The 57,205-nt window shown below is 64.8% G+C and carries 52 protein-coding genes and 1 riboswitch (2 of these 53 only partly in view); of the genes, 19 read left to right on the forward strand and 33 right to left on the reverse strand.

Features of this window, described 5'->3' with window-relative positions; translation table 11 throughout:
- The 6 genes from WBG56_RS11305 to WBG56_RS11330 all read right to left on the reverse strand — a co-directional run.
- A protein-coding gene (locus WBG56_RS11305; RefSeq protein ID WP_424268316.1) for an efflux RND transporter permease subunit crosses the window boundary here: on the reverse strand, nt 1–240 show its 5' portion. 2,865 nt of this gene lie to the left of the window's left edge; the window shows 240 of its 3,105 coding nt (coding positions 1–240); its start codon is at nt 238–240; the stop codon falls past the left edge of the window.
- The gene (locus tag WBG56_RS11310) at nt 237–3,320 is read right to left on the reverse strand and encodes a multidrug efflux RND transporter permease subunit (protein WP_424268318.1); all 3,084 of its coding nucleotides are present in this window, start codon (nt 3,318–3,320) and stop codon (nt 237–239) included. Before WBG56_RS11310 ends, WBG56_RS11305 begins: the two co-directional genes overlap by 4 nt.
- A complete protein-coding gene (locus WBG56_RS11315; RefSeq protein ID WP_424268320.1) occupies nt 3,317–4,603 on the reverse strand; it encodes an efflux RND transporter periplasmic adaptor subunit in 1,287 nt (428 codons plus the stop codon). Before WBG56_RS11315 ends, WBG56_RS11310 begins: the two co-directional genes overlap by 4 nt.
- 11 nt (nt 4,604–4,614) lie before the next feature.
- Nucleotides 4,615–5,367 (reverse strand): cell division protein ZapD, encoded by a 753-nt coding sequence (zapD, locus tag WBG56_RS11320; RefSeq protein ID WP_424268322.1) that lies wholly within the window; start codon nt 5,365–5,367, stop codon nt 4,615–4,617.
- Nucleotides 5,368–5,379: 12 nt separating this feature from the next.
- Nucleotides 5,380–6,012 carry a dephospho-CoA kinase gene (gene coaE, locus WBG56_RS11325; RefSeq protein WP_424268324.1) on the reverse strand — a complete coding sequence of 211 codons (633 nt, stop codon included), beginning with the start codon at nt 6,010–6,012 and terminating at the stop codon, nt 5,380–5,382.
- Between the two features lie 79 nt (nt 6,013–6,091).
- The gene (locus WBG56_RS11330; protein WP_424268326.1) at nt 6,092–6,802 is read right to left on the reverse strand and encodes a prepilin peptidase; all 711 of its coding nucleotides are present in this window, start codon (nt 6,800–6,802) and stop codon (nt 6,092–6,094) included.
- Nucleotides 6,803–6,841: 39 nt separating this feature from the next.
- Between WBG56_RS11330 and WBG56_RS11335 the strand changes: the two genes are divergently transcribed.
- Nucleotides 6,842–7,537, forward strand: a complete 696-nt coding sequence (locus WBG56_RS11335; RefSeq protein ID WP_424268328.1) for a hypothetical protein — start codon at nt 6,842–6,844, stop codon at nt 7,535–7,537.
- Here WBG56_RS11335 and WBG56_RS11340 read toward each other — a convergent pair.
- The 4 genes from WBG56_RS11340 to WBG56_RS11355 all read right to left on the reverse strand — a co-directional run bounded on the left by WBG56_RS11340 (nt 7,499) and on the right by WBG56_RS11355 (nt 9,921).
- Entirely contained in the window at nt 7,499–7,855 is a 357-nt protein-coding gene (locus WBG56_RS11340) for a response regulator transcription factor (protein WP_424268330.1), read from the reverse strand. The two genes, WBG56_RS11335 and WBG56_RS11340, sit on opposite strands and share 39 nt — an antisense overlap.
- Before the next feature lie 119 nt (nt 7,856–7,974).
- Complete coding sequence (panC, locus tag WBG56_RS11345) at nt 7,975–8,829, reverse strand: pantoate--beta-alanine ligase (RefSeq protein ID WP_424268332.1); 855 nt, start codon at nt 8,827–8,829, stop codon at nt 7,975–7,977.
- 21 nt (nt 8,830–8,850) lie between these two features.
- The gene (locus tag WBG56_RS11350; protein ID WP_424268334.1) at nt 8,851–9,720 is read right to left on the reverse strand and encodes a segregation and condensation protein A; all 870 of its coding nucleotides are present in this window, start codon (nt 9,718–9,720) and stop codon (nt 8,851–8,853) included.
- 9 nt (nt 9,721–9,729) lie between these two features.
- Nucleotides 9,730–9,921 (reverse strand): DUF3460 family protein, encoded by a 192-nt coding sequence (locus WBG56_RS11355; protein ID WP_424268336.1) that lies wholly within the window; start codon nt 9,919–9,921, stop codon nt 9,730–9,732.
- A 71-nt stretch (nt 9,922–9,992) separates the two neighbouring features.
- Here WBG56_RS11355 and WBG56_RS11360 point away from each other — a divergent pair, with 71 nt between their 5' ends.
- Entirely contained in the window at nt 9,993–11,426 is a 1,434-nt protein-coding gene (locus WBG56_RS11360) for a DHA2 family efflux MFS transporter permease subunit (RefSeq protein ID WP_424268338.1), read from the forward strand.
- Nucleotides 11,427–11,644: 218 nt separating this feature from the next.
- Here WBG56_RS11360 and WBG56_RS11365 read toward each other — a convergent pair whose 3' ends face one another.
- Nucleotides 11,645–12,436, reverse strand: coding sequence for a helix-turn-helix transcriptional regulator (locus tag WBG56_RS11365; RefSeq protein WP_424268340.1), 792 nt, complete (start codon nt 12,434–12,436; stop codon nt 11,645–11,647).
- Between the two features lie 80 nt (nt 12,437–12,516).
- Nucleotides 12,517–16,290, reverse strand: a complete 3,774-nt coding sequence (metH, locus tag WBG56_RS11370; protein WP_424268342.1) for a methionine synthase — start codon at nt 16,288–16,290, stop codon at nt 12,517–12,519.
- Between the two features lie 419 nt (nt 16,291–16,709).
- Here metH and WBG56_RS11375 point away from each other — a divergent pair, with 419 nt between their 5' ends.
- From WBG56_RS11375 to WBG56_RS11385, 3 genes are all read left to right on the forward strand, one after another.
- Entirely contained in the window at nt 16,710–16,862 is a 153-nt protein-coding gene (locus WBG56_RS11375) for a hypothetical protein (RefSeq protein WP_424268344.1), read from the forward strand.
- A gap of 141 nt (nt 16,863–17,003) precedes the next feature.
- Nucleotides 17,004–17,179, forward strand: a riboswitch (cobalamin riboswitch).
- A 102-nt stretch (nt 17,180–17,281) separates the two neighbouring features.
- On the forward strand, nt 17,282–19,189 hold the full coding sequence (locus tag WBG56_RS11380) for a TonB-dependent receptor domain-containing protein (protein ID WP_424268346.1): 1,908 nt from the start codon (nt 17,282–17,284) through the stop codon (nt 19,187–19,189).
- Between the two features lie 2 nt (nt 19,190–19,191).
- On the forward strand, nt 19,192–20,046 hold the full coding sequence (locus WBG56_RS11385; RefSeq protein WP_424268348.1) for a cobalamin-binding protein: 855 nt from the start codon (nt 19,192–19,194) through the stop codon (nt 20,044–20,046).
- 9 nt (nt 20,047–20,055) lie between these two features.
- On the opposite strand, the gene WBG56_RS11390 is transcribed toward WBG56_RS11385, so the two are convergent.
- From WBG56_RS11390 to WBG56_RS11400, 3 genes are read right to left on the reverse strand one after another with little or no spacing between them, the layout of a single operon-like run.
- Complete coding sequence (locus WBG56_RS11390) at nt 20,056–21,402, reverse strand: M48 family metalloprotease (protein WP_424268350.1); 1,347 nt, start codon at nt 21,400–21,402, stop codon at nt 20,056–20,058.
- Nucleotides 21,399–21,773, reverse strand: coding sequence for a hypothetical protein (locus WBG56_RS11395; protein ID WP_424268352.1), 375 nt, complete (start codon nt 21,771–21,773; stop codon nt 21,399–21,401). The genes WBG56_RS11390 and WBG56_RS11395 overlap by 4 nt, the downstream gene beginning before the upstream one ends.
- A 17-nt stretch (nt 21,774–21,790) precedes the next feature.
- On the reverse strand, nt 21,791–23,215 hold the full coding sequence (locus WBG56_RS11400) for a CHASE2 domain-containing protein (protein WP_424268354.1): 1,425 nt from the start codon (nt 23,213–23,215) through the stop codon (nt 21,791–21,793).
- Nucleotides 23,216–23,459: 244 nt separating this feature from the next.
- Between WBG56_RS11400 and WBG56_RS11405 the strand changes: the two genes are divergently transcribed.
- The 3 genes from WBG56_RS11405 to WBG56_RS11415 all read left to right on the forward strand — a co-directional run bounded on the left by WBG56_RS11405 (nt 23,460) and on the right by WBG56_RS11415 (nt 25,974).
- Nucleotides 23,460–24,263 carry a thiazole synthase gene (locus WBG56_RS11405; RefSeq protein ID WP_424268356.1) on the forward strand — a complete coding sequence of 268 codons (804 nt, stop codon included), beginning with the start codon at nt 23,460–23,462 and terminating at the stop codon, nt 24,261–24,263.
- A gap of 112 nt (nt 24,264–24,375) precedes the next feature.
- Nucleotides 24,376–25,197 (forward strand): bifunctional hydroxymethylpyrimidine kinase/phosphomethylpyrimidine kinase, encoded by an 822-nt coding sequence (thiD, locus tag WBG56_RS11410; RefSeq protein WP_424268358.1) that lies wholly within the window; start codon nt 24,376–24,378, stop codon nt 25,195–25,197.
- Between the two features lie 96 nt (nt 25,198–25,293).
- On the forward strand, nt 25,294–25,974 hold the full coding sequence (locus WBG56_RS11415) for a protein-L-isoaspartate O-methyltransferase family protein (RefSeq protein ID WP_424268360.1): 681 nt from the start codon (nt 25,294–25,296) through the stop codon (nt 25,972–25,974).
- A gap of 91 nt (nt 25,975–26,065) precedes the next feature.
- Here the strand turns inward: WBG56_RS11415 and rfaE2 are convergent, their stop codons facing one another.
- The 5 genes from rfaE2 to ubiE all read right to left on the reverse strand — a co-directional run bounded on the left by rfaE2 (nt 26,066) and on the right by ubiE (nt 30,988).
- Nucleotides 26,066–26,629 (reverse strand): D-glycero-beta-D-manno-heptose 1-phosphate adenylyltransferase, encoded by a 564-nt coding sequence (rfaE2, locus tag WBG56_RS11420; protein WP_424268362.1) that lies wholly within the window; start codon nt 26,627–26,629, stop codon nt 26,066–26,068.
- Nucleotides 26,626–28,191, reverse strand: a complete 1,566-nt coding sequence (ubiB, locus tag WBG56_RS11425) for a ubiquinone biosynthesis regulatory protein kinase UbiB (protein WP_424268364.1) — start codon at nt 28,189–28,191, stop codon at nt 26,626–26,628. Before ubiB ends, rfaE2 begins: the two co-directional genes overlap by 4 nt.
- A complete protein-coding gene (locus WBG56_RS11430; protein WP_424268366.1) occupies nt 28,185–28,808 on the reverse strand; it encodes a ubiquinone biosynthesis accessory factor UbiJ in 624 nt (207 codons plus the stop codon). The genes ubiB and WBG56_RS11430 overlap by 7 nt, the downstream gene beginning before the upstream one ends.
- A 215-nt stretch (nt 28,809–29,023) precedes the next feature.
- Nucleotides 29,024–30,001: a Tim44 domain-containing protein gene (locus WBG56_RS11435; protein WP_424268368.1), complete on the reverse strand. Its 978-nt coding sequence runs from the start codon at nt 29,999–30,001 to the stop codon at nt 29,024–29,026.
- 222 nt (nt 30,002–30,223) lie between these two features.
- On the reverse strand, nt 30,224–30,988 hold the full coding sequence (gene ubiE, locus WBG56_RS11440) for a bifunctional demethylmenaquinone methyltransferase/2-methoxy-6-polyprenyl-1,4-benzoquinol methylase UbiE (protein WP_424268370.1): 765 nt from the start codon (nt 30,986–30,988) through the stop codon (nt 30,224–30,226).
- Nucleotides 30,989–31,118: 130 nt separating this feature from the next.
- Here ubiE and phoB point away from each other — a divergent pair, with 130 nt between their 5' ends.
- On the forward strand, nt 31,119–31,814 hold the full coding sequence (gene phoB, locus WBG56_RS11445; protein WP_424268372.1) for a phosphate regulon transcriptional regulator PhoB: 696 nt from the start codon (nt 31,119–31,121) through the stop codon (nt 31,812–31,814).
- Complete coding sequence (gene phoR / locus WBG56_RS11450; protein WP_424268374.1) at nt 31,811–33,139, forward strand: phosphate regulon sensor histidine kinase PhoR; 1,329 nt, start codon at nt 31,811–31,813, stop codon at nt 33,137–33,139. Before phoB ends, phoR begins: the two co-directional genes overlap by 4 nt.
- A 12-nt stretch (nt 33,140–33,151) precedes the next feature.
- On the opposite strand, the gene ilvA is transcribed toward phoR, so the two are convergent.
- Nucleotides 33,152–34,660: a threonine ammonia-lyase, biosynthetic gene (gene ilvA, locus WBG56_RS11455; protein ID WP_424268376.1), complete on the reverse strand. Its 1,509-nt coding sequence runs from the start codon at nt 34,658–34,660 to the stop codon at nt 33,152–33,154.
- A gap of 167 nt (nt 34,661–34,827) precedes the next feature.
- Between ilvA and WBG56_RS11460 the strand changes: the two genes are divergently transcribed.
- The gene (locus WBG56_RS11460) at nt 34,828–36,345 is read left to right on the forward strand and encodes a diguanylate cyclase domain-containing protein (RefSeq protein ID WP_424268378.1); all 1,518 of its coding nucleotides are present in this window, start codon (nt 34,828–34,830) and stop codon (nt 36,343–36,345) included.
- A 22-nt stretch (nt 36,346–36,367) separates the two neighbouring features.
- Here WBG56_RS11460 and WBG56_RS11465 read toward each other — a convergent pair whose 3' ends face one another.
- The 7 genes from WBG56_RS11465 to WBG56_RS11495 all read right to left on the reverse strand — a co-directional run bounded on the left by WBG56_RS11465 (nt 36,368) and on the right by WBG56_RS11495 (nt 42,431).
- Nucleotides 36,368–37,234 (reverse strand): D-amino acid aminotransferase, encoded by an 867-nt coding sequence (locus WBG56_RS11465; RefSeq protein WP_424268380.1) that lies wholly within the window; start codon nt 37,232–37,234, stop codon nt 36,368–36,370.
- 55 nt (nt 37,235–37,289) lie between these two features.
- The gene (locus tag WBG56_RS11470; RefSeq protein WP_424268382.1) at nt 37,290–38,024 is read right to left on the reverse strand and encodes an amino acid ABC transporter ATP-binding protein; all 735 of its coding nucleotides are present in this window, start codon (nt 38,022–38,024) and stop codon (nt 37,290–37,292) included.
- A gap of 15 nt (nt 38,025–38,039) precedes the next feature.
- Nucleotides 38,040–38,729, reverse strand: coding sequence for an amino acid ABC transporter permease (locus WBG56_RS11475; protein WP_424268384.1), 690 nt, complete (start codon nt 38,727–38,729; stop codon nt 38,040–38,042).
- Nucleotides 38,730–38,739: 10 nt separating this feature from the next.
- Entirely contained in the window at nt 38,740–39,480 is a 741-nt protein-coding gene (locus WBG56_RS11480) for an amino acid ABC transporter permease (RefSeq protein ID WP_424268386.1), read from the reverse strand.
- Between the two features lie 132 nt (nt 39,481–39,612).
- Nucleotides 39,613–40,518, reverse strand: a complete 906-nt coding sequence (locus tag WBG56_RS11485; protein WP_424268388.1) for an amino acid ABC transporter substrate-binding protein — start codon at nt 40,516–40,518, stop codon at nt 39,613–39,615.
- 262 nt (nt 40,519–40,780) lie between these two features.
- A complete protein-coding gene (locus WBG56_RS11490) occupies nt 40,781–41,722 on the reverse strand; it encodes an N-carbamoyl-D-amino-acid hydrolase (RefSeq protein WP_424268390.1) in 942 nt (313 codons plus the stop codon).
- Nucleotides 41,723–41,765: 43 nt separating this feature from the next.
- On the reverse strand, nt 41,766–42,431 hold the full coding sequence (locus WBG56_RS11495) for an aspartate/glutamate racemase family protein (protein ID WP_424268392.1): 666 nt from the start codon (nt 42,429–42,431) through the stop codon (nt 41,766–41,768).
- Nucleotides 42,432–42,535: 104 nt separating this feature from the next.
- Here WBG56_RS11495 and WBG56_RS11500 point away from each other — a divergent pair, with 104 nt between their 5' ends.
- A complete protein-coding gene (locus WBG56_RS11500; protein ID WP_424268394.1) occupies nt 42,536–43,420 on the forward strand; it encodes a LysR substrate-binding domain-containing protein in 885 nt (294 codons plus the stop codon).
- 43 nt (nt 43,421–43,463) lie between these two features.
- Here WBG56_RS11500 and WBG56_RS11505 read toward each other — a convergent pair whose 3' ends face one another.
- From WBG56_RS11505 to hydA, 5 genes are read right to left on the reverse strand one after another with little or no spacing between them, the layout of a single operon-like run.
- Entirely contained in the window at nt 43,464–44,144 is a 681-nt protein-coding gene (locus WBG56_RS11505; protein WP_424268396.1) for an amino acid ABC transporter permease, read from the reverse strand.
- 12 nt (nt 44,145–44,156) lie between these two features.
- On the reverse strand, nt 44,157–44,834 hold the full coding sequence (locus WBG56_RS11510) for an amino acid ABC transporter permease (RefSeq protein WP_424268398.1): 678 nt from the start codon (nt 44,832–44,834) through the stop codon (nt 44,157–44,159).
- A gap of 12 nt (nt 44,835–44,846) precedes the next feature.
- Nucleotides 44,847–45,638 (reverse strand): amino acid ABC transporter ATP-binding protein, encoded by a 792-nt coding sequence (locus WBG56_RS11515; protein ID WP_424268400.1) that lies wholly within the window; start codon nt 45,636–45,638, stop codon nt 44,847–44,849.
- A gap of 10 nt (nt 45,639–45,648) precedes the next feature.
- Nucleotides 45,649–46,500, reverse strand: coding sequence for a transporter substrate-binding domain-containing protein (locus tag WBG56_RS11520; protein WP_424268401.1), 852 nt, complete (start codon nt 46,498–46,500; stop codon nt 45,649–45,651).
- 22 nt (nt 46,501–46,522) lie between these two features.
- Complete coding sequence (hydA, locus tag WBG56_RS11525; protein WP_424268403.1) at nt 46,523–47,977, reverse strand: dihydropyrimidinase; 1,455 nt, start codon at nt 47,975–47,977, stop codon at nt 46,523–46,525.
- A gap of 144 nt (nt 47,978–48,121) precedes the next feature.
- Between hydA and WBG56_RS11530 the strand changes: the two genes are divergently transcribed.
- The 7 genes from WBG56_RS11530 to WBG56_RS11560 form a co-directional block, all read left to right on the forward strand.
- A complete protein-coding gene (locus WBG56_RS11530; protein ID WP_424268405.1) occupies nt 48,122–49,018 on the forward strand; it encodes a LysR substrate-binding domain-containing protein in 897 nt (298 codons plus the stop codon).
- 100 nt (nt 49,019–49,118) lie between these two features.
- Complete coding sequence (locus tag WBG56_RS11535) at nt 49,119–50,369, forward strand: D-amino acid dehydrogenase (protein ID WP_424268407.1); 1,251 nt, start codon at nt 49,119–49,121, stop codon at nt 50,367–50,369.
- Between the two features lie 60 nt (nt 50,370–50,429).
- Nucleotides 50,430–50,981, forward strand: coding sequence for a YqaA family protein (locus tag WBG56_RS11540; protein ID WP_424268409.1), 552 nt, complete (start codon nt 50,430–50,432; stop codon nt 50,979–50,981).
- A 108-nt stretch (nt 50,982–51,089) separates the two neighbouring features.
- Nucleotides 51,090–53,369: a diguanylate cyclase gene (locus tag WBG56_RS11545; protein WP_424268411.1), complete on the forward strand. Its 2,280-nt coding sequence runs from the start codon at nt 51,090–51,092 to the stop codon at nt 53,367–53,369.
- Nucleotides 53,366–54,484: a FecR family protein gene (locus WBG56_RS11550; RefSeq protein WP_424268413.1), complete on the forward strand. Its 1,119-nt coding sequence runs from the start codon at nt 53,366–53,368 to the stop codon at nt 54,482–54,484. The genes WBG56_RS11545 and WBG56_RS11550 overlap by 4 nt, the downstream gene beginning before the upstream one ends.
- 3 nt (nt 54,485–54,487) lie before the next feature.
- Nucleotides 54,488–56,410 carry a CHASE2 domain-containing protein gene (locus tag WBG56_RS11555; RefSeq protein WP_424268415.1) on the forward strand — a complete coding sequence of 641 codons (1,923 nt, stop codon included), beginning with the start codon at nt 54,488–54,490 and terminating at the stop codon, nt 56,408–56,410.
- Between the two features lie 89 nt (nt 56,411–56,499).
- Nucleotides 56,500–57,205, forward strand: partial view of a DUF3683 domain-containing protein gene (locus tag WBG56_RS11560; protein WP_424268417.1) — the 5' end (the start) only. 3,227 nt of this gene lie beyond the right edge of the window; 706 of the gene's 3,933 nt are visible here — the first part of the coding sequence; its start codon is at nt 56,500–56,502; its stop codon lies beyond the right edge, outside the window.

A 57,205-nucleotide genomic window follows, 5' to 3' on the forward strand; every position in this document is an offset into this window, starting at 1 on the left:
CATGCTGTTCACTCCGGCGATGGCCCCCAGCGACTGTTCCAGCGGCATGGCCACGCTGGTGGCCATGGTTTCGGGACTGGCTCCCGGCAGGGAGGCCGACACCGAAATCATGGGAAAGTCCACCTGCGGCAAAGGCGCCACCGGCAGGAAGCGCAAGGCCAGCGCCCCGGCCAGCACCATGGCCAGGCACAGCAGGGACGTGCCCACCGGCCGGCGCAGGAACAGGGCGAAGAACCTCATGGCCGTTCCGGAGCCGTCCGCCGGCGGGCCAGCCGTTCAAACATCAGGTAGATGACCGGCGTGGTGAACAGAGTCAGCAACTGGCTGCACAACAGGCCGCCCACCATGGCCAGACCCAGCGGCTGGCGCAATTCCGCCCCCGATCCCGTGGCCAGCATCAGGGGGATGGCGCTGAAGAACGCCGCCAGCGTCGTCATCAGGATCGGACGAAATCGCAGCAGCGCAGCCTCGTGGATGGCGGCCTGCGGCCCCAACCCGCGCTCGCGCTGGGCGTCCAGGGCGAAGTCGATCATCAGGATGGCGTTTTTCTTCACAATGCCGATCAGCAGGATGATGCCGATCACGCCGATCATGTCCAGTTCGATCCCGCCGATCCACAGGGCCAGCAAGGCGCCGATGGCGGCCGACGGCAGCGTGGACAGGATGGTGACCGGATGGATCAGGCTTTCATACAGCACGCCCAGCACGATGTACATGGTGACGACGGCGGCCAGCAGCAGCCACAGGGTGCTGGACAGGGACGCCTGGAAGGCCTGCGCCGCTCCCTGGAACTGGATGTCCACGGACTCGGGCACCCCCAGCGACTCGCGGACCGACTCGATGGCCTGCACGGCATCCGACAGCGCCGCCTGCGGCGCCAGGTTGAAGGACACCGTGGTCGCCGGGAACTGCCCCAGGCGCTGCACGGCCAGATGCGCGACCCCCGGCACGAAACGGGCCACGGTCGCCAGCGGCGTCACTCCCCCCCCGGCGGTCGGCACATGGATCCGCGCCAGGGCTTGCGGCCCGCCATCGATGAAGGCGGCATCGGCTTCCAGCACCACACGGTACTGGGCCGACTGCGTATAGATCGTCGAGATCAGGCGCTGGCCGAAGGCGTCGTACAAAGCATCGTCGATGGACGCCTGCGTGACCCCCAGCCGCGCGGCGGCATCCCGATCCACCTGCACCGTCAGGGCCAGCCCCCGGTCCTGAAGGTCCCCCGCCACGTCGCGCAGCTGGGGCAGGTCCTGCATGGCCTGAATCAGGCGCGGCGCCCACTGCCCCAGCGCCGCATCGTCGGGGCTGGACAGCGTCATCTGGAATTGCGCCCGGCTGACCTGGTCCTCGACCGAGAGTTCCTGCACGGGCTGCAGCCAGACCTGCAGGCCGACCGTCCGGTGCAGGGACCGGTTCAGCCGGTCGATCACGGCATTGGCGCGATCGCCTCGATCCGTCAGGGGCTTCAGCGTGATCTGCAGCCGTCCGGTGTTCAGGGTGGTGTTGTCGCCGTCGATACCGATGAAGGACGTGACCGACGCCACCGCCGGGTCCTGCAGCACCTTGGCGACGGCATCCTGCTGCAGGCGCGACATGACGGCGAACGAGGCCGTCTGCGGTCCCTGCGTGATGGCCTGGATCGCCCCGGTATCCTGCTGCGGAAAAAAGCCCTTGGGAATGCCGGCGTACAGCGCGGCCGTGACGGCCAGCGTGCCCACGGCGAACCACAGGGTGGTCCGCTGGTGGGCCAGCACCCACTGCAAGCCGCGATCGTACCAGGCGACCAGGCCGTCCATCATGCGGCCCGCCTGCTGCAGGAAGCGGCCATGCCGCTCTTCCGACTCCGGACGCAGCATGCGGGCGCACATCATGGGCGTCAGGGTCAGGGAAATCAGCAGGGACAGCAGGATCGCCACCGCCAGCGTCACGGCGAATTCGCGGAACAGCCGCCCGACCACGTCCGCCATGAAGAGCAGCGGAATCAGCACGGCGATCAGCGAGACAGTCAGCGACACCAGGGTGAAGCCGATCTGCCGCGCCCCGCGCAGGGCGGCCGTCAGGGCGTTTTCGCCCTCCTCGATGTGGCGGGCGATGTTCTCGATCATGACGATGGCATCGTCCACCACGAAGCCGGTGGCGATGGTCAGCGCCATCAGGGTCAGGTTGTTGATGCTGAACCCGAGCAGATACATCAGGCCGAAGGTGCCGACCAGCGACAGCGGCACCACCACCCCTGGGATCAGGGTGGCCCGCCACGTGCGCAGGAACACGAAGGTGACGGCCACCACCAGGGCGATGGCCAGCAGCATCTCGATCTGCACGTGCTCCACCGAATCGCGGATCGTGTGCGTGCGGTCAGACGCCACCTGCAGGTCCACGCCTGTGGGCAAGGTCTGCCGCAGGCCCGGCAGCAGTTCCTCGATCCGATCGACCACCTGGATGACGTTGGCGCCGGGCTGACGCTGGATATTAAGCAGCACGGCCGGCGTGCGGTCGAACCAGGCCGCCTGGTACAGGTTTTCGGCATCCCGCCGCACTTGGGCGACGTCGCCCAGGCGCAGAGGGGCGCCGTTCTCATAGGCCAGGATCAGGCGCTCGTAGTCGGCCGGATCCTTCAACTGGTCGTTCACGCTGATGGTCATCGAGCGTTGCGGTCCATCCAGATTGCCCTTGGGCTGATTGACGTTGGCCTGGGTGACCGCCTTGCGCACGTCGGCCAGGGTCAGCTGGTGCGCCGCGAGCGCCTGGGGATCGACCTGGATGCGCACGGCCGGTCGTTGCCCGCCAGTCACACTGACCAGGCCGACTCCGCCGATCTGCGACAGCTTCTGCGCCACCCGCACCTCGATCAGGTCGCGCACCTGATCCAGCGGCAAGGTGGGCGAGGTCACCGCCAGGGTCATCACCGGCGCGTCGGCCGGATTGACCTTGCGGTAGATGGGCGGCGACGGCATGTCCGACGGCAGCAGATTCGACGCGGCGTTGATGGCTGCCTGCACTTCCTGTTCGGCCACGTCCAGCGGCAGTCCCAGGTCGAAGCGCAATGTGATGCGCGAAGACCCGCCCGAACTGGTCGAGAGCATCTGCGACAGTCCCGGCATCTGGCCGAACTGGCGTTCCAGGGGCGAGGTCACGAGCGCCGTCATCACGTCCGGCCCCGCTCCCGGGTAGAGCGTCGTCACCTGGATGGTGGGGAAATCCACCTGCGGCAGGGCCGACACCGGCAACTCCCGATATCCCATGAAGCCAGCCAGCGCCAGGGCCACCATCGCCAGCAGGGTGGCGATGGGCCTCAGGATGAACGGGCGAGAGAGGTTCACGAAGCGGGACCCTTCCGGGCGCCCCCCGCCGGCCGGGCGGCGCCGACGGCCGGGCCGCCCGGCGAGCGAGCGTCCGGCGCGTCCGCAGCCGGTTTAACCGCGTCCGGGCCTGCGGCATCGGCCTGCGGCGCCACGACTTCGACCAGACTGCCTTCGCGCAGGCGGTCCGTGCCTTCGACCACGATGCTGTCGCCGGCCTGCACGCCGGATTCGATGACCACCTGGTTGCCGTCATCCACGCCCGTCACGACCGTCACGACGTGAGCCTTGTGCTGGGCATCCACGCGATAGACATATTCGCCGGCCGAACTGCGCTGCACGGCCCGCAAGGGCAGGACCAGGCCCGCTTCCAGCCCCAGGCGCAGGCGCACCTGCACGAACTGATTGGGGAACAGGGATTCATCGGCATTGTCGAAACGCGCCTTGAGCTGCACCGTGCCCGTGGCCACATCGATCTGATTGTCCACTGCGATGAGCTGCCCGGTTGCCAGCACAGGGCCGCCCACCTGCCCCAGCAATTGAGCCTGCAGGGCCGGATCCGCGCGGCGGGCCGCCAACAGGGCCGGCAGACGGGTCTGCGCGATGGCGAACACCACGTCGATGGGCCGGTTCTGGGTCAACACGACCAGGCCATCGGCATCGGAGGCATGCACCATGTTGCCGACATCCACCTTGCGCAGGCCCAGACGCCCGGCCAGCGGAGCGGTGATCCGCGTATAGCCCAGTTGCAGCTGGGCATTGTCCACCGCCGCCTGATCGATCTTGGCCTGGCCCTGCAATTCCCGCACCTGGGCGCGGGCGGCATCCAGTTGCTGGCGGGCAACCGAATCCTGCTTGAACAGCTGTTCATAACGGGCCAGATCGCGGCGGGCGTTTTCCAGTTGGGCGGCATGCTGGATTTGCTGCCCCTGGGCCTGCTGCAACTGGATCTGGAAAGGCTGCGGATCGATCACGGCCAGCAGATCGCCGGCCCGAACCGATTGGCCATCGGTGAAATGCAGGGACTGCAGGGGCCCGTCGACCCGGGAGCGGATGACGACCGTGGCCGGCGCGGTGACGGTGCCCAGGGCCCTCAGGGTGCGATCGATCTGGCCGGACGCCACGGCCACGACGGACACCGGGGTGGATTGCCCCGCCCCGCCCCGAAAACCCCGCCCGACCGGTTGTTGATCCGCACCACGCGGCCAGAATAGCCACAGCGCCAGGGCGGCGGCCACGCACAGCGCGGCCCAGACCCACAATCGGCGGCGCCCGCCCGCAGGCCGCGTCGAGGATTCGATCATGACAGGAAGTCCTAGATGTTGCAGCGGGCGAGGCGGAAGGCGATGTCACGGCTGGCCGGCTGCGGCTTCGTGACATTGTCCTGCAAGGAAAACCGCACCCAGATGACGTATTTATTGGCGCTGATTTCGGGAAACACCTGTTGTTGGGGATCTACCCAGACCCGCAGCAACTGGAAGGTCTTTCCGCCCAGCATTTCCTGGTAGGCCCCCTGGCTGGCCAACTGATCGCGGGCATCGCCCGCATCGCGCAACAATTGCAGGATCAGCGCCATGGCGCGATGCAGCGGCATGATGGGTTCGATCCAACCCTGCAAGTCGAGCACCCGCGCATCGGGGGCCTTGATCTGCCAGGCGTAGTAGGACGGCAGGTCGATGGGCGAGGAACCGCCCGGCACGGTGATCCGCCCGCGCAGACTGGCCAGCCATTCGTTGTCGCGCAGGCATTGGCCGATGCGGCCCTGGCCTGCCAATGAGCCCGACACGGACTGGATTTCATCCAACAGGCTGTCCAGCGTGGGGCGATCGACGCCCGGGTGTTCACGCAGCGCCGACAAGGCCGTGCGATGCCGGTCGAGGTCCTGCAGGACCGCCGTGCGGACATCGGCCCTTTCACACACGTCGAGCAGATCGAAGAGCGTGATCATGGCGATCTGGTGATGATGCGCGTCTTCGCCGCGCGCAAAATAGAACAGGCGGTCGAACAGGTACTCTACCCGGAGCAGAGTGCGTACACGTTCATTACAGGGGTACTCGTACAGAATCACACGCAAAAGACCCTAATCATGAATGGCCGATCCACGAAGCGACCGGGAAGCCAGGTCGCACCAGGACTGATGGCAGGACCAGGATCGCCGGCGCAGCGCATCCAGATCGGTGGCGCCATCGTTGACGATGATGTCGTCGGCGACCGCCAAGCGGTCTTCCCGGGACGCCTGAGCGGACATGATACGCCCAATGGTCTCTGGCGTCAGCCCGCTGCGGCCCTGCACCCGGCGAACTTGCGTGGCCGGGTCGCAATCGACGACGCAGATGCGGTCCACCCGGTCGCGCCAGCGCCCGGATTCCACCAGCAGCGGCACCACGTAGACCCGGTACAGCCCCTGCGCGCCGGCCGCCCGGGTCTGCACGGTCTGATCGATCAGCGGATGCAGGACGGCTTCCAGCCGCTGCCGGATCGTTGGGTCGCCAAAGGCCCGTTCGCGCATCCAGTCACGGTCCAGGCAGCCATCCGCCGTGATGGCCTGCGGGCCGAAGGCCTGGCGCAAGGGCTCGATCGCGCCCCCCCCGGCGGCCGTCAGGGCATGGGCAATCTGATCGGTATCGATCACGGCCGCCCCCCATTGGGCCAGCCAATCGGCGACCTGGGTCTTGCCGGACCCGATCCCGCCCGTCAGGCCGATCGAAAACATGCGCGCATCCCGCCCCAGGTGAAAACATGACTGTACCTCAGGCGACGAGCCTGCGGACCAGGGAGCCCCGGCGCACGCGTCATGCCCCGCCCAGAAGGGCCAACCAGGATCCGACCGTCTCGGGCCATAGAATCCACGGACCGGTGGCCAGCGCCAGATACGGGCCAAAGGGATAGGCCCGCCGCCGGCATCCCGGGCGGCAGGCCCAGCCCAGCAGCCCCAGGACGCTGGCCCCCCACAGGATCGTCAGCGCGGCGGGCCAGCCCAGCCAGCCCGCCAGCATGGCCAGGCATTTCACATCGCCGCCCCCAAAACCGTCCAGGCCGCGCACGCAGCGGTACAGACCGGCGGCCAGCGCCAGCGCCCCCCACATCGCGACGGATGCGCCGAACGCGCCCATCGGACCCAGCGGCCCCAGCCACCAGCCTGCCACCATCAGGGGCAGCGTCAGGGCATCGGGCAGCAGGCCGCTGCGCCCATCCAGCCAGGCCAACGCCGCCAGTCCCAGCACCAGCAGCAGGAGCGCGAGGCCGGTCCAGCCCTGCTGGGCCAGTACGCCGGCCGCCAAGCCCCCAGTCACCGAGGCCCCCCAGGCATCCCGTCCCCAATACACGGGCTGATGACAGGCATGGCACGCAGCCCGCCACAGCGTGCGGGCCGTGGCGGGCGCCCCGCCCCGCAGGCGGAGGTCGTATTCCCGCGCCCACGGGGCAAGCCTCAGCCCCACCCCCGCGCACAGGCCCGCCACCCCGGCCATCGCCAGCCAGACCTCGGCGCCGGCAGCCATCATGGCGGCCATCCCTGCCCAAGCGGGCCGCAAATGCGTAGAATGGCGTTTTCCGCCCATCCGACCGATACCGTCATGCTGCGCCCCATTGCCACTTCCCTGACCCGCCTGCTGGGCCTTAGCCTGCTGATGTTGCTGGGCGCCTGCGCTCAGCAGAGCACGCCGGGTTATTACGACACCCCGCGCGAAAGCACCGTGTCCGACGCACTGCACCGCGCCCAGGGGGATTCAACCAGCCAGGCGCCATCCCAGTTGCAACTGGGCTTTGGCAGCCAGGAACAAAAATCCAAGCCGGCAGCGGCTGCCGGATCCGGCGCCGACACGGCAGCCGCGGCCGGCGCCAGCTCGCAGGCGCTGCCCCAGGAACTGGCCGAAACCCGAACCTACCTGGGCACCATCGCCTGCATGGACGGCAACCAATGCTCGCCCAGCCGCATGACCCTGACCCTGGCCCCGGACGGCCAATGGCGCGCCCGCAACACGCCGGTGGATGGCAGCGGGCCCGCCCGCACATCCCTGGGTTGCTGGTTCCTGACAGGCACGGACCCGGTGCGCATCGTGCTGCAAACCGGCGATCAGGCCCATGCCAGTCTGGAATTCATCACGTCCAACGTGCTGCGGATCGCAACCCTGAACGGCCAGGCGCCGCTGCTGGAGTCCCGCCTGACCCGCCAGGCCGACCTGGACCCGATCACGGAACTATCTTCCCAGCCGGCCCAGCACTGCCCCGCACGCTGACCCGGCCTGAAGCGCCAGGCGCCACATCGCACGGCGCCATGCCGTGGCCGGCCCCGGCCCCTGATCATCGGACAGGGGCAATTTCCAGCGCACATAGTGCTGGGTCAGTTCCACGGCGTTGCGCACGCCGACCTTCATGAAAATCCGGGCCCGGTGCGCCTCGATGGTGCGCTGGGATATCCCGAGTTCGGCGGCAATGTATTTGTTGGAGCGCCCCCGGGTGATGTAATCCGCGACTTCACGTTCGCGCATCGTCAGGCGCTGGATGATCAGGCCCTGCGCCTGCGCACCCCCCAGATTCATGCCCATGATCGCCATGGCAATCCCCCGTTTGTTGTTTTTGGTGAGGGGATTCTGTCACGCCGCCCGGCGCCCGGCAGCTGTCAGGCCTGCCAGACGGCGGGGGCCGGGGATGCCCGAAGCTCGGCCCAGGCCCGTCAGCGCCCAGACTGGAACTCGAGATTATCGATCAGGCGGGTGTTGCCCAGACGCGCAGCCGCCAGCACGACCAGCGGCTCACCCTGACGGATTTCCGCAATGGTCGGGGGCAGGAGGTCGCGCTGCCGGCGCACCGCCACGTAGTCCGGGTCCCAGCCCCGGTCCCGCAGCGTCTGCATGGCCCGGGATTCGACTGCGGCGCTGTCATCCTGACCGCTCCCGATCAAGTCGCGCACCTGCTGCAGCAAGCCATACAACTGGGGCGCTTCGGCGCGTTCCGTGGCCGACAGAAAGCGGTTGCGCGAGGAAAGCGCCAGGCCATCGGCATCACGCACGGTTTCGTGGGCCAGGATTTCCACCGGCAGCTGGAACTGCCGGCACATGGCCCGCACGACCATCAGCTGTTGATAATCCTTTTTGCCGAACACCGCCACGCGCGGCTGCACGCAGGAAAACAATTTCAGCACCACGGTGCTGACGCCCATGAAGAAATCCGGGCGGAATTCGCCCTCCAGGATCTTGCCCAGGGCATCGCCGGGCTGGATGCGGAAATTTTGCGGCTCCGGATACAGTTCGCGCTCATCCGGAGCGAACAACACGTAGACGTCGCGTTCGCCTTCCAGTTTTTCGATGTCCTCGGCCAGCGTGCGCGGGTAGCGATCGAAATCCTCGTTGGGGCCGAACTGCAGGCGATTGACGAAAATGCTGGCCACCACCGGATCGCCATGCTGGCGGGCCAGCCGCATCAGAGACAGGTGAGCGGCATGCAGATTACCCATGGTGGGCACGAACGCAACGCGCAACTGGCCCCGCAACTGGTCACGCAGATCTTCGATGGAATGAACGACTTTCAAGGCAAGCTCCGGCGCGGGCTCTCAGGCCGAGCGCGTATAGGACAGTCTGACATACAGCGGCGCATACGGCGCCGCCTGGGTGATTTCCAGCAAGGATTCTCGTGTGAGTTCCAGCAAAGCCAGGAAATGCACGACGATCACGGCGGCCGGATCGCCCATGCGGATGCGTTCCATGAACAGATCGGTGAATTCCATGAAACGCACATCGGACAGGCGGCGCAGGATATGGCTCATGTGGTCACGCACCGACAGCTGTTCGCGGGTGATGCGGTGACTGGCATTCAGGCGCGCCCGCTGCAAAATACCGGCCCATGCTTCCCGCAGGTCGGCCGGACAGACGGCCGGCAGCACGGTCTCGGCGTCCAGATCGGCCTGCGCATGGGCGACATGAAAATCGCGGCCGACGCGCGGCAAGGCATCCAGGCGCTGCGCGGCCAGCTTCATGCGTTCGTATTCCAGCAGGCGGCGCACCAGTTCGGCGCGGGGGTCTTCGACTTCTTCCCCGGTATCCGACTGGCGCACGGGCAGCAGCATGCGCGATTTGATTTCGATCAGCAGCGCCGCCATCAGCAGATATTCGCCGGCCAATTCCAGATTGGTGCGCCGGACCTGTTCGACGTAGCTGAGATACTGTGCCGTGACCTCCGCCATCGGGATGTCGAGCACATTGAAATTCTGTTTGCGGATCAGGTACAGCAGCAAGTCCAGCGGGCCCTCGAAGGCTTCCAGGAAGACTTCCAGGGCATCGGGCGGGATGTACAGATCCTGGGGTATGGCGAACAAAGGTTCGCCATACAGCCGCGCAAGCGCCACGTGATCGACCACGTCGGGCGTGCTGTCCACAGCCGGCGCCATCAAGGCATCCAGTCCGGTGGCGGGCTCTGGCGGCATGGCGGCCGATCAGGCCTTTTGATAGTAGACGTAGGGGTCCTGGGAGACCCGGGCGGCGCGAAAGCCGTCCTGCTGTTCGGCATCCAGGTCCTTGTCCCAGAGACGAAAACGCCCGGCCCGCTGACGCGCCTCGGTGTCGGGATGGTCCGTCTTGTATTGAGTGATGAATTGAGTCAGTTCGGAGGTGAAGTTGTTTGCCATAATAGTGCCGTTGCCGATCTTCATGACCGATGCGCACCAAGTGTACTGCACTCGGGCGCCCGCGCGTGCCTATGTCCGACCTCCGTAGTCCTTCTTCCACCCCGCCCGCCGCCCGCACGCAGGAACAGCGGATGATTCCCTTCATCGTCGGCTGCGCCCTGTTCATGCAGATGCTGGACTCCACCGTCGTGGCCACGGCCCTGCCCGCCATGGCTCGGGATTTCAGCACCACCGCCGTGCACATGAACATCACCATCACCGGCTATCTGCTGGCCACGGCCGTCTTCGTGCCCATCAGCGGCTGGGCGGCCGACCGCTTCGGCGCGCAGCGGGTCTTCCTGGCGGCCATCCTGCTGTTCAGCCTCAGCTCGGCCGCTTGCGCCGCCTCGCAGACTCTCACACAGCTGGTGCTCTCCCGCGTGGTCCAGGGCGCGGCGGGCGCCATGATGGTGCCTGTCGGGCGCATCGTCCTACTGCGGCGCATCCCGAAGTCCGAACTGGTCCAGGCCATGGCGTTCCTGACCCTGCCCGCCTTGCTGGGGCCCGTCATCGGCCCGCCCGTCGGCGGTTTCCTGGTGACCTACGCATCCTGGCACTGGATCTTCCTGATCAACATCCCGGTCGGCATCCTGGGCATGGCGCTGGTGCGGCATTACATCGCCCGCGATATCCCGGACAACAAGCCCCAGCTGGATACCCTCGGATTCCTGCTGAGCGGCGTCTCCATGGCGGCGCTGATGATCTGCCTGGAGGCCATCGGCCACGGCGACCTCGGCGTCCCCGTCATCATCAGCCTGATCCTCCTGGGCCTGGTCTGCGGGGTGCTGTACATCCGCCACGCCCGTCATGCCACCTATCCGATCATCGATCTCAGCCTGCTGCGCACTCAGACCTTCGCCGTTTCGGTGCTGGGCGGCAATCTGTGCCGCTTCGGCAGCGGCGCATCGCCCTTCCTGCTGGCCATTTTGCTGCAGGTGGGCTTCGGCCTGTCGGCCTTCTCCGCCGGCATGATCACCTTCACCTCGGCGGCCGGCGCCCTGTTGATGAAGCTGGTCGCCACGCCCATCGTGCACCGCTTCGGTTTTCGCCGCGTGCTGATGTGGAATGCGCTGATCGCCGCCTGCTTCACGGCCGCCTGCGCCCTGTTCCAGGCCAGCACGCCCGTCTGGCTGATGGTCGCGGTGCTGCTGATCGGGGGCTTTTTCCGTTCGCTGCAGTTCACGGCCGTCAACGCCCTGACCTACGCCGATCTGGATTCCGCGCAGATGAGCCGCGCCAGCAGCTTTTCGGCCATGGCGCAGCAACTGGGCATCAGCCTGGGCGTGGCCTGCGCGGCCGTGACGCTGAATCTCAGCATCAGCCTGCGCGGCGGCATCGAGGCCGACCGCATCGACGTGATGTGGGGCTTTGCAGTGACGGCGCTGTGCGTGGCGGCCTCGGCCCTGTCCTTCCGCAGGCTGTCGAACAGGTCGGGCAATCAGCTGCGCCACCGCCGCGACGCCTGACCCCCGCTTGCAAGCGGTTCGGATTCGTCCGGCATTGAATAGCCCGCAGGGGCTATTCTCAGGCCGGGGCATCTCTCCACCTCACCGCTTGCAAGCGGTTCGGATTCGTCCGGCATTGAATAGCCCGCAGGGGCTATTCTCAAGCCGGGGCATCTCTCCACCTCACCGCTTGCAAGCGGTTCGGATTCGTCCGGCATTGAATAGCCCGCAGGGGCTATTCAATGTCCGGACTCATCCAGCAGCATGACCAGTTTGCAGTCCGGGCGGATCGCCAGCCGGAAGGTGAACTGCCGCAGCCGCAGCCGCCCCCGCGTCGGGTGCTGGAATTCGCGCACGCCGCCTTCCCGGTCCACCACGGTCTGGCGCGTCCAGCAGCCCGCAAACAAGGGGCTGCCCGCCTGCAACTCCGCCACCAGGGCGCCAATGGCAGGGTCTCCGGCCAGCGCCGCTACGTCGGCGCGGAATTCCGCTACCACGCGACTGGCGCGCTCTTCCCAGTCCACCACCAGCGTGCGGGCGGCCGGGTCCATGAAGATGTAGTGCAGCAGGTTCGCCCGCCCCTGCCCCGGCCAGCCGTCGAACAGCCGCTGCAGGGCGGGGTTCCAGGCCAGCACGTTCCAGGCCTGGTCCAGGATGTAGGCCGGCCCCTGGATGCTGTCCACGCAATCGCTCAGGCCATCGGGCAAGGCCACAGCGTCCAGTTGCCCCGCCAGCGGGTCGGCGCATTCGGCCAGGCTGAACAGATAATGCCGTTCGGCGCGCGCCAGGCGCAGGGCGTCGGCCAAGCGTCGCCAGACATCGACCGATACCGACACCTCGCGGCCCTGTTCGATCCAGGTATACCAGGTCGTGCTGATGCCGCACAGCTGGGCGACCTCCTCGCGGCGCAAGCCGGGGGTGCGCCGCCTCAAACCGGGCGGCAAGCCGTGATCGCCGGGACTGACCCGGGCGCGGGCGCTGCGCAGGAACGCCCCCAGGGCCTGGCGGCGGGCTGCCTCGTCACGCGGCATGGCGAAGTCCCATCCGCCCGATACCGGCCACAGCGGGCGACGGCGGAGCCGTCCGGCCCGCCGGGCGCCGCCGGGCGCCGTCAGCGCAAGGTGCTGGCCAGCGTGCGGCGCACATCGTCTTCGTCCCGTCCCGTGCGGCGCACATAATCGGCCACCTGGTCGGCGCCGATATTGCCGACATTGAAATATTGAGACTGCGGATGGCTGAAATAAAAACCGCAGACGCTGGACGCCGGCATCATCGCGAAGCCTTCAGTCAACTGCATGCCGATCTCCCCGCAATCCAGCAGGTCGAACATGGCGCGCTTGACAATGTGTTCCGGGCAGGCCGGGTAGCCGGGCGCCGGGCGGATACCCTGGTATTTTTCACCGATGATGTCCTCGTTGGGCATGTCCTCGTTCGGCACATAGCCCCACAGGTCGCGGCGCACCCGGGCATGCAGGGTTTCGGCGAAACCTTCGGCCAGGCGGTCCGCCAGGGCTTTCAACATGATCACGGAATAGTCGTCACCGGCTTCCTGGAACTGCTTTTCATATTTTTCGATGCCGATGCCGCCGGTCACCGCAAACATGCCGATGTAATCGGTCACGCCGGAATCCTTGGGCGCGATGAAGTCGGCCAGGCATTTGTTGTCCACGCCGTCGCGCTTTTGCGTCTGCTGACGCACGCCGCGCCAGGTCAGCAGGACCTCGCTGCGAGTCTCGTCGCGGTAGATCTCGATGTCGTCGTCGTTGATGCTGTTGGCCGGGTAGAACGCCACGATGCCGTTGGCCGTCAGCCAGCGTCCCTCGACGATGCGCTTCATCATGGCCCGGCCTTCCGCGTAGAGCTTGCTGGCCTCCTCGCCGACGACCTTGTCGGTCAGGATGGCGGGAAACTGCGCCATCAAGCCCCAGGATTGGAAGAACGGCGTCCAGTCCAGGAATTTCAGGATTTCGTGCAGATCGTAGTGCTGGAAGGTGCGCCGGCCAATGAATTTCGGCCGGGGCGGCGAGTAGCGGGCCCAGTCGATGGCGGGCTTGGCCGCACGAGCTTCCTCGATGGAGACCATGGGCGTGGCCTTGCGGTTGGCGTGGCGTTCGCGCACCAGTTCGTATTCGTCGGCGACTTCCTTCAAGTAGGTCTTGACCTGGTCGGACATCAGGCTGGTGGCCACCCCAACCGAACGGCTGGCGTCGGGCACGTAGATCACCGGACCCTCGTAGTTGGGGGCGATCTTCACGGCCGTGTGCACCCGGCTGGTGGTGGCCCCGCCCACCAGCAGCGGGATGTTGCGTTCGCGGAAGTACGGGTCGCGCTGCATTTCAGACGCGACATAGGCCATTTCCTCCAGGCTGGGCGTGATCAGGCCGGACAGCCCGACCATGTCGGCGCCGACTTCCTTGGCCATGTCCAGGATCTTGGCGCACGGCACCATGACGCCCATATTGATGACTTCGAAGTTATTGCACTGCAGGACCACCGTGACGATGTTCTTGCCGATGTCATGCACGTCGCCCTTGACGGTGGCGATGACCATCTTGCCCTTGGAGCGCACGTCGCCGCCGGCCTCTTCCAGAAGGCGCTTTTCTTCCTCGATGAAGGGCAGCAGATGGGCGACGGCCTGCTTCATCACGCGCGCGGATTTGACCACCTGCGGCAGGAACATCTTGCCCGCGCCGAACAGATCGCCCACGACGTTCATGCCATCCATCAGCGGCCCTTCGATGACTTCGATGGTGCGCCCGCCGGCCGCGTCGATTTCCAGGCGGACTTCTTCGGTGTCTTCGACGATGAAGGTCGTGATGCCATGCACCAGCGAATGGGTCAGGCGTTCGCGCACCGTGCCCTGGCGCCAGGCCAGATCTTCTTCTTTCTTGGTGCCCGCACCCCGGATGGTCTCAGCCAGCTCCACCAGCCGCTCGGTCGAGGTGCGCTCGTCGGCCTGATCGGTCTTGCCGACCGGGTCGGGGCGATCCAGCACCACATCCTCGACCAGATCGCGCACCTGCTTGTCCAGTTCCGAATACACGCCCAGCTGGCCGGCATTGACGATGCCCATGGTCAGGCCGCACTGCACGGCGTAATACAGAAACACGGCGTGGATGGCCTCGCGCATGGCCTCGTTGCCGCGGAAGGAAAAGCTGACGTTGGAAATTCCGCCCGACACCCGGGCATGCGGCAGGTTTTCCGTGATCCAGCGGGTGCCGTCGATGAAGTCCATCGCGTAGTGGTTGTGCTCGTCGAGCCCGGTGGCGATGGCGAACACATTGGGATCGAAGATGATGTCTTCGGGCGGGAAGCCCACCTGATTGACCAGGATGTCATAGGCCCGGGCGCAGATGTCGATCCGGCGTTGCAGGCTGTCGGCCTGGCCCTCGGTATCAAACGCCATGACGACCACGGCCGCGCCATACTTGCGGCACAGCTTCGCATGCTCGATGAAGGGGCCCTCGCCTTCCTTCATCGAAATGGAATTGACCACGCACTTGCCCTGCACGCAGCGCAAGCCGGCTTCGATGACCGGCCATTTGGAACTGTCGATCATCACCGGCACGCGGGAAATATCCGGTTCGGAAGCCAGCAGGTTCAAAAAGCGCGGCATGATGGCCAGGGCGTCGAGCATGCCCTCGTCCATATTGATGTCGATGATCTGGGCGCCGTTCTCGACCTGCTGACGGGCGACGGACAGGGCTTCGTCGAACTTTTCCTCGCGGATCAGGCGCAGGAACATCTTGCTGCCCGTCACGTTGGTGCGTTCGCCAACGTTGATGAACAGCGTGTCGCGGTCGAAATTCAAGGGCTCCAGGCCCGACAGGCGGGTCTTGACCGGAATGACCGGCGGCTGGCGCATCGGCAGATCGCGGACCTTGCGGGCGATTTCGCGGATATGGTCCGGCGTGGTGCCGCAGCAGCCGCCGACCACGTTCACCAGCCCGGCCTGGGCGAATTCCTCCAGCAGGCCGGAGGTGTCCGAGGGGGTCTCGTCAAAACCGGTTTCCGCCATGGGGTTGGGCAGGCCGGCATTGGGATAGACGCAGACGTAGGTGTCGCAGATCTTGGACAGTTCCGCCACGTAGGGTCGCATCAGGGCGGCGCCCAGGGCGCAGTTCAGACCGATGGTGACGGGCCGCGCATGACGCACGGAATTCCAGAAGGCCTCGACTGTCTGGCCCGACAGGATGCGCCCGGACGCATCGGTAACGGTGCCCGACACCATGACGGGCAGCCGGATGTCGCGCTCCTCGAACACGGATTCGATGGCGAAGATGGCAGCCTTGGCGTTCAGAGTGTCGAAGATGGTTTCGACCAGCAGGATGTCCGCCCCGCCATCGATCAGGCCGTTGATCTGTTCGGTGTAGGCCACACGCAGTTCTTCAAACGTGACGTTGCGCGCGCCCGGGTCGTTGACGTCCGGCGACAGGGATGCGGTCTTGGGTTGCGGCCCCAGAGATCCCGCCACGAAGCGCGGATGGTCCGGCGTGGACACGGCGTCACAGGCCTCGCGGGCCAGCCGGGCGGCCGCCAGGTTCAGGTCGTAGGCGATGTCCAGCAGGCCGTAGTCGCCCTGCGCCACCCGGGTGGCGCCGAAGGTGTTGGTTTCGACGACGTCGGCGCCGGCTTCCAGGTAGGCCTGGTGGATTTCGCGGATGACGTCGGGTCGGGTCAGGGACAGCAGGTCGTTATTGCCTTTGACGTCGCGGTCATGATCCGCGAAGCGTTCCCCCCGGAAATCGGCTTCGGTGAGTTTGTATCGCTGGATCATGGTGCCCATGGCCCCATCCAGCACCACGATGCGCTTGCCCAGGAGGCGCACGAAATCGGCGCCCCGTGTGTAGGACTCTATGGGATAGGGCAGGACGGGATAGGACACGGCAGGATCCGATGACGATGGACAAACTTTCATTGTATCGCTGGCGGTTTGGATCTCATGAAAGGGCCATTCAGCAGGATCTCATCGCGGCATCAGGGGGCCGAGGGCGCCGGTCGCGTCTTGGCGGCTTCGCCGGATGTGGACGAGTAAGCTCCAACAGCGCCCCTCGGCCCCCTGATGCCACGATTGACGCAAAGAGGGGCATGCTGGGCATCGTGCGGCGAATTCGCAGCAGACGAAGGCCCCTGGCGGGAGTCGACCTGCGGTCGCGCACTATCGCCATTTGCCATACTGCGTATTTGTACCGGTCAGCCTGTAAAAACTGGCTTTTCCATAGCTGCTTCGCTATACTAGGGTTAACCCTATAGGTGTTTTCACCAGTCGCTCGACGACAAGCAAACATAATCAAGGAGAGCAGCATGTTGGCACCCTTTTCGAACTACCCCGTGAACGCAGCCTTTGAACGCATGATGGCGGAAGAACGCGCCGAGCGCGCGAACCGGCCGCAAGAAAGCCTGATGGCCCGCATCCTGGGCATCCTGTTCGGCGCCGGACGCCCCGCCCACGCCTGATTGCGAACAGCAGGCGGCTCTCGCCGCCGTCACCGTGCCGGCCCCGCTTGAGCGGGGCTTTTTCGTGTCCGCCTGACTGCACGCTGCCACGCCACGATCGACGTCCTCGCCACGAGTAACGGCGTTTGCCGAAGCGCCCTTATAATGCCCCTCGAAACAGGTATGCCTGGGCGCCCATCCGCGCCTTGGCATCCAAACGGGAAACAGACGGTCCGTCACCGGACCCAGCTGTGCTGCCCCCGCAACGGTGCGCGCGACCTCCGGGCCCTTGGCCCGGCCCGCGCCAGCCCGATACCGGCCTGCTTCGATCTCCTGATTGCCTGCCGCGCCCGACTGCCGATCCATCCGGGCAGATCCATCACGGCCTGCAGGCGTTGATTATTCCGGCGTGCGGGGACGCGCGCCACACAGGGCCTGTCATGACCATCCCATTTTCGCGGCGCACGCTCGCCGCCGCCGTCTGTCTCATTCCTCTGGCCGCTACGGCCCAACCCGACACCGCAGCCATTCCCGCGCTGCAAGACATTGTCGTCACGCCCAGCCGCACCGCCGAACCGTTGTCCGAAGTGGTTGGCGATGTAACGGTGATCGGGCCAAAGCAATTGGCCGAGGCGCGCGGCGATAGTCTTGCCGAGATCATTGGGCGGGCACCGGGGGTGCAGTTCACTTCGAACGGCGGGCCGCAGACCGTGACCAGCCTGTTCTTGCGAGGAGCGAACTCCAATCACACGCTGGTGCTGATCGACGGGATGCGGGTCAACGGCTCGACCTGGGGCGGCGTCAATTTTCCCGCCATCGATCCGGCGACGGTCGAGCGCATCGAGATCCTGCGCGGCGCCGCCAGCAGTCTGTATGGGTCCGACGCGATCGGCGGTGTGATCAACATCATCACGAAGCAAGGCGAGCAGGACCGCCCGCTGTCCGCCTGGGCGAACATCGGTTACGGCACCTACGAAACCGCCAAGTCCAGCCTGGGCCTGTCGGGCGCCGCCCAAGGCTGGGACTACAGCCTGTCGACCAGCGCGGCGAGCAGCAAGGGCTTCGACGCCCTGCGTCCGCGCAAAGCGAACAACACGCCCATCACCGGCCACGACCCGGACAAGGACGGCTACCGCAGCCATGCCGTTTCCGGCACGCTGGGCTATCGCTGGGCCGAAGGCCACCGGATCGGCGTGACCGCCTACAACGGCTACACCGACGGCGACTATGACAACGAGTTCACGCCCTACCCAGACACCTACACGATCTTTCGCCAGCAAGCCTACAGTCTGAACAGCGCGGACAGGATCACGGACTGGTGGGACAGCGACCTGCGGTTCGGCTTCACCAAGGACAGCAACGACAATCGCAGCGATTCGTCCAGCGTATTCAGTTCGCTCAAACGCCAATACAGCTGGACCAACACCTTCAGGCCGCTTGCCGATCACCGGATTTCCGTCCTGCTGGAACGCCAGGAAGAACGGGCTCAGAGCTCTAGCACGCGATACAGCCAGGAGGCGCGCGACACGAACGCGGCGGCGCTGATCTACAAGGGCAGAATCGACCGCCTGCATACCCAGGCCAGCGTGCGCAACGACAATATCTCGGGCTACGGCAACCAGGCCACGGGCAGCCTGGGGCTGGATTTCGACCTGACGGACGCCTGGCAGATCGGCGTCGCCGGCAACACGGGCTTTCATGCACCGACGTTCAATGATCTGTACTGGCCCCTGGCCTTCGGCTTCAAGGGCAACCCGAACCTCAAGCCGGAGAAATCGAAGAACGTCGAAGCGCACGTCCGCTACCAGACCGCGGCAACGCAACTGTCCCTGGTCTTGTACCGGAACCGGATCGAGAACCTCATCGATCCTTACAACTGCAGCGACCCCAGCGGCCCCTGCACGACGAAGAACGTCAGCCAGGCCACCATCCACGGCCTGACCCTGACCGGCCAGCACAACTTCGGCAATACCACCCTGCTGGCGAGCGCGGACTTCCTGGATCCGCGCAATGACGATCCACGGCCCGCGCAAGGCTTCACCCCTGCCGAGGGCTCCACCCTGCCACGACGCGCTCGTCAGGTCTTTCACCTGGGCGTCGAACACCGCATCCAGGCGCTGAAGCTGGGCGCGGAATATCAATACACCGGCAACCGCTACGAAGACCTGGCCAACAGGACCCGCCTGGGCGGCTATTCCCTGGTCAACCTGACCGCCGCCTACGACTTCAGCAAGTCCCTGGGCGTGCAGGTGCGCTGGAACAACGTGCTGGACAAGGACTACGTGCTGGTGGACGGCTACAACACGCCGGGCTCCAACGTGTTCGTCAATCTGTCCTGGCGGATGTAGGCATGGAACGGCCGATGGGCTTGCGCGGGATGCGACGACGCATCCTGGGCCTGGCGGCCGCAGCCTGCCTGTGCGCCGGCGCAGCCAGGGCGGCCGACACCACGCCTCGCATCATCACCCTGGCCCCCAGCGCGACCGAACTGGTCTACGCAGCCGGGGCCGGCGCCGACATCGTCGGCACCGTGCTGCGCAGCGACTACCCTCCTGCGGCACGCGATATCCCGCGCATCGGCGATGGCGTGCAATACAGCGAGGAATCCGTACTGGCCCTGCGCCCCACGCTGGTGGTCGCCTGGTATCCGACCGATGCCAGCCGAGCGCTGGCCCGCCGGCTGCGGACGCTGAACACCCCCCTGGTCTACGTCGACCCGAAAAGCCTGGACGACATCCCCGCCCTGATCCGGCAGCTGGGCGGACGACTGGGCACACAGCGCCAGGCCAACAGCGCCGCCGCAGCCTTGCAGCAGCGCATCGACCGCCTGCGTCCCGCGCCTGCGCCCGCGCAAACCGTCTTCATCGAGGTCAGCGCCGACCCCCTGTTCACCCTGGGCCGCGACCCGCTGGTCAACGACCTGCTGGCCCGCTGCGGCGGCATCAACCCCTACGCGGACAGCCGCGTGGCCGCGCCTCAGGTCAGCGTGGAATCCGTGCTGCACCTGAACCCACGGGTCCTGATCATGTCGCCCTACGGCGGCGAGACGCTGGCCGCCCGCACACGTTGGTGGGCCGATCACGGCCTGCCCGCCGCCCGGCAGGGCCGCATCTACGCCGTCGATCCCGACTGGCTGCATCGGCCGGGGCCGCGCCTGGTGGATGCGGCGGAGGCGATCTGCGCGGATCTGCGCAGCAGCCGCTGAAGTTCACCGTCACCAAGGGGCCCGCCCGCCGGCATCGGCGCGCTTCTCGAATTCACTGCATAGATTCAAGGTTTTGACATCTCCCACCAGGGACAACCAACACCGCCCTGTGGTTTCCAAGAGGATACCCGGCAGCTTATAGCGTTTGGCAAGATAAGCTTCAATGGGCAGCAGCGCCTGATTCGGCCCAACCTCGCGGCGCGACTGGTTGATGGTCTCCAGAATCAGATCGGGATCCTGGCTGCTGCTCAGGTACCGATAATATTGCGTGAACGTCCAGACTGTCCGATTAGGACTGAGAAAACTGCGGACCAGGTAAGCATCCGATTTTTCTTTATTCCCCAACAAGAAATGCGCCATGGCAAGGCGATTGGTGACCGAAACATTGCCCTCCAGGCTGAACGGCATCGGAGTCCGCTCAACACGTGCCAGACCGCGTCGAAGCGTAGCGGCACTCGTCGCCACCAACTGATTCATTCCGAACAGATAATCCACCGAGGCAAAGCGGGGCGGCGCCTTGCCCAGCGCCCGACGACGCTCGTCTTTGGTCAGGCTTCCGGATGCCACAAGAACCGCCTTCAATCGACTGTCGCGTTCTTGATAAACGCTGTCGTTCGCCCCAGTCCAGACCTTGCTGCATGCCTTAAGCCTCTTGTCGTCGAACTGCTGACCTCCGGCAGCGCAGACTGCCTCTGCGGATGAAGGGGGCACGGCATGCGAGCCATACTGCGCCAACTTTCTGATCGCCATTTTCAGACCTCGGACCGAATAGCCAGCCTTGACCAGAAGATCTACCGCAAAAAGGTCCGCATCCGTTTCCTGCTTGATATTCCAGCGCTTGTAAATCAATCCCCGGGACACATCCTTGATGTAATCCTCCAACATGACCGAATAACCGCCAGCCCCTGCAATCCACCCCGCCGCGCTGACGGCGAATACGGAGGCATCCTGGACCATGCCCTTCACAGCATCCCAAGAATAGGCATGACCCAATTCATGCGCGATGATGGCCGCCAGCTCGTCTTCCGAGCCAGCCTGAGCCACAACGCCAGCTGACACAACCACCGTCTTCGTCGAAATCGAGTAGGCCTCGTAACCACTGAACGAATCCACAAGAACAACGCAGTCGCAAGGCTCGCCATGCGCAGCCTCCAGCTTGCCGCGAATCCCCTGAACATAGGCGATCAATTCAGGGTCTCCAACCATGGTGCGGTCCATCTGATGCAGATACTGAGTGTCAATGACATTGACCTGGCGGTCATAGCCAACGACATCCTTACCCTTCCCTGTTCCCGGAATACCTGCACACCCGGCCAACAGCAGAAGAGGAAGAAGCAGCGAAAACACACGCATCATTTTCTGCACCCTTCGCCGGCCCCTTTAACGCTGGCTTGCTTATGATCGGACGGGAGAGAAACCGGCACTGTGTTGCAGGCATCCACGACAAGTCTCCTTTCGTCCGCCAGCGTGACGTCCGCCCGCTCGATCTCATACTCCACACCCCGAAACCGGAAACTCAGCCGGCCTTCGGGCGCACGCACTGCGCGGATCGGCAACTGCAGGCCGGCAAGATCCGACCACCACAAACCCGCGCCATCTGAAAGCCTGATCACCTCGACCAGATCCGGACTGGCCACTGCCACTACCTTCAGAGTCTCCGCGCGGACACCAAAACACGACAAGGCGATCAATCCCGCCCACAGCACATTCAAGCCGGCTTTCCACATAAGGTCTCCTCGTTAATTCATGGGTTTCGCGCTGCCGTCGAAGCCCCATCCCAAAACAACAGCAACGACACCAAGCCGATCATGAACAGCCATCCTTGCAGTGCAATATCCAAGATTGAATAGCACAGCACATAAATTGCAAAAACCATCAGAACCCACAGAGACAGCCATGCCGCGCGTCGAGCCAGACGACCAAGCGCTTGGCGAGCCGCCGCGCCCGCCAAGCCTTGGTTTGACGGTTGCGGCTGGACGCTACAGCCGCATCGCGCACGGATGAGCCGCCCGGCCTTTTGTCTGAAATACTGGCGCCAGATGCAAACCAGCGTGGTCAGCAATAGCCACACGAGCGAAGAGACGTGCCGAATCTCCCGAGTCCGCAAATAATCACCACCCAGGCGATCAAGATTCTCTAGAGCCATGGCATGGATATAAACGCCCGCCAGCCGCTCGTAGAGGGGAGTTGCGTGGTAGTCGTTCAGGCTGGGCATGATCACCCCGGCAAGCACGACAAAAGGTTCCCCGGATCCAAGATAAGGCGGTCTGAGGCGGCCACCATCAGGCAGGAACAACTCGGACAGCCTGACTTGATGGACCGGCAGGCAATCAGTCGAGGCGCTTGCCGGCGCGCCACCGAACCCCAGGTAGCGGAAGATCGTCAGCAGCACATACCTTGGAACCCGGGTAGTCCAATTGCCGCACTCTCTGTCTTCACGCAACACCCATTGCGTGGACAGGACATCCTGCGCCTGGATACCGCCGCAACCGTGACCACGAGCTCGACACAGTTCCTGGTAAAGAGCCCACGCGGCACTGGGCGCCGACTGTGGTACCGCCGTTTCACGATCTGCATCTCGCAGACCTCGGCTCAGCGGGTAGTTGTCGCCCAGCCCGTCCCACACGGAAGCCACCAGCTTGGGCTGGTTCAGCAAGGCGTAGGTCTCATCCGAAATCGGAATTTTTCCACCGCCGCCAGCCAGATAGACTGGGGGATACGGCCGGCTGGATTGATCGGTTCCCTGCGCGATACGGCCCAGAACACTGCCAAGCCGCCGCATATCTCCGCTGGCAGTCCGGGGGCGCTCGAAGAAGATGTCGTAGAACACTGCTGCGGGAACATCATCCGCATTCTGGCGCGAGACCAGCCGGCTCAAAATGCGCGCATGATCACGATAGGTCAGCGGCCAGTCGTTTGCTTCGAGCCGCCCGCTCTCATGCAGTGCCCTAATGCTGTCGTAATCTATATTCACAACCGTGATGGGGGCTGGCGGCACAGGTTGCACATAGGCGCGCGAACGACTGATATCTTCCGCCAATGCCCGTTCGCTGGCGGAAGACAAACCGAAAGGATCCGCCCAGATCACCCACATGCCCAAAGCCCAAAGCATCAACAGTTGCGCCAGGAACCGGAGATGCTTGGACAACTTCGAACGACAGGTCACCATGTCCGGGATACGATGGGTAAAAGAAAAAGTGTATCAGTCCGAGAAATTTATTATCTTTGTATAAACACAAATTACAAGATGTATTCTCGCGATTGAAAACCGCGTCACGGTGCCTCACCGCCATGCCTGCCGCCCCACCCGCGCCGTATCGGTCCGCCCATGCGCCTCACATTTATGGACTATCCTTACGCAAGAGCCGCTGCGCGCGGCCGCATCCATTACAGGCCCGCCCACGATACACGCCATGAACACCGCAGATACCCTCACCATTGCTGATCGCACTTTCCATTCCCGGCTCCTGGTCGGCACCGGAAAATACCGCGATTTCGACCAGACCCGCGACGCTATCGAGACCAGCGGCACGGAAATCGTCACCGTCGCCATCCGCCGCACCAACATCGGCCAGAACCCGGGCGAGCCCAATCTGCTGGACTTCCTGTCCCCGGACCGCTACACCATCCTGCCCAACACGGCGGGCTGCTACACGGCTGACGACGCCGTGCGCACCCTGAGGCTGGGCCGCGAACTGCTGGACGGCCACAACCTGTGCAAACTGGAAGTCCTGGGCGATGCCGGCAACCTGTTCCCCAATATGCCGGAAACCCTGGCGGCGGCCCGCACGCTGGTGGCCGACGGCTTCGACGTGATGGTCTACTGCAGCGACGACCCCATCCAGTGCCGCATGCTGGAGGACATCGGCGTGTCGGCCGTGATGCCGCTGGCATCCCTGATCGGCTCGGGCATGGGCATCGTCAACCCCTGGAATCTGCGCCTGATCATCGACCAGGCCCGCGTCCCGGTGCTGGTGGATGCCGGGGTCGGCACGGCGTCCGATGCCGCCATCGCCATGGAACTGGGCTGCGACGCCATCCTGATGAACACCGCGATCGCCGGCGCCCGCGACCCGATCCGCATGGCGCGGGCCATGCGCCTGGGCGTGGAAGCCGGCCGCGAGGCCTATCTGGCCGGTCGCGTAAAACGCAAATACTACGACGCGGACCCCAGTTCGCCCGCCGAAGGCCTGTTGCCGTCGACGCGGGCGGCCTGATTTTTCCCCGCCCCAGAATCCGCAACCCCCGGCGTCCCGGTCGATCGACCCGCTTGAACGAGTCTTGACCGGACAGGACGCCAGGCCCTTCCGACCGACGCAGAAACCTCCGATGATTCCGAACACCTTATCCATCGCCGGCGTGGACCCTTCCGGCGGCGCCGGCGTCCTGGCCGACGTCAAGACCATGAGCGCCCTGGGCGCCTACGGCATGGCGGTGATCGCGGCCCTGACCGCCCAGAACACCCAGGCCGTCACGCACATCGCCCCGGTGCCGCCGGACTTCGTCGCCGCGCAGATCGACACCCTGTTTGCCGACGTGCGCGTCGACGCGGTGAAAATCGGCATGCTGGGCCAGGCGGGCGTCACACGCATCGTGGCCGAACGGCTGGCACACTGGCAGCCCGCCCACCTGGTGCTGGACCCGGTCATGGTCGCCAAAAGCGGCGACCATCTGCTGGAACGCCAGGCCGTCGAGGCCCTGCGCGAAGGCCTGATTCCTCTGGCGACCATCATCACACCGAACCTGCCCGAGGCCGGCGTGCTGCTGGACCAGGGGCCGGTCGACAACCTGAAAGACATGCGCCGGGCAGCCGAACGCCTGCGCCGCCTGTTGCCGGACGACACCCGCCGCTGGGTCTTCCTGAAGGGCGGCCACCTGCCCGGCGACGACACCATCGACCTGCTGCACGACGGCGACCGCATGATCGAACTGCCGGGCCGGCGCATCGACACCCCCAACACTCACGGCACCGGGTGCACGCTCTCGGCCGCCCTGGCCGCCCTGCTGCCGCGCACCGGAGACGTGCCGGAAGCCGCCCGCCGGGCCAAGGACTACCTGGAACGGGCCATCGCGGCATCCGGCCAATTGCAGGTGGGATCCGGCCACGGGCCCGTCCAGCACTTCCACGCCTGGTGGGGCAGGCCCGCCTGAATCCACCGCCGGCCCTCAATCCCGGCGCCGGCCGCCCCCGCAGGCACGGGGGTCTGGCCTATAATCGACTCACGTTAACCCTAAGGCTCACGAAACATGAACGTCAACGACATCAGCGACGCTGAACGTGCCCGTTTCAACATGGTCGAACAGCAGATCCGCCCCTGGAACGTCCAGGACGAACGCCTGCTGCAAGCGGCCTTCGACCTGCCGCGCGAACGCTTCGTGCCGCCTCAGCTGCAGGCCCTGGCGTTCACGGACACGGAACTGCCGCTGGTGATCGATGGCGTCGATACGCGCGAACACATGCTCTCGCCCAAGGTCGAGACCAAGCTGATCGAAGAACTGCAACTGGTCCCCAGCGACTGCGTGCTGGAAATCGGCACCGGGTCCGGCTACCAGGCCGCCCTGCTGTCGCGCCTGTGCCAACAGGTCACGTCCATCGAAATCGACAGCCGCCTGGCGGCTTTTGCCCAGGGCAACCTGGCCCGCAGCCAGATCGGCAACGTCGTGCAGGAAACCGGCGACGCCCACGCTGGCTGGGGCACGGCGGAATACGACGCCATCCTGATCACCGGCTCGGTCCCGACCGTCCCCGACGCGCTGAAGTACCAACTGGCCGTGGGCGGGCGCCTGGTAGCCATCGTGGGACACAACCCCATCATGACCGCCTGCCGCATCACGCGCACCAGCGCCGCGAACTTCGAAACCGTGCAGGTCTTCGACACCTGGACCAAGCCCCTGCGCGGCACGGCACGATCCCGCTTCAAGTTCTGACGGCACGCAGATCGCAGATCCTGCGGCCCAGTAGCAAAAAGGCCTCTTTCGTCTGAAAGAGGCCTTTTTGCTTGGCGGCGGAGCTACAGGTTCATTGGCGGATCTTCCGCAGCAAGGCCGTGGTGGACCGTTGGTGTTCAAATGGGATGGCCACCGCGCTGCCGCCCCAGCCACGCACCGCGGCGGTTTCGGGCAATAGGTCCATATCGTAGTCACCGCCCTTGACGATGATATCCGGACGCAACGCCTGGATCAGTTCCAGGGGGGTGTCTTCCTCGAACCAGGTGACCAGATCCACGCAAGCCAATGCCGCCAGCAAGGCGGCCCGATCGGCGCACGCGTTCAGGGGTCGATCCGCGCCTTTCCCCAGCCGGCGCACGGACGCATCGGTATTGACCGCCACGATCAGAGAACCGCCCAATTGCGCCGCCTGATCCAGGTACGTGACGTGGCCGCGGTGCAGGATGTCGAATACCCCGTTGGTGAACACCCAGGGGTGCGGCAGGCATCTCTGGACGATCGCCTCCCGGCAATCTTCAGGCGACAGGATCTTCGACTCGAAACGGGGGGTCGGCCCTCCCGGCGCCTTGGCCGCATCCGCTATGCGGCCGGGCGCCGTGGAACCGCGGGCGGCATCGGTCGATTCCGAGGTCATACCCCGCCCCCTCGCGTCAGCGCCCACACGGCAACCCCCAGCCCCACGGCCAGGATGCCGCACAGAACGACCAGCAGCCGATTGGCGCCTTCCTGGGCGCGGCGCAGCCGTTCCAGTTCGGACCGCATGGCGGGCCCCGGATCGGGGTGGTTCAACCGGGTATAGACCAGCCGGGGGATCTGCGGCAGGATCTGCGCCCACTGGCTGGCTTCCTGGTCCAGCCGCTGGCGCAGGCCCCTCAGGCCCACCCGCTGATGCATCCAACGTTCCAGAAAGGGCTTGGCGGTTTGCCAGAGGTCCAGGTTGGGGTCCAGTTCGCGCCCCATGCCCTCGACATTCAGCAAAGTCTTTTGCAGCAGCACCAACTGGGGCTGGATTTCGACATTGAAGCGGCGCGAGGTCTGGAACAGGCGCAGCAGCACCTGCCCCAGGGAAATTTCCGCCAACGGCCGGTCGAAATAGGGTTCGCACACGGCGCGCACCGCGCCTTCGAGTTCTTCCTCGCGGGTAGTGGGCGGCACCCAGCCCGATTCGATGTGCAACTGCGCCACCCGGCGGTAATCGCGGCGGAAGAAGGCCAGGAAATTCTGCGCCAGATAATTCTTGTCGAATTCCGACAGCGATCCGACGATGCCGAAGTCCAGGGCGATATAGCGCCCCAGGGAATCCGGGTCGTCGGAAACATAGATATTGCCCGGGTGCATGTCGGCATGGAAAAAGCCATCGATGAACACCTGCATGAAAAAGATTTCCACGCCCTGGCGGGCCAGCAGGGGGATGTCCACCCCGAGTTCGCGCAGCTGGGCCACCCGGCTGACCGGCACCCCGCGCATGCGCTGCATGGTGAAGACCTGGCTGGCGCAGAATTCCCAGACGACTTCGGGCACCAGCAGCAGGTCGGCCCGGTCGGTATCCGGACCGAAATTGCGCCGCAGCTGGCTGCAATTGGCCGCCTCGCGGATCAGGTCCAGTTCATCGTGCAGGTATTTGTCGAATTCGGCGACGACCTCGCGCGGCTTCAAGCGGCGGCCATCCGGGGCCAGACGCTCGACCAGGCCGGCCAAGGCCCGCAACAGCGTCAGATCCCGTTCGATGGCTTCGCGCATGCCCGGACGCAGGACCTTGACGGCGACCTCGCGCCCATCGTGCAGAACGGCGAAATGCACCTGGGCGATCGAAGCGGACGCCACCGGATCGCGGTCGAACTGCGCGAACAGAGTCTGGGGCGATGCCCCCAGGGCCCCCTGGATAATGGCCGCAGCCTGATCCGATGGAAAAGGCGGCACGCGGTCTTGCAGACGCGCCAGTTCATCGGCAATATCGGCAGGCACCAGATCCCGGCGCGTGGACAGCACCTGACCGAACTTCACATAGATCGGCCCCAGGGTCTCCAGGGCCAGGCGCAACCGTTCTCCCCGGGGGCGGCGCGGGCGACGCCCCAGACACACCAGACGCAGCAGCGCATGCGCCCAGGGATGCTGCAGGCTGGACAGCACCAGTTCGTCCAGCCGATACCGCAGGCTGATCCACAGAATATAGGTCAGACGCCAGAACGTCAGCATGCGGCCCCCGGCAACTGCCGGACACGGGCATCCAGGCGGTCCAGCCGGGATTCAAGCGCCCGCAGATCGCCGCGCCAGCGGCGAAAATCCACGCCCCGCACCCCGATACCGGATTCTTCGGCCAGATATTCGGTCAGATTGTCCTGTGCCCGCGCGGCGCCGTGCCGCACGCCGGTCGCCAAGCGCCGCCCGCCCTGGACCAGGCGCACCGCCATCGCATCACCGACGATGCGGGACAGGTCGTCTTCAACGTCCCAGCGCAGATCGCGCGCCAGGTCGGACACCAGGTGGGCCAGGCCCGCATCCCCCTGGATGTGAGCCAATGCCGTGACCCCCGCCAGGCCCTGGCGCCGCCAAGCGGCCGGCAGATCGCTCAAGCGATCGGCGGGGATGGACAGGGTGACGTCGGGCGCCACGGCGGCATCGCAGACCCGCAGCATTCCATCCGAACCGATATCGACCTGCAGCGACCATGTCCCCGCTGCGACCCGCAATGACTTGCCCGCATGACCGGCCAGGCGTGCAGCCGCCCAGGTTTCGCGACGCAACAGCGCGTTGAACCCGCGCAGCAGCAAGTCCGCAGGCCGGGGCAGGAAAGGAGGAAACGGTATGTTCATGCGCAGGGAACCGATGAACCTGCTGAAGCGAAGGGCGGCATCGACATCGAGAAGACAGATCGGCCGGCCGCCACACCCAAGGCAGGATTCAAAAAACTGAGGGTCCGGGATCGCCGTCATGGCAGGTCCCGGACCCTCAGTTTACTGGTTTTAGGCAAGGCCCACGCGGGGCCTTGGGCGGCGGCGCGCAGCCTATGCCCCGCCCCGGAACAGGATCAAGCCTGCGGATTCAACTGCTGGATGCCGGCCAGCAGCCAACCGGCGCCATCGGCCTTGTACAGATTCCAGACTTCTTCCAGGCGGAAGGCCTCGGCGCCGGCGGATTCACGCAACATGCCCGAATAACGCACACTGGCCAGATGGCCGCCCGCCACGGTCTCGATCCCCAGCAGTTCGGCATTCAACAGGACGATTTCCGTGTGATTGCCTTCGCCCGGCTGAGGCAGGCGCGGGGTGATTTCCACCAACAGGTCGTCGGTCAGCAGCTCGCGCAAGGCAGCCCGGTCGCCCGCATCCCACAAGGCCTGGACCTGGGTAAATTGCTGCTTGGCCTGGTTCAGAAAGGCGGGAACGTCAAAGTCGCCCGGAATGAACCAGGACGGGTCCTGCGTGGCCGTGGAGGGCACGGATTCGATCACCGGCGCGGCCGATGCGGCCACAGCCCCGGCGGCAGGCGCCCCGGATGACGGCGCCCAGGTGGACGGCTGCTGCGCCTGACGATAGCTGTTGCCCGCCCCGCCAGCCCCGGCGGCAGCCAGGGGGCGCTGGGCGCCGCGCAGGCGCCGCACCAGGAACATGACGGCAAAGATCACCAGCCCGATCAGCAAGGCGCTGGACAGGAATTCCAGGAATGCACCCGACAACCCCATGCTGGACAGCAGGGCGGCAATGCCCAGGCCGGCGGCAATACCGGCGATGGGGCCCAGCCAGCGGGACATGCCGGACTTGGCGGCGACGCCCGCTGCCGCCGTGCCTGCCGCCGCCCCCGCGGCCGGCGTTGCGGCCCGCTGCGTCGTGGTGGCTGCCGGCGGCGTGACCGCCTGGCGCTGTTTCATGACATTGGAGGACTGGCGTCCAAAGCTGCCGCCACCGCCCATGCGGCGCGCCTGGGCATCGGAGGTGACAGCCAGCATCAACAAGGCCGCGACCAACAGCAGCGTGGCAACGAACCAGCGTGGCATTTGAACAATCATGAGGTCTCCTGGGAAATCGTTCGTCAGCTTGCGACCGCCAAGATGAATTACAAGCTGACAGGAAGCTGAATTTCTGTAAATTACCATAGATTCCGCCGACTCGCAGCAGAAACCCGCTGGAGCAGGAGCCGGCCACCCCGGGCGGACCGCCCGCAGGCACGGCAAGCCCGGAAACACAGGGGGCCGCGTCTCGCGGCCCCTGGAAACCCGAAGCGAAAGGGATCAGTCCAGCCGCACGCCTTCGTGCAGCGCCACCACGCCGGCCGTCATATTGAAATACTGCACCCGGCCAAACCCCACCGTGCGCAGCATGTCGGCCAGCGTTTCCTGATCCGGGTGCATGCGGATGGATTCCGCGAGATAGCGGTAGCTGGCCTCGTCGGACGCCACGATCTGGCCGATCTTGGGCAGGATGTTGAAGGAGTACCAATCGTAGACGGGCGCCAGCGCCGGGGCCACGCGGGAAAATTCCAGCACCAGCAGTTTGCCGCCGGGTTTCAGCACCCGATGCATTTCGGCCAGCGCACGGTCTTTATGCGTCATGTTGCGCAAACCGAACGCCACCGACACCCGATCGAAATAGCGATCGGGAAACGGCAGGCATTCGGCGTCGCACACCGCCACCGGCGTCACCAGCCCGCGATCCAGCAGGCGGTCACGGCCCACCCGCAGCATGGAATCATTGATGTCGGTCAGCCAGACCTGGCCGGTCGGCCCGGCCCGCTTGGCGAAGGCCCGCGCCAGATCGCCGGTGCCCCCGGCGATATCCAGCACCCGCATGCCCGGGCGGACCTGCGCCCGGCCGACCGTAAAAGTCTTCCAGACCCGATGCAGACCGCCCGACATCAGATCGTTCATCAAGTCGTAGCGGCCGGCGACCGAATGGAAGACCTCCGCGACGCGGTGGGCCTTGTCGGCCTCGCGGACGGTCTCGAATCCAAAATGGGTTTCCGGCCCCTGGCCGGGCTGTCGGGATGATTCACTCATGATCCGCGTATCGTACCGCATTCCTTCCCCCAAACGCCCCCGGACCCGGCTGCGACAACGTCATATGAATGAAATAATGTGACCGTATGATGACCCTGCTCAACACGACCACAGGATTCACACATCTGTCATGTCCGCCACGATTCTGATCATCGAAGACGAACCCGCCATCCTGGAACTGCTGTCCATCAATCTGCAACATGCCGGCTACACGGTCAACACGGCGCAGGACACCCGCCAGGCCCAGGCCCAGATCCAGAGCGTGCTGCCGGATCTGATCCTGCTGGACTGGATGCTGCCCGACCAGCCTGGCATCCGCCTGGCCCAGCAACTGCGCGCCGCCCCCCGCACCCGCGAAATCCCCCTGATCATGCTGACTGCGCGCGGCACGGAACAAGACAAGGTCGACGGGCTGGAAGCGGGCGCCGACGACTATCTGACCAAGCCATTTTCCCCTCGCGAATTGCTCGCCCGCATCAAATCGCTGCTGCGCCGCCGGGCCCCTCAGCTCACGCCCGACCCGATCCAGGCAGGGGACCTTCGGCTGGACCCGAACACACGGCAGGTTTTCGGGAACCAGCAGGCGCTGCCCATGGGGCCGACCGAATTCCGCCTGCTACACTTCCTGATGACGCATGCGCAGCGCGTGTACAGCCGCAGTCAGCTGCTGGACCAAGTCTGGGGCGATCACGTCTTCGTGGAAGAACGCACCGTGGACGTCCACATCCGCCGCCTGCGCAAAGCACTCTCGCCTGCCCGCCAGGAACACACCATCCAGACCGTCCGAGGGGCCGGCTACCGTTTCAGCACGACATATACGGAATGACCAAAACGCTTGTTTCCATCGCGCTCTGGGCGCTGGGCGGCTGGCTGCTGGGCGCCTGGCTGGGCGCCGCCACCGGCTGGGCGGTCTTCGCCCTGGGGCTGCTCGCCATGATCCTGGCCAGCGGCCTGCAGCTGTCGCGCATCGCCCGCTGGGTGCGCAACATCGACGACCCGCCGCCACCTTCGGTCGGCCCCTGGGACGAAGTCCTGGCGCCCATCTACCGCAAGCTGAAACAGAACCGCCTGGACCTGCAGGAACGCAGCCGCAACTTCCAGCGCGCCCTGCTGGCCGCCGAGGCCCTGCCCGACGGCGCCCTGACCCTGGCGCCGGACAAGTCGCTGGTGTGGTGCAACCAGACGGCGGCCGACCATCTGGGCCTGGACCTGGGCCAGGACCGGGGGCACAGCATCCTGAACATCATCCGGGCGCCGGAGTTCGCCCACTATGCGCGCCAGGACAGCTGGGACAAGCCGCTGATCCTGCACCTGAACAGGGACGGCCAGACCCGCACCCTGATGCTGCACCTGGCGCCTTACGGCGTCGGCCAGTTCCTGATGGTCACGCGCGACATCACCCAGATCGAACGCCTGGAAAACACCCGCAAGGATTTCGTCGCCAACGTCTCCCACGAAATGCGCACCCCGTTGACCGTGCTGTCCGGTTTCGTGGAAACGCTGCTGGACCTGCCCGACGAGGCCATCAGCACCGACCAGCGGCGTCATTACCTGGAACTCATGGCCCAGCAGGCCCACAACATGCAGGCGCTGGTCGCCGATCTGCTCACCCTGTCGTCCCTGGAAACCACCCCCAACGGCCCCGGCAACCCGGTGCCTGTGCCCGCGCTGATCCGCACGGCCCTGACCCAATGCCAGGCGCTGTCGAACGGCCAGCACCAGTTCGACGTGCGCGTGGACGACACGCTGCAGGTGGTCGGCCAGAGCAGCGAGCTGTCGTCGGCGCTCACCAACCTGCTGACCAACGCCGTGCGCTACACCCCGGCGGGCGGCACGATCACCGTACACTGGGAGCGGCAGGCCGACGGCGGCGCCTGCTATCGGGTTCACGATACCGGCATCGGCATCGCCTCGGACGACATTCCCCGCCTGACTGAACGCTTTTTCCGGGTGGACCGGGGACGATCCCGCGCCACGGGCGGCACAGGCCTGGGCCTGGCCATCACCAAACACGTGGTCTTGCGCCACCAGGCCACGCTGGACATCGACAGCATACCGGGCGCCGGCAGCACGTTTTCAATCGTCTTCCCCGCCGCGCGGGTCAACGTGACGGCCCGGGCGGCAGCCGCCCGGGAAGATCATGCCGCCTGAAACCGCGCCGGCTTACAGAAACAATTGATAGGCGGGGTTGTCCGTTTCGTTCCAGTACGGGTAGCCCAAGGTGGACAGGAAGTCCTTGAAGGCCTTCTTGTCGTCCGGCGGCACCTGGATACCCACCAGGATGCGGCCATAATCGTCGCCCTGGTTCCGGTAATGGAACAGACTGATGTTCCAATCCGGATTCATGGCGCCCAGGAATTTCATCAGGGCGCCCGGGCGTTCCGGAAATTCAAAGCGGTAGAGCACCTCGTGCTTGGCCAGGCCCGAATGGCCGCCCACCATGTAGCGCAGGTGCGTCTTGGCCATTTCATTGCCGGTCAGATCCAGCGTGGGAAAGTCCTGCTTGCGGAAATGCGCGGCCAGTTTTTCGATTTCCGCTTCGGACCGGATCTGCAGCCCGACATACACATGGGCCTTTTCGGCATCGGAAATCCGGTAATTGAATTCCGTCACGGCCCGCTGGCCCACCGCTTCGCACAAGCGCAGGAAGCTGCCGCGCTTTTCAGGCAAGGTGATGGCGAACAGGGCCTCGCGGGCTTCGCCGACGTCGGCGCGTTCCGCCACGAACCGCAAGCGGTCGAAATTCATGTTGGCGCCGCAGGTGATGGCCACCAGGGTCTTGCCCTTCCATTTCTGCTGGGCCGCATAACGCTTGGCCCCGGCCAGCGCCAAGGCGCCGGCCGGCTCCAGCACGCTGCGCGTGTCCTGAAAGACGTCCTTGATGCCGGCGCAGATCGCATCCGTATCGACCGTCACGAAGTCATCCACGTATTCGCGCACCAGGCGGAAGGTTTCCTGGCCGACCTGCTTGACCGCCGTGCCGTCGGAAAACAAGCCCACGTCGTTCAGGCGCACCCGGCGCCCAGCCCGCACGCTGCGGACCATGGCATCGGAATCCTCGGTCTGCACACCGATCACCTGGATTTCCGGTCGCAATTGCTTGATGTAGGCGGCCACGCCGGAAATCAGCCCGCCGCCGCCGATCGCCACGAATACGGCATCGATGGGCCCCGGGTGCTGGCGCAGGATTTCCATGCCCACGGTACCCTGCCCCGCGATCACATCGGGGTCATCAAAGGGATGCACGAAGGTCAGGCCATCGCGCTTCTGCAATTCGACGGCATGCTCGGCCGCGTCGGTGAAGCTGTCGCCAAACAGCACGACCTCGCCGCCCAAGGCCCGCACGGCATCGATCTTGACCTGGGGCGTGGTCACGGGCATGACGATCACAGCCCGGCACTTCAGACGGCTTGCGGACAACGCCACCCCCTGGGCATGATTGCCGGCCGATGCCGCAATCACCCCGCGTTTGAGCTCATCGGCGCTGAGATGCGCCATTTTGTTATAGGCGCCGCGCAGCTTGAAGCTGAACACCGGCTGGGTGTCTTCGCGCTTGAGCAGCACGGTATTGCCGATGCGTTTGCTAATTCGAGGGGCCAGGTCCAGGGGGGTTTCGTGAGCGACGTCATAGACTTTGGACGTCAGAATGCGCTTCAGATAATCAACGGACATGGCACGCAAAGGGTGATGAAGGGAACTGAAGAGAGTATCACAGGGAAAACCATGCCTGCGCGGCAGCAGACACGACGCCCGCCGCGTCGCCCGGCGGCCACAGCGCTTCGGCTGGCGCTCGACGAAAATCCGGCGGACCGGTACAGTGGCGGGGTTACGGAAAACTGATGATTCGCACCATGGGCCCAGAGCAGCGCTACGCATTCGACAAGCCGCTGTGCCTTGCCATCGCGGTGTTGTGCCTGGCCGCCATCGGCGCCATCTGGCTGGCCGTGCAGCAGCGGATCAGCAGCGAACGCGATCAGGCGGTCAGCGCCGCCCAGCGGGCCAACTCCAACCTGACCATTGCCTTCGAACAAGACATCTTTCGCACACTGAAAGCCGCGGAACAGGTCGCCGCCTTTGCCCGCGAAGGCTATCTGCGGCACGGCACGCCCCCGGATCTGCGGGGTTGGGTCCGGGACCACGTGATCCGGGAGGACATGTTCACCATCATCAGCGTGGTGAATGCGCAAGGCGCGATCATCGCCAGCACCCAGGATACCCCGCCCGAGGTGAATTACGCGGACCGGGATTTCTTCCTGGCTCAACGCGACAATCTTCACGATACCCTGTTCATCAGCCGCCCCGTCCTGGGCAGGGTATCGGAGCAATGGCGCATTCCGCTCTCCCTGCGGATCACTCTGCCGGATGGCCGCTTCGGCGGTGTGATCGTCATGGCGATCGACCCCGCCTATCTGACCAGCTTCTATCGGCAGGCCGATCTGGGCGTCCACGGCATGTTGGGGGTCACGGGGCTGGACGGCTACACGCGCGGGCGCAATATCGGCGGCAAGATCAGCTTCGACCAGGATTCCCGCGCGTCAACCTGGTTCATCCGCCGCGCCACCCAGCCGGCGGGCAATTTCGTGGATGAAGGCGAACTGGACGGCGTCCGGCGCATCATCAGCTACCGCACGCTGGGCGACTACCCCCTGATGGCAGTGGTCGGCACCGCCTACGACGAAGCGATCGCTCCATCCGCGCAACGGCGCACCGGATACCTGCTGGCCGCGAGCGCTTCCTCGGTCCTGATCCTGTGCTTTGCCACCGCCCTGATCCTGGGCATGGCGCGCCAGCGCGCCGTTACGCTGGCCCTGCAGGCCAGCGAAGCCGGACTGGCGCACGCAGCCCGGCACGACCCCCTGACGGGGCTGGCCAACCGGATACTGTTCCAGGAACGCTGTACGCGGGCGCTGGAGTTCGCGCGCCGACACAACACCCAGGCAGCCATTCTGTACCTGGACCTGGACGGCTTCAAGGCGGTGAACGACTGCTACGGGCACCTGACGGGGGATGATCTGCTTCAGCAAGTGGCCCGGCGGCTCAAGCGCCATGTCCGGGCAACGTCGGAAGACACGGTGGCGCGATTCGGCGGCGATGAGTTCGCCATCGCGCTGGGCAATCTGCAAACCCAGGAAGACGGCGAACGCATCATCTACAACGTCCTGCACGCCCTGCGGCAACCCTTTGACCTGAGCGGCATCGAAGTGAACATTTCCGCCAGCATCGGCGCCGTGCTGTACCCTCTGCACGGCGCGGACCTGGATACCTTGATCGGCCGGGCCGACACCGCCATGTACGCGGCGAAAAACGCCGGCAAGAACCAATTCGTCTGGTGGTCGACGGGGATGCAGCCGGACTGAACCCCGCCTCCAGGCCGATCGATCACAGGGCGGCGATGGCCTGGTCGTAGCCTGCCCGCAAGCGGGCATATACCGGGCCAGGCCGGCCGGCGCCCACCGGGCGACCGTCATATTGCGTGATCGGCAGGACTTCCTTGGTGGCCGACGAGAGCATCAGCTCGTCGGCTTCGGCGACCTCGGCCTGGGTGATGGCCCGGGACTCGAAGGGAATGCCGGCGCCGGCCGCGAGCTGTTCCAGAAAACCGTAGCGGATGCCTTCCAGGATGAGATGATCCCGCACCGGGGCGCGCAGCACGCCATCCTTGACGACCCAGATATTGCAGGATGAACCCTCGGACAGCTTGCCATCGCGAAACTGCACGACTTCGTCCACGCCCGCGTCCGTGGCGTACTGTTTGGCCAGCACGTTGCCCAGCAAGGAGACGGATTTGATTTCACAGTGCAGCCAGCGTTCGTCGGGCATGCTGACCGCCGTCATGCCCTGCTCGCGCTTATGGGCGTCGGGACGTTTCAGCGGCGATACCATGCAAAAGACCGTGGCCTGGCTGCTGGCCGGGAAACCATGATCCCGCTTCGCCACGCCGCGCGTGACTTGCAGATACACCGTGCAATCCCCCTGGGCGCCTGAGCGCGACAGCATGTCGCCCACCAGGGTTTCCCAATCGGACATGCTACGCCCGGTGTCCAGGCGAATGGCCTTCAGGCTGCGCTGCAAGCGCGCCAGGTGGTTCTGCATCAGGAAGGGCTTGCCCCCATAGCAAGGAACGACCTCGTAGATGCCATCGCCAAAAATGAAGCCTCGGTCCAGGACCGAAATCTTGGCATCGCCCAGCCGGACGTAATCGCCATTCAGATAGACAATGCTGTCATTGTCGACACCGGGAATCATGACTCACACCTTCCACAAAAAAAGGGCCGGCCAGGACGGCCGGCCCGGCAAACCATCAGTGATGCAGGATCTTGGACAGGAAATGCTTGGCGCGCTCGGAGCGGGCATCCGGATTGCCGAAGAATTCGTCTTTCGCGCAGTCCTCGATGATGGCGCCCTGATCCATGAAGATCACCCGGTCGGCCACGCTGCGGGCGAACCCCATTTCGTGGGTCACGACCATCATGGTCATGCCTTCCTTGGCCAGATCCACCATGACGTCCAGCACCTCGTTGACCATTTCCGGGTCCAGAGCCGACGTGGGTTCATCAAACAGCATGGCCATCGGGTCCATGGCCAGGGCCCGGGCGATTGCGACGCGCTGCTGCTGGCCGCCGGACAGCTGGCCGGGGTATTTGTCGATGTGGGCGCTCAGCCCGACACGGTCCAGCAAGGCCCGGCCGCGTTCCTTGGCATCCGATTCCGACCGGCCCAGCACTTTCATCTGCGCCAAAGTCAGATTGCGCATGACCGACAGGTGGGGGAACAATTCGAAGTGCTGGAACACCATGCCGATGCTTGAGCGCAGTTTCGGCAGATTGGTGCCCGCGGCGCCCACGGACACCCCATCGATGAAGATCTCGCCCTTCTGGAAGGGTTCCAGCGCATTGGCGGTCTTGATCAACGTGGATTTCCCCGACCCGGACGGACCGCAGATCACCACGACCTCACCCTTGGACACCGATGTCGTGCAATCCGTCAGGACTTGAAAGGACCCATACCATTTGCTGACGTTCTTGAATTCAATCATGAATAACTCCTGCCCTTAGCGCACGATGGCGATGCGGCGCTCCAGCCGTTTGACCGAGCGGGATGCAATATACGAAATGAGGAAATAGACGACGGCGGCGAAGATGAACATTTCGACCATCCGGCCGTCGCGCTGCGCGATGTTGTTGGCGGCGCCGAGGAAGTCGGTCAGCGACAGCACATAGACCAGGGACGTATCCTGGAACAACACGATCATCTGCGTCAGCAGCACCGGCGTCATGTTGCGAAACGCCTGCGGCAGCACGATCTGGCCCATGACCTGCCAATAGTTCAGGCCCAGCGCATACCCCGCGCCGACCTGGCCGAAAGGAATCGACTGGATGCCGGCCCGCATGATTTCGCAGAAATACGCGGCCTCGAACAGGATGAACGTGATCAGCGCCGACGTAAACCCGCCCACGGCGATCGGCCGTCCGGCGCCGGTCACCCAGCCGATGATGTAGGGCACCAGGAAATAGAACCAGAAAATGATCAGAATCAGCGGCAACGCCCGCATGAGATTGACGTAGAACCCTGCCACACCGGATATCACCCGGTTGGAGGACAGCCGCATCATGGCCATCAGGGTCCCCAGGATCACTGCCCCGATCGTAGCCACGACCGTGAGTTTCACTGTGAACACCAGGCCCGTGCCCAATACGTAGGGCAATGTGCGCCAGATGACTTCAAAATCGAATCCGTGCATGGTCGCCCCCTTAGCGCTTGGTGCCGATGAAGCCCGGCACGCTGATCCATTTTTCGATCAGGCGCATCAGCACCACGACCACCAGATTGATGATCAGGTACAGGATGGTGGCGGCTGTGAAGCTTTCGAAAATCTGGAAGGAAAATTCCTGCATGGAACGGGCTGCCCCGGTGATTTCCAGCAGGCCGATGGTGAAGGCGATGGACGAGTTCTTGATCAAGTTCAAGGCTTCGGAAGTCAGCGGCGGCATGATGATGCGCGCTGTCATGGGCAACAGAATGTAGCGATAGACCTGCGGCCGGGTCAGGCCCAGGGCGGTGCCCGCCATGTTCTGCCCAAGCGGCAGCGCCGTGATGCCGGCCCGCACCTGTTCCGCGATCCGGGACGAGGTGAACAGCCCCAGGCAGACGGTGGCCGTCCAGAATGTGCTCCAGACGGGATCGGCCTGCTTGATCGCATCGCCCAGCGCCTGAGGCACGATTTCCGGAAAGACGAAATACCACAAGAACATCTGCACCAGCAGTGGCACGTTGCGGAAGAGTTCGACGTAGGCGGCGCACACGCGTTCGACCCAGCCGATGCGGGTGGTGCGCAGGACCCCGACGATGACGCCGAGCGCCAGGGCGATGATCCAGGCCAGGACCGATACGCCGAGGGTCCAGTAAGCGCCCCGGATCAGGGTGTGCAGATAGGTTCCGGTGCCATCAGGGGCGTCCGCCCAGAAAATCAGCCAGTTCCAGTGGTAATTCATATGGATATCCTATGGAGCGCCCTCCGGGTGCGGAGGGCCGCGCCCGGTGACACCTGTGATGCAAACGGCACCTCCCAGCGCTGAGTCCGGGAGGTGCCGCCACTTTCGCAGTGTTTCCCTAAGGACTACGGATTACTGCTTGTAGTCGGCGGGGTTGGGCGAATCGGTGGGATGCTCGATGACTTTCTTCAGTTCAGCAGTCATCGGCCAGTTCAGGTTGATGTTCTTCGGGGGGATCGGCGACGTGAACCATTTCTTGTACAGCGCGTCGATCTTGCCGTCCTTCATCATGGCCTTGACGGCATTGTCCACCGCCGTCTTGAACTGCGGATCGCCCTTGGGTTCGATCATGCCGTAGGGTTCGATCGTGTAGGCCTTCTCGCTGATCATCCAATCTTTGGCATTCTGGGAATTGGCGACCAGGCCGGCCAGCAGGATGTCATCCATGAAGAATGCCGTGGCGCGGCCGCTGGACACCGTCAGGAACGCTTCGGAGTGGTCCTTGGCCGGGATGATGCGCATGCCCAGGTTCTGGTCGGCGTTGGTCTGGGTCAGCCATTTCAGGTTGCTGGTGCCAGACGTCGAGACGACGGTCTTGCCCTTGAAATCGGCCAGATCCTTCAGGTTGGAAGACTTCAGGGCGGTAAAGCGCGTGGCCGTCACGAAGGTGGTGGGCGCGAAGGCGACCTGTTCCTGGCGCTGGGCGTTGTTGGTGGCCGACCCGCAGGAAATGTCCACCGTGCCGTTGGCCACCAGCGGGATCCGCGTGGAGGAGGTCACGGACACCAGCTTGATCTTCAGATTGGGCAGGTTCAGGTCTTTTTTCAGGGCATCGGCAATCCCGTAGCAGATGTCCATGGAATAGCCGACGGGTTTTTGCTTGTCGTCCAGATAGGAAAACGGGATCGATGACTCACGGAAGCCGAGCGTCAGCTCGCCCGTGGCTTTGATCTTGTCCATCCGGCTGGTTTCAGCCTGGGCGGTGGTCATCCCTGCTACTGCAACAGTCGTCGCCAGAATGATAGGCAATATTTTCATGATTCCTCCTAAAAAGCCCGTTTTAATTGATGTTCCGTCGTTCTTGACGGGAACGGGCACCTGCCAGGGGTGCGACAGGCGACCGCTAGTGTAACCATTTTGTCATCCTCGACACCATGCCGCAAAACGGCACGGTGATCCTCACATTATCAGTAGATCACCGAGTTCCAACAAATAGCAATTTCACGGGGTCCCATAACGGCAGGCTATGCTCTATACTGCTTGACCACTATGATCCAACGCCCTGCGGGCTGTGCGCAGTCTACATAGGCTCGCCCGCCCCGACGCGATCCACGATCAGCCGATAGTGCTCGGGCCGGCGATGGCGGGCGAAATCAAAAATATTCTTCCTGAAATTTTCGCCCATGGCCAGATCGATGGTGGCGGTGATGATTTCATCTTCTTCCGTAGCGGCCTGGGCCACGATTTCGCCTGCGGGCGACACAATCACGGATCCGCCGATCAGGTGAAAACCGTCCTCGAAGCCGGTCTTGCCGGCGGCAGCCGCCCAGACGCTGTTCTGGTAGGCGCCCGACTGCATGGACAGCAGGTGCGACTGCATGCGCAGATGCACCGGCTCGGGCCAATGGATGTTGTGCGCGGGCGTGTTGTAGCCCAGCACGATCAGTTCGGCGCTTTGCAAGCCCATGACGCGCCATGTTTCCGGCCAGCGGCGATCATTGCACAGGCACATGCCGGTACGGATGCCGTCCATATTCCAGACTTTCCAGGTGTCCTCGCCGACGTCGAAATATTTCTTTTCCAGATGCTGGAAGGGCGCCCCCACCTTGTGGTCGTCATGCCCGGGCAGATGGATCTTGCGATACTTGCCCACGATCCTGGCCGACCTGTCGACCAGGATCGAGGTGTTGTAACGCTTCCCCTCGGGGGTCAATTCGGCATAGCCCAGGTAAAAGCCGACGCCCAGGCGCTGCGCCGCGTCGAATAAGGGCTGGACGGCGGCGTTGGGCATCGTCTTCTCGAAATACCGCGCCTCGACCTCTTCGAGCGGCGTCCAATACCGCGGAAAGAACGTGGTCAGGGTCAACTCGGGAAACACCACGAACTCCGCGCCCCGGCCGTGGGCCTCGCAGAGCATGTCCGTCAGGCGCTTGACGACGCTTTCACGGCTGTCGGCCAAACTGATACCCCCCACCTGGGCGACGGCCAGGCCGAGTTTGCGAGAAGATGTGCCTTTGTTCATGTGTGCTCCGGTTCCAAAACCCGATTCAAAATAGTCAAACTGCTTATCCGGCAACCCGCCCCAAGGCCATGGCCACGGCAGCCAAGGTGGGATCCACCACGGGCACGCCCAAGGACGCTTCAAGCCAGGCCCGGTAGTGCGACATGCCGGCGCACCCCAGCACCAGCACATCCGCCCCATCGTCCTGCACCAGCCGGCGGCCGACGGCCTGCATGCGTTCCCGCGTCACGTCGGCATCCTGCAATTGGGCCACGGTCAAATCCAGGGGGTATTCACCGGCAATGCGCGAAGCGATACCGGCGGCGGCATAACCGCGCGCATGGCGGCCCATCAGCGTGGGCAAAATCGCGATCACCCCAACCCGCCGCCCCAGCGCCAGGGCAGTCAGCAAACCACATTCATTGATGCCCAGCACCGGCCGGACGGTTCTTTCACGCGCCAGGTGCAGACCGGGATCACTGAAGCAGGCAATCACGAAGGCAGCGGCGCCGTCCCCTCGTTCCAGGGCCAGATCCCCGACCAGGCGCCCCACCAGCACAGCCGACTCGGCCACATCCTGTTCGTTCTGAATGCCCGCCGGACCGTCATGCAAGGTCAGGCATTCGATGACCGGCCCATGGTCCCTTTGAAGAGGCGCCAGGCTTTCCTGCAAACCGCGAGTCACGTGCGCCAGGCTGTTCGGATTGATGACGTAAATTGTGTTGTTCATACCTGCCTCATAACGCTTGAATTCATTCTATCGTTGAACCTGCGGCACCTTGATATACTGATTTGTCCCCCGGCATTAACCTTTTGTTATGGGTCCCGCAGGCCATGAATCTGAAGCAGATCAACACCTTCCGAGCCATCATGGTCACGGGGTCCATCAGTTCGGCGGCCAAACTGCTCTTCGTGTCGCAACCCGCCGTCAGCCGCTTGCTGGCGCATACCGAACAACAGTTGGGATATCCGCTGTTCGAACGCATCAAGGGCCGCCTGTATCCCACCACCGAAGCCCGCATCCTCTTCAATGAAGTGCAATCGGTATACAGCGGCATCACCCGCATTGCGACGCTGGCCACCCGGCTGGGCGAAAAGAAACAGGGCCTGCTGGGCATCGTCAGCAGCCCCAGCCTCGGCCATGGCCTGATGCCGCGCTGCATCGAGCAGTTCACCCGCCAGCACCCGGGCGTCCACATCCGCCTGCGCACACTGACCCACGATGCGCTGGTGCGCAGCATTCTCGACGGGGAAAGTGAAATCGGGCTGTTATTCATGCCCATCGCGCATCCCAATCTGAAATCCACTCAGGTCGGGGCCGTCCCCCTGGTGTGCGTGTTGCCGGCGGATCACCCTTTAGTCAATAAACCCGCCATCGATCTGTCCGATCTGCAGGACCAGGCCATGGTGGCCTACCGCAGCGGATCGCCCCTGTCCAAAGTCCTGGACGACCTGTTCGGCGAAGGCCGCGAACCCGAACGCATTCAGATCGAGGTCGATGCCCAGCAAAACGTCTGTGATCTCGTCTCGCAAGGCATCGGCGTCGGCATCGTCGATCAGGCCGTGGCGGCCGCTCAGACCAGCGACAGGCTGGTGGTGCGCCCGCTGCAGGTGCGTCACACCCTGGAGCTCTACCTGGCCTGCTCGCGCTACGAGCCGATGTCGCTGCTGGCCCGCGCCTTCAGCCAGATCATCGAACAAGAGGCCGGGCTGCTCTGAACGGGACACCGACGTACAGCGCAGCCCTGCGCCGGCATCCGGTTCAGTGGCTCGTGGCGGCCAGCCTGCGCTGCTCCAGCCGACCCAGATAGCGCACGATCGGCAGCAGGATGATCAGGTACAGGATGGCGGCCAGCACCAGCGGCGAAGGGTTATACATCAGCGACTGGGCATTGCGAGCCAGATACAGCAATTCGGGCAAAGACACGGCGCTGGCCAGCGTCGTGAGTTTCACCACTTCCAGCGCATTGCTGATCAGATCGGGCATCACGGCCCGGGTGGCCTGGGGAATCTGCACATGGATCAGAGTCTGCATCCGCGACAGCCCCGTGGAACGGGCGGCTTCCATCTGGCCCCTGGGCACGCTTTCGAAGCCGGCCCGGAAGACCTCGCCGAAGTAGGCGCTGGTATTCAAGGTAAAGCACAGGGCGACGGCCACGAGCTTGGGCATGTCCAGGTTCAGAAAGGGCAAACCGAAATAGATGAAGATCAGCAGCACCAACGGCGGCAGAGACCGGAAAATGTCGATGTACACCATCAACACCAACCGCAAGCTGCGGCAGCGCAGTTCCTGATGCAGGATGGCCGCCAGCAAGCCGAAGAACAGCCCCAGGGGGATCACCAGCGCCGAAAGCAGCACGGTCATCCACAGGCCTTCGAGCAGATAGGGGCCGACTTGCCGATAGATGTCCAGGTTGAAGAAATTGTGAATGATTTCCTGCATGGCGGACCCCTTCTAGTTTTTCCAGCGGAAGCGATGTTCCAGCAGGCGGCTGCCCACCACGATAGGCACGAAGATCACCAGACAGCCCAGAGCCCCCAAGGTCAGCGGCGTGGCATTGCCCAGTGTGCTGCTGGCCGTCTGGGCATTGTTCAGCACTTCGCTCAGGCCCACGATGGCGCCCAGCGCAGTGGCCTTGGTGATGGCGATCACCCGGTTGGTCAGGGGCGGCACCGCCAGCTTGCAGGCCTGGGGAATGACGACGTAGCACATGGACTGGCGCCAGCTCATGCCTGTCGAGCGGGCGGCCTCCGCCTGCCCTTTGGGGATGGACTGGATGCCCGCCCAGAAGATTTCCTCGGCGAATGCGGTCAGCACCAGCGAAAGCGCCAGCCACGTGGCGAAGAAGGCGGACATCGACAGCCCCACGTAGGGGAAGGCGAAAAACAGGACCATCAGCACCACCAGCGGAGGCATGGCCCGCATCACATCGGCAAAGGCGATGATGAAGGCATTCAGCGTCCGGATGTGCAGGGCCCGCGCGAAAGCCAGCAACAGACCCGCGGCCAGGCCCGTCACCGTGATGAGCACGCCCAACTGAACGGTGATCCACATGCCGTGCAATACGGGCAAGACGGCCTGGTGCGCCACATCCAGGTTGAAAAAGGCAAAACGCAGGGCGGCGAGATCCATGGGAAGGTTTCCTCAGTAGTGGTGCGAGACGCTGGACAGAAACGCCCGGGTGCGCTCGTGCTGCGGCTTGCCGAAGACCTCCTGCGGCGATCCCTGCTCGATGACATGCCCCCCATCCATGAAGATCACCCGATCGGCGGCGGCCATGGCGAAACTCATCTCGTGCGACACCACGACCATGGTCATGCCCCCGGCCTTCAGGTCCTTCATGACTTTCAGCACGCTGCCCACCAATTCCGGATCGAGGGCGCTGGTAGGTTCGTCGAACAGCACGATCTTCGGATGCAGGGCCAGCGCGCGGGCAATGCCCACGCGCTGCTGCTGCCCGCCCGAGAGCTGGTCGGGGTAGAAATCGGCCCGATGCGCCAGCCCTACCCGATCCAGGGCCTCCCGCGCCCGGGACTCGGCTTCCGCCTTGGGCAGCTTCTGCACCTTGCGCAGCGCCAGCGTCACGTTGGACAACACGCTCATGTGCCGGTACAGATTGAAGTGCTGAAAGACCATGCCGATCTTCTGGCGGATGCGGTTCAAGTCGGCGCGCGGGGCGGAGATATCTTCGCCATCCACGATGATCGACCCGGACGAGCTTTCTTCCAGGCGATTGCAGCAGCGCAGCAGGCTGCTCTTGCCGGAACCGGAGGGCCCGATGATGAACACCATCTCGCCCGCCTGTACGTCCAGATCCACGCCCTTGAGCACTTCGTTGTGGCCGTACTGTTTGTGCAGGCCCCTGATCTGCAGGATGGGCGCCGCTTGCGATGCGGTGGTGGCCGGTCTCGCGGCCGTCTCGGTCGCCATGCTCATGATGCGATCCTCAGGGTTGGCAGTTGTACTGGGCGGGGGTGGGGTCGTAGCCCGGCAGACCCTGCACGCCCTGCCCCGGTTCGACCACGACGGCGGCCGCGTCCGATTCCGGTTCCGTGCCCAGCCACTTCTTGACCAGGCCGGCCACCACGCCCTTTTTCTTCAGGCACTTCAGGGCATTGGACAGACGGTCGCGCCCTTTCACATCATCCTTGCGAAAGACCAGCGCAAATACCTTGCCGGAGCGGATGGTATAGCTGGTCTGCAGCATGGCGTTCTTTTTCGCGGCCCACGGACCGGAGATGTTATCGATCAGTGCAGCATCGGCCAGGCCCGAAAGCACCGCCTGGATGGCATCGGCGGTGGTGCTGAAGACCTGATACTTGAAACCGTACCGCTGTTCGTTTTCCTTGGCCCAGGCCTCATAGGCCGAACCGCTGTTCACGGTGACGGTCTTGCCTTTGAGCTGCGCCAGGTCCGTGATCGGCTGTGCGCTCTTTTTCTGCACGAAGGTGTAATCCGTATTGAAGTAGCCTTCGGAAAACAGCAGGGTCTTGGCACGCTGTTCCGTGGCCGTAGTGGGCGCCAGCACGAAATCATACTTGCCGGCGTTCAAAGCGGGGATGATGGCGGAAAACTGCGAGGGTTCGATCTTGATGGTGATGCCCATTTCCTTGGCCAGGGCATGGCCCAGATCGACATTGAAACCCTCGAGCCCGCCCTGGAGGTTCTGCATGGCCATGGGAGCGAAGGTGGGATCGACCCCCGTGGTCAACGTCTCGGCTCCCGCCGAGCCGGCCTGCAAGGCCAGGGCGCAGCCGGCGGCGGCGAGAAAGGCAACTGTCTTGTTCGATACCAACATGTTTTGTCTCCTAGGAAAAGGGTCAGACCGCAAAGATCTTCTTGACGACCACGCCTTGCTGAATGGCTTTCTTGTTACGAGTGATGGGGGCGGGTTCGCCGCACGGCAGGTACTGCCCGTCACCGGCCCGGGCATGGAGGGTACCGTCTTCGACGACGGCCCGGCCGCGGCTGAAGACGGCCACAGGCCACCCGGTCACGTCGCGGCCCTCGTAAGGGGTGTAGCCGACGTTATCGTGCAACATGTCCCAGCGCACGGTCTTGCTCAGCTCGGGATCCCAGACGGCGAAATCCGCATCGCTGCCCACTCGAATGACGCCCTTGCGGGGATACAGACCATACATGACGGCGTGGTTGGTCGCTGTCAGAGCCACGAACTGCTCGATGCTCATCCGGCCGGTGCGCACACCTTCGGAAAACAGCAGCGGCATGCGCAGCTCGATGCCGGGCAAGCCGTTGGCCATCTGCTTGAAGGTGGTGGCGTCGCCATGCGGCAGCTTGCCGGTCTCATCGAAACGATACGGCGCATGATCGGACGAAAACACTTGCAGCGTGTCGTTCAGCAATCCTTCCCAGACCGCCTGCTGCGACTGCGGGTCGCGCGGTGGCGGACTGCAGCAGAATTTCGCGCCTTCCACGCCCGGCTTGTCGATGTCTTCGGCGGTGAGAAACAGGTACTGCGGACAGCTTTCCGCATAGATGGGGGCGCCCATGGTCTGCGCGGCATGGATGACCCTGACCGCTTCCAGGCCCGCCACGTGCACGATCAGGATGGGCACATTCATCAGGCGCGACAAGGCGATCGCCCGGTTCGTGGCTTCGCTTTCCGCCAGCGGGTCATGCGCCACAGCGTGGTATTTGGGGTGCACATGGCCATCGCTGAGCAAGCGGCGCGTGATCCAGCGGATGATGTCATTGTTTTCGCAATGGACCATGACCATGGCCCCATGGCGGTCGGCGGCATGCAACACATCCAGCAGCTGGAAGTCATCCAGCTTCCAGGACTCGTAGGTCATGTAGACCTTGAAGGACGTGATGCCGTCAGCGATCACTTGCGGAAGATGGTCGGCCAGCGTGCGCTCGGACGGATCGGACAGGATCAGGTGAAAGGCGTAATCGATCACCGATTTTTCACGCGCCAGTCGTGAATAATCCCGCACCACGTCCAGCAGATCGTCGCCCTGGCGCTGCGCCGCGAAAGGTATGATGGTGGTCGTGCCGCCAAAGGCGGCCGAACGCGAGGCCGTATAGAAATCGTCGGCCGTCATGACACCCATGCCCGAAAGCTGTTCGATATGGCAATGACTGTCGATGCCCCCGGGCAGCACATAGCGGCCCCGGACATCCACGTCTTTTGTTCCCGCGGGCAGGCCGGGCTGCAGGGCGGTGATGATGCCGTCCTTCACCCCGATATCCAATTGTTCCAGGCCCGCTTCCGTGCAGACCAAGCCCTGACGCAGGGTCAGATCGAATTCCATATTGCCGCCTCCCGTAAGCCCGGCCCGGGCCCTAAGACAAGAACACCGCCGGATGCCAAAATACTAAGCGCGATGCCCTCCGGCTGCGAGTACCTTTTTATGGGTCCTCCATAAGGCATTGTTATATTGGAGTAAACCCTAGTCATGAAGCTGCGGCACATCGAAATATTCGAAGCCATACGCCAGGCCGGGTCGCTGACCCAGGCCGCCGCCCTGCTGAACATCTCACAGCCGGCCGCCAGCAAAACCCTGGCGCATGCCGAATCCCAATTGGGATTCAAGCTGTTTGATCGTGTCAAAGGCCGGCTGGTCCCCACCCGCGAAGCCGAAATCCTCAGCCCGCAGATCGAACTGCTGGGCCAGGAACTGGCCCACGTGCGCAGGCTGGCGGCCAATCTGCGCCAAGGCCGCCAGGGGCACCTGCGCATCGGCTGCGCGCCGGCCATCGGCCTGGGCCTGCTGCCCATGGCCATTCAGCGCTTCCATCCGGCGTCCGACGCCTCGTTCAAGATCAGCACCCTGCACAGCCCCGACCTGGTCGAAGGCCTGCACGCCCAGGAACTGGACCTGGTCATCACCTTCGACAATCACGACCACCCTGGCCTGCGCCGCCTTCCCATCGGGACCACGGAACTGGCCTACCTGAGCCTGACGCCGACCCCCAACCCCATCGAGCTCAGGCGACTGGCGGACCGGCCCGTGATCGCGCTGGACACCCGGGACCAGGTGGGCACCGTCATGGACCAGGCCCTGCAGCAAGCAGGCATCGAACTGGACACCCGCATCATCGTCCAGACGCATTACGTCGCCTGCAGCCTGGTCGAGGCCGGCTGCGGCGACGCCATCGTGGATCTTCTGACCGGCCGGGCCATGCTGAAGCCCGGCATGACCCTCAGCCGCCTGGACCCACCCGTGCCGATTCCCATCAATATCATGGTGCACGCCAACGACCCCCTGAGCCTGCTGCACCGCGACTTCATCGACTGCGCCCGCGACGTCTGCGCGGCGCTCCTGCCGGCTCCGCCCGCCCCCGCACCCTGAACACCCATACCCTTTAGTTATGGATGATGGCATGATCGGTATTTGTCACGATCATGCCCCAGGCCGACAATTTCCTTTTCCCTGTTGATGGATCTGGAAAATGCATGCATGTGTGATCGGCGCCGGTGTGATCGGCGTGACAACCGCCTGGCAACTGGCCCGTCAGGGCTGGCAGGTCACGCTGGTCGACACCGCCGCCGAGCCGGCCGGCGGCGCCAGCCACGCCAATGGCGGGCAGCTCAGCTACAGCTACGTCGCCCCCCTGGCCGAACCCGGCATGCTGCCGCACCTGCCGGCCTGGCTGCTCAATCCGGCCTCGCCGCTGAGATTCCGCCCGAGGGCCGATCCCCTGCAATGGCGCTGGTGCCTGCAGTTCCTGCGAGCCTGCAATACCCGCGCGGCGTCGGCCACATCCGCCCAGTTGCTGTCGCTGTCCTACCTCAGCCGCCAGACGCTGCACGAGATCCAGCGGGAATCGCCCATCGATTTCGGTCATGCCCGCAACGGCAAACTGATCGTCTACCGCACGCCCGCGCTCCTGGAAAAAGCCCGCGCCCAGGTCGCCCTGCAGGCGACGCTGGGCGCGGACCAGCAGATCCTGGCCGCCGACGAGCTGATCGAACGGGAACCCGCCCTGGCACCCGCCCGGGACCGCCTGGCAGGCGCCGTCTATACGCCCAGCGAGGAATCCGGCGATTGCGCCCGTTTCACGCAGGGCCTGTTCCGGCAACTGGCCGCCATGGATCAGGTCACAGTGCGCATGCGGACCCCCATCCGGCAGCTGGAACGCAGCGGCGATCGCATCCGCCGCCTCCTGACCGCGAACGGCGAATCCATCGAAGCGGACCAATTCGTGGTGGCCGCCGGCATGGGCAGCCGCCCGCTGCTGGCGGCCCTGGGCTCCCGCGCCCCCTTATACCCCCTGAAGGGCTACAGCCTGAGCCTGCCCTGCACATCGGATCAGGCGCCCGCCATCAGCGTGACGGACTACGAACGCAAAACGGTCTACGCCAACCTGGGCGGCACGCTGCGCATCGCAGCCATGGTCGGCATCGGCGTGGCGGACCACGGAATCGAGGCCGACCGCATCGCCCTGGTCAAACAACAGGCGCGCGAACTGCTGCCGAGAATGGATATGGGACAGGCGCAGGCCTGGGCCGGCTACCGGCCCGCCACCCCGCACGGTCGCCCCCTGATCGGGCGCAGCCGCGCGGCCGGCAATCTGTGGCTGAATATCGGCCACGGAGCGCTGGGCTTCACGCTGGCCTGCGGCAGCAGCCACCTGCTGGGCAGCCTGATGGACGGCTCCGCGCCCGCCATCGATCCCGCGCCGTTCCAGCCGCGCTGCTGAAACCCGCGGCGCCGTGCGGCCAGGCGGCCCCCGACCCGGTGGATTACACTGCCTTCCATCATGGAAATCTGGCTGCAATCCTCGATCCACGCGCTACTGGCCGCCCTGGCGCTGCCCAGCATCGGGCTGCCGGCCATTTTTCTGATCAGCCTGGTCTCGGCCACGCTATTACCCCTGGGATCCGAGCCCGCAGTCTTCGGCTACGTCCATATGGCGCCGCACATGTTCTGGCCGGCCGTGGGCGTCGCCACCCTGGGCAACACTCTGGGCGGCATCATCACTTACGCCATGGGGGCCGGCGCTGAAAACCTCTGGCAGCGCTGGCGCCATCCCCACGCCATCCTGCCGGCCCCGGCGCAGGCATCGCCCGACAGCCCCGCGGGCGGGCGCTGGCATGTGCTGACGACCGCTTGGTTTCGCCGCTTCGGGCCGCCCGCCCTGCTGCTGTCCTGGTTGCCTGGCATCGGCGATCCTCTATGCGCCGTGGCCGGCTGGCTGCGGCTGCCCTTCTGGCCCAGCGTGTTCTACATGGCGGTCGGGAAACTGCTGCGCTACGTCTCAATGACCATCGCCCTGATGCATGCCTGGCCCTGGGTCAGTCAGTGGCTGTAGAACCGGCAGGCATTCCGGGCAATCATCAAAAATCATCAAGAAACGTAAAAACATGGATACATTCTGATAGAGTTGCCTGCACGTCCATGTATTGAGCGCTGGCATTCCATGTTTCAAGCTGACAGTCCTTCGGAACCCGCGGGCAAAGCCATCGCCTGGGCGACCTTGGTACTGTTGATCGCATTCATCCTGACCCTGCTCAGCCAGCCGATGGCGCCGGCAAAGGATCCCACCATCCTGTGGCCTACCCATGCCATCTTGGCGGGGCTGCTGCTCAGATTCCGGGTTCTCAGGCATTTTTCGTTCTGGCTCGCCATTTATGCCGGCCCGACCCTGGCTCGCCTGTTTCTGGGCTTGTCCTGGAATCTGGCCAATCTATACAGCCTGATCGATCTGTCGGGGATCCTGGCCATCCGATTCATCCTGCTTTCCCGGTGGGCGCCCAAGAACCTGCGCAGCCCCCAGGCGATCGGCCGCGTCCTGCTTGCAGGCGCAGCGGCTGCCGCCGTCACTGCCAGCCTGGCCCTGGCCCTCCTGCCCGGCCCCCAATTGCCCGGTGATCCGGCGTCCACGGCCGCCAACTGGTTTTTCAGCCAACTGCTGGGCTACTGCATATTCCTGCCCCCCGTTCTGCTCCTGCCCAAGTACGGCTCACGGTCGACGGACCAGGCCGCCCTCCAACAGGGATGGCTGACACGCCTGCGGCATCCGGCCTCGTTGCTGCCGTTCATCGCCCTGGCGATCAGCATGGGGCTTTGTTTCCTGCTGGGCGGCCTGGGGGCCATCGCCTTTCCCATCCCCGCCCTGTTGTACTGCGCCTGGCTTTATCCGCAACGGGTCAGCGCCTGGCTGACCGCCGGCACAGCCACGCTGCTCGTCCTGAGCATGGCCCACGGCTGGATCCCCACTTACATCGCGCCGTCCGATGCGCACGCCTCTCCCTGGGCCGCCACGTCCCTGCATCTTGGAATCCTGCTGCTGGTGACCGCGCCGATGCTGTTGTCAGGCACCGTCTCGGTACGCGACGACCAGATTTTCACGCTGACCCAGGCGCTGAACCACGACACCCTGACCCGGGCCCTATCGCGCGCCGCCTTCCTGAGGCATTCCCGCTCATGCCTGAGAACCAGGGCGGCTCGCCCGCCCGAGGCCGGCATGCTGATGCTGGATCTCGACCACTTCAAGCACCTGAACGATCACTACGGCCACGCGGCCGGGGACCAGGCCCTGAGGGAATTCTCGAGCTGCATCCACGCAGCCATCCGGCCACAGGACCTGTTTGGCCGGGTGGGCGGGGAAGAATTCGGAATCACCTTGCCGGACACCCCGCTGCAGGCATCCATCGACATTGCGGAACGCTTGCGCGCCAGCATCGAGGCGCTCGTCATCCGACTGCCCGACAGCACAGGCCTGTCCATCACCGTCAGCATCGGGGTCGCGCACACCTCGCAAAGCCCCCACGACAGCCCCGAGGAGCTGCTGACCTACGCCGACCAAGCGCTGTACCAGGCAAAACGCAACGGCCGCAACCAAGTTTCCGTCTGCCGGGATGACTCCCGCCCCGTCAAGCCCCCTGAAGGACGCATGCCGGACAGCTCCGCCTTGCCGCCCGCCAGCACGCCTACTAGCATAATGCCGGTTACAAACGAGGTTTCCATGACTGACAACGCCGATCGCACGCCCCTGATTGCCCTGCTGGAAGACGACCCCACGCAATCCGCGTGGCTGCAGCAGATCCTGCTGCCGGCCGGGTTCGGCTGCCGGGCCTTCGACAACGGCAACGACCTGCTGGCCACCCTGCGGACCTCCGATGTCTTTCAGCTCCTGCTGCTGGATTGGGAGCTGCCCGGCATCAGCGGCATGGAGGTCCTGCGCTGGGTCAGGGCCAATCTGCCCAGCAATCCCCCGGTCATTTTCGTCACCAGTCGCACGCTGGAAAGCGACCTCGTCGAAGGGCTGGACGCGGGCGCCAACGATTATGTATGCAAACCCTGCCGACCCGCGGAACTGCTCGCCCGCATCCGCGCCCAACTGCGCCCCCAGCAATCCCACGCCAGCCCGGACACCAGCTTCCGCCTGGGCGATTTTTCAGTCGATACGATCGCCAGACACATCGAACTGCGCGGCGAAATCATCCAGATGACCCCCAAGGAATTCGATCTGGCCGCCCTGTTCCTGCGGCATCCCTGGCGCCTGTTCTCCCGCGACGACCTGAGCGCGCTGATCTGGAATCGAGAGATCCCCAGCACATCCCGCACACTGGACACACATTTGTCCAACATCCGCAAAAAACTCCAGCTCGGTCCGGCCTCAGGCACCTTGCTGAACGCGTCCTACGCACTGGGCTACCGGCTCGAGCTGCTGGACGAGCACAAGGCAATCTCATGACAAGCTTTCTCCCGTTTTCTTCCGCGCTCCGCCGCACCCCGCCGTGCATGGCATGGCTGGGCGCCGGCTTGGCGCTGCTGCTTGCCGCCGCCGCGGCACAGGCCCGCCCGCTGGGGGCCCAAGGCGAAAATTTCCTCTATCAGGTCGAGTCGGGCGACACGCTGGAAGCCCTGGCGCGGCGCTACACCCGCGACCCCGGCAATTGGCGCGCGCTGCAAGCGCTGAATCAGGTGGCGGACCCCTACCGTCTGTCCATAGACCGGATCCTGCGCATACCGCTGGCCCTGATCCCCCGGCAGGCCGCACGGGCCCTGGTGACGCACGTCCACGGGCAGGTGAGCCGGGACGGCAAAACCTTGCAAGTCGGCGATACGCTTGGAACCGGCGATATCCTGCGCACCGGCCAGGGGTCCGCCACCCTGTCGCTGGAAGACCGCAGCCTTCTCACCATCGCCCCCAACAGCGAAGTCCGGGTCCGCAATCTCCAGACGTTCCACGGCACCGGGCTGACGGATACGGTGCTGGACCTGCCGCACGGCAGCGTGGAGTCTTCCGTCGCGCCTGAAGACACCGGGGTGGGCCGCTTCGAAATCCGGACCCCCGCCACCGTCACCGGGGTGCGCGGCACACAGTTGCGCGTCCACGCGGGCAAAGCGGGATCCCGCCACGAAGTCCTGCACGGAGAGGCCGCAATCCGGAATCCCGCCCAGGCCGAACAACGGCTCGCACAGGATCACGGGGCCGCCTACGACACATCGGGAGCCTGGCTGGGCACCCAGGCCCTGCTCCCCGCTCCCGTGCTGCAGCCGCCTGAGCCGGGCGCATCATCGCTGGCCTGGACCCCCGTGCCAGGGTCCACGGCTTACCGGGTCCGGATCGCGCTGGACCCCGCCGGCACCCAGCTGGAATCCAGCCGGCAGGTCACACAGGCCCGCATCCCGCTTGACATGTCGGGAAGCGGCTTCCGCTACCTCTTCGTCAGGGCGATCGACGCCCTGGGCATCGAAGGCAGCGATGCCATGCTGCGCATCCGGATCACCAATAGCCTCATCAGCCCGGATGGGCGCCCGGTACTCAGCGGCGACGGCACCCCGATCAGCCTGGGCAACGGCTGAGGCATGTCCCGGTCGGCCGACCCCTACCCGCCCAGCCTGCAGCGGCGTCTGCTCGCGGAATGGCTGGGCCTGACGCTGGCGCTATCGCTGCTGGTCGCCGCCATCTCGATCTGGAGTCAATCCCCGGTCCTGCGCGACATCAACCAGCAGGCCTACGACCTGAGCATGCAGCTCACCCCGCGACCGGCGGCCGATCGCGACATTGTGGTGATCACCATCGACGACGCCAGCATCGAGGCCCTGGGCTACTGGCCCTGGCGGCGGGCCACCCATGCCGCCCTGCTGCCGCGCCTGCGCCTGGCGCGGGCAGTCGTCCTGGATCTGATCCTGGCCGACCCCCGCCCGGCCTACCCTCAGGACGACCAGCTGCTGGCCGCCGCCATGGCTGTCCACGGGCGCGTCGTGCTGCCCGAAGTGCTGGACCCGGAGGGCCGGCATGTCATCCACCCCCTGCCGGCGCTCGCCAGCGCGGCCGCCGCCGTCGGCCGCATCGATGCGCAACCCGGTCCCGACGGGCGACTGCGCGCCATCCAGCTATGGCGGACGACAGGCCAGGGCGTGCGCTTGCCCCATCTCAGCGTGGCGCTGGCGCGCGTGGCCGGCCTGGACGCCGCGACGCAGCCGGCGGCCGACACATCGTCCTACCTGCAATTCATCGACCCGGCCAGAACCTTCGTCCACTACCCCTATGCGGCCGTCCTGCGCGGCGAGATTCCAGAGTCGGCCTTCGAGAACCGGATCGTCCTGATCGGCGCATGGGCTTCCGGGCTGGGCGACCAACTGCCCACCGCCATGGGCCGCGGCCTGACCACCGGAGTGGAGATCCTGGCCGACAGTATCCAGAACCTGAAGCAGTCCCTGTGGATCCGCATCGCCTCGCCATGGGTCACCATTCCGGTGTCCTTATGCGTTCTTTTGCTGGTCTGCCTGGGATTACGCAAGCTATCCCCGCGCTACGGCCTGGCGGGCGCGCTGGCCGCTCTGCTGGGCTTCCTGGCGGCGGATGCCTGGCTCCTGGCTCAGGGCGGGCTCTGGATCCCGCCCGCAGGCCTGCTGCTGGCGATCGCCCTTGCCTACCCACTATGGACCTGGCGTCTCCAGGAGGCATCCCTGCAGCACATAGACCAGGAACTGGAGCGCCTGCAGATCCACCCGAGGCAAAACCCGCAGCAGGCAGCGCAATGGGTCGGCCCCAACACACTGCCCGAACGCGCCGCCCGCCTGCACCAGGCAGTCTCCCGTCTGAAAGCGGCCGCCCGGGACCAGCAAGATACCCTGGGGTTCATTTCCCACGACATGCGGTCACCGCAGAACGCCATCCTGGCCGCCATCGAGCTGCGCCGGGAGGCCCCCGACCGATGGACGGAATCCGGCACGCTGAGCCACATCGAAGCACAGGCTCATGCGACCTTGCACCTGGTGGACAATTTCGTTCAGCTGGCCCGCGCCGAATCCGCTCCTCTGCAAAAACACGCCTGCCTGCTGGACGATCTGGTCCAGGACTGCTGCGACCGGCGCTGGTCGCAGGCGGCGCAACGCCGCATCACACTGACTTTCCAGCCCTCCGGTCACGACAACATTGTCGACATCGATATCGAACTGATGCGCCGGGCGATCGGCAACCTCCTGGACAATGCCATCCAGTACAGCTTCGAAGGCGGGGAAATACGATGCAGCATCGACCGGGATGACTCCGCCTGCAGCATTCACATCCAGGACGCCGGCCCCGGCATCGGGCCCGAACAGATCCCCCACCTGTTCACCCGGTTCTGGCGCTCCGCCGGAGACGGCAAGAAGCCGGCGGGCAACGGACTGGGGCTGGCATTCGTCCAGACGGTCGCCCAGCGCCACGGAGGACAGGCCCGCTGCGTCAGCGAACCGGGACGCGGATCCCGGTTCAGCATCGACCTGCCAAATACGGACTGACAACAAGACCGCCGGGCGCCAGGGGTTTTGCCATTACACTAAGCAATTGCCCCTGCCTTCCATAGGGGCACTATCGTCACGATGCCCTCATGAACGCCCCCGTCGCCCCCGAATTGCTCGAACCCGCCCAGGCGCCCCGTCTGCGTGAAATCCCCTACAACTACACGTCCTGGTCGGACCGCGAAATCGTCTGCCGGCTGCTGGGCGAATCCGCCTGGCAGCTGCTGTCCGAACTGCGCGGCCAGCGGCGCACAGGCCGGTCGGCACGGATGCTGTTCGAAGTGCTGGGCGACATCTGGGTGGTGCAGCGCAACCCCTATCTGCAAGACGACCTGCTGGACAATCCGAAACGGCGGCATCAGCTGGTCGAGGCGCTGAACCACCGCCTGAACGAAATCGACCAGCGCCGCGACGACGATCACGGGGTGCGAGATGCCCAGGTGCAACAGCTGCTGGCGGCGGCCCGCAGCGCGGTCGCCACCTTCGAGGCGGACTTCGTCTCGGTCGAAAAACTGCGCCATGACGCCCTGAAGCAGCTGTCACGCCTGACCAAGCGGGACAATATCCGCTTCGACGGCCTGTCGCGGGTGTCCCACGTCACCGATGCGACCGACTGGCGGGTGGAATATCCCTTCGTCGTGCTGATGCCCGACACGGAAGACGAAATCGCCGCCCTGGTGCGGGCCTGCATCCACCTGGGCCTGACTATCGTGCCTCGCGGCGGCGGCACCGGCTACACGGGCGGCGCGATTCCGCTGACATGGCGCTCGGCGGTGATCAACACCGAAAAGCTGG

It is taken from the genome of Castellaniella sp., from assembly GCF_049671645.1.
In the GTDB taxonomy this organism is placed as follows: Bacteria; Pseudomonadota; Gammaproteobacteria; order Burkholderiales; family Burkholderiaceae_B; genus Castellaniella.

Bases quoted from the DNA above. Each gene is read 5' to 3' on its own strand.
- WBG56_RS11315 (WP_424268320.1), bottom strand. From the start codon at position 4,603: ATGATCGAATCCTCGACGCGGCCTGCGGGCGGGCGCCGCCGATTGTGG.
- coaE (WP_424268324.1), bottom strand. From the start codon at position 6,012: ATGTTTTCGATCGGCCTGACGGGCGGGATCGGGTCCGGCAAGACCCAG.
- WBG56_RS11330 (WP_424268326.1), bottom strand. From the start codon at position 6,802: ATGATGGCTGCCGGCGCCGAGGTCTGGCTGGCGATGGCCGGGGTGGCG.
- WBG56_RS11335 (WP_424268328.1), top strand. From the start codon at position 6,842: ATGGCGTTTTCCGCCCATCCGACCGATACCGTCATGCTGCGCCCCATT.
- WBG56_RS11340 (WP_424268330.1), bottom strand. From the start codon at position 7,855: ATGGCGATCATGGGCATGAATCTGGGGGGTGCGCAGGCGCAGGGCCTG.
- WBG56_RS11350 (WP_424268334.1), bottom strand. From the start codon at position 9,720: ATGCCGCCAGAGCCCGCCACCGGACTGGATGCCTTGATGGCGCCGGCT.
- WBG56_RS11355 (WP_424268336.1), bottom strand. From the start codon at position 9,921: ATGGCAAACAACTTCACCTCCGAACTGACTCAATTCATCACTCAATAC.
- WBG56_RS11360 (WP_424268338.1), top strand. From the start codon at position 9,993: ATGTCCGACCTCCGTAGTCCTTCTTCCACCCCGCCCGCCGCCCGCACG.
- WBG56_RS11365 (WP_424268340.1), bottom strand. From the start codon at position 12,436: ATGCCGCGTGACGAGGCAGCCCGCCGCCAGGCCCTGGGGGCGTTCCTG.
- WBG56_RS11375 (WP_424268344.1), top strand. From the start codon at position 16,710: ATGTTGGCACCCTTTTCGAACTACCCCGTGAACGCAGCCTTTGAACGC.
- WBG56_RS11380 (WP_424268346.1), top strand. From the start codon at position 17,282: ATGACCATCCCATTTTCGCGGCGCACGCTCGCCGCCGCCGTCTGTCTC.
- WBG56_RS11385 (WP_424268348.1), top strand. From the start codon at position 19,192: ATGGAACGGCCGATGGGCTTGCGCGGGATGCGACGACGCATCCTGGGC.
- WBG56_RS11390 (WP_424268350.1), bottom strand. From the start codon at position 21,402: ATGATGCGTGTGTTTTCGCTGCTTCTTCCTCTTCTGCTGTTGGCCGGG.
- WBG56_RS11395 (WP_424268352.1), bottom strand. From the start codon at position 21,773: ATGTGGAAAGCCGGCTTGAATGTGCTGTGGGCGGGATTGATCGCCTTG.
- WBG56_RS11400 (WP_424268354.1), bottom strand. From the start codon at position 23,215: ATGGTGACCTGTCGTTCGAAGTTGTCCAAGCATCTCCGGTTCCTGGCG.
- WBG56_RS11405 (WP_424268356.1), top strand. From the start codon at position 23,460: ATGAACACCGCAGATACCCTCACCATTGCTGATCGCACTTTCCATTCC.
- thiD (WP_424268358.1), top strand. From the start codon at position 24,376: ATGATTCCGAACACCTTATCCATCGCCGGCGTGGACCCTTCCGGCGGC.
- WBG56_RS11415 (WP_424268360.1), top strand. From the start codon at position 25,294: ATGAACGTCAACGACATCAGCGACGCTGAACGTGCCCGTTTCAACATG.
- rfaE2 (WP_424268362.1), bottom strand. From the start codon at position 26,629: ATGACCTCGGAATCGACCGATGCCGCCCGCGGTTCCACGGCGCCCGGC.
- ubiB (WP_424268364.1), bottom strand. From the start codon at position 28,191: ATGCTGACGTTCTGGCGTCTGACCTATATTCTGTGGATCAGCCTGCGG.
- WBG56_RS11430 (WP_424268366.1), bottom strand. From the start codon at position 28,808: ATGAACATACCGTTTCCTCCTTTCCTGCCCCGGCCTGCGGACTTGCTG.
- WBG56_RS11435 (WP_424268368.1), bottom strand. From the start codon at position 30,001: ATGATTGTTCAAATGCCACGCTGGTTCGTTGCCACGCTGCTGTTGGTC.
- ubiE (WP_424268370.1), bottom strand. From the start codon at position 30,988: ATGAGTGAATCATCCCGACAGCCCGGCCAGGGGCCGGAAACCCATTTT.
- phoB (WP_424268372.1), top strand. From the start codon at position 31,119: ATGTCCGCCACGATTCTGATCATCGAAGACGAACCCGCCATCCTGGAA.
- phoR (WP_424268374.1), top strand. From the start codon at position 31,811: ATGACCAAAACGCTTGTTTCCATCGCGCTCTGGGCGCTGGGCGGCTGG.
- ilvA (WP_424268376.1), bottom strand. From the start codon at position 34,660: ATGTCCGTTGATTATCTGAAGCGCATTCTGACGTCCAAAGTCTATGAC.
- WBG56_RS11460 (WP_424268378.1), top strand. From the start codon at position 34,828: ATGATTCGCACCATGGGCCCAGAGCAGCGCTACGCATTCGACAAGCCG.
- WBG56_RS11465 (WP_424268380.1), bottom strand. From the start codon at position 37,234: ATGATTCCCGGTGTCGACAATGACAGCATTGTCTATCTGAATGGCGAT.
- WBG56_RS11470 (WP_424268382.1), bottom strand. From the start codon at position 38,024: ATGATTGAATTCAAGAACGTCAGCAAATGGTATGGGTCCTTTCAAGTC.
- WBG56_RS11475 (WP_424268384.1), bottom strand. From the start codon at position 38,729: ATGCACGGATTCGATTTTGAAGTCATCTGGCGCACATTGCCCTACGTA.
- WBG56_RS11480 (WP_424268386.1), bottom strand. From the start codon at position 39,480: ATGAATTACCACTGGAACTGGCTGATTTTCTGGGCGGACGCCCCTGAT.
- WBG56_RS11485 (WP_424268388.1), bottom strand. From the start codon at position 40,518: ATGAAAATATTGCCTATCATTCTGGCGACGACTGTTGCAGTAGCAGGG.
- WBG56_RS11490 (WP_424268390.1), bottom strand. From the start codon at position 41,722: ATGAACAAAGGCACATCTTCTCGCAAACTCGGCCTGGCCGTCGCCCAG.
- WBG56_RS11495 (WP_424268392.1), bottom strand. From the start codon at position 42,431: ATGAACAACACAATTTACGTCATCAATCCGAACAGCCTGGCGCACGTG.
- WBG56_RS11500 (WP_424268394.1), top strand. From the start codon at position 42,536: ATGAATCTGAAGCAGATCAACACCTTCCGAGCCATCATGGTCACGGGG.
- WBG56_RS11505 (WP_424268396.1), bottom strand. From the start codon at position 44,144: ATGCAGGAAATCATTCACAATTTCTTCAACCTGGACATCTATCGGCAA.
- WBG56_RS11510 (WP_424268398.1), bottom strand. From the start codon at position 44,834: ATGGATCTCGCCGCCCTGCGTTTTGCCTTTTTCAACCTGGATGTGGCG.
- WBG56_RS11515 (WP_424268400.1), bottom strand. From the start codon at position 45,638: ATGAGCATGGCGACCGAGACGGCCGCGAGACCGGCCACCACCGCATCG.
- WBG56_RS11520 (WP_424268401.1), bottom strand. From the start codon at position 46,500: ATGTTGGTATCGAACAAGACAGTTGCCTTTCTCGCCGCCGCCGGCTGC.
- hydA (WP_424268403.1), bottom strand. From the start codon at position 47,977: ATGGAATTCGATCTGACCCTGCGTCAGGGCTTGGTCTGCACGGAAGCG.
- WBG56_RS11530 (WP_424268405.1), top strand. From the start codon at position 48,122: ATGAAGCTGCGGCACATCGAAATATTCGAAGCCATACGCCAGGCCGGG.
- WBG56_RS11535 (WP_424268407.1), top strand. From the start codon at position 49,119: ATGCATGCATGTGTGATCGGCGCCGGTGTGATCGGCGTGACAACCGCC.
- WBG56_RS11540 (WP_424268409.1), top strand. From the start codon at position 50,430: ATGGAAATCTGGCTGCAATCCTCGATCCACGCGCTACTGGCCGCCCTG.
- WBG56_RS11545 (WP_424268411.1), top strand. From the start codon at position 51,090: ATGTTTCAAGCTGACAGTCCTTCGGAACCCGCGGGCAAAGCCATCGCC.
- WBG56_RS11550 (WP_424268413.1), top strand. From the start codon at position 53,366: ATGACAAGCTTTCTCCCGTTTTCTTCCGCGCTCCGCCGCACCCCGCCG.
- WBG56_RS11555 (WP_424268415.1), top strand. From the start codon at position 54,488: ATGTCCCGGTCGGCCGACCCCTACCCGCCCAGCCTGCAGCGGCGTCTG.